This window comes from Patescibacteria group bacterium, from assembly GCA_018900835.1.
Classification (GTDB): domain Bacteria; phylum Patescibacteriota; class Minisyncoccia; order Minisyncoccales; family PEYH01; genus PEYH01.
On sequence record JAHIFQ010000007.1, the window covers coordinates 1 to 40,890 of the forward strand.

Genomic DNA, 40,890 nt, shown 5'->3' on the forward strand with positions numbered 1-40,890 from the left:
AACTTTTGCGACTTCAAGCGATACGAATATAGGAATAACCATTACTTCATCGGGCAATGTCCATACTTTTACCTCTAACTGGATAGGAACTCTTGCCGATGGCAGGATTGCTTCGGCAGCAACTTGGAATGCCAAACAAGACGCTTTGTCTTTTCCTCTTGCTTATGCATCAACCACACACACAACAGCCACAACACCACTCTCTATTTCCAGTGGAGTTCTTTCTATGCCAACTTCTACGACTGCGGTTAGTGGTTATCTTTCGGCAACAGACTGGACTACTTTTAATAATAAAGTCAGTATGGTTTATCCTGGGGCAGGAATTGCTTTAAGCACTGGTTCTGCTTGGGATACTTCTATTACTAATAATTCAGCTAATTGGAATACCGCTTACACTGACCGACTTAAATGGGATGGCGGTTCTGCGGGATTGGTAGCGGCAACAGGCAGGACTTCTTTGGAACTTGGTTCTATGTCTTTATTGGCTAATACTGGCTCAACGACAATTACTACTCTTGGAACCATAGGAACTGGTATTTGGAATGGCACACCTGTTGGCACTCAATGGGGAGGGACTGGACAAAATTGGTTAGCAGTGGCAACGGGTTCAATCGCTTACTTTTCTGATACGGGTGTGATGAATACTTTAGCAAAAGGAAGCGATACTCAAGTTCTTACTTTGGCAAGCGGGATTCCTTCTTGGGCAGCGGCCGCAGGAGGAGGCGAGTGGACTGATTCTGGAACCGTTCTTTATCCAAATGAGATAGGATTAGATAATGTTAGTATAGGAACAACTACAGAACACGCAAAACTTACGGTTCAATCAACATCAACTACCGACATCCTGAACCTCTTTGAAACAGGGGGGACGGAAGTGTTTACTGTTTTGGAGAGTGGCAACGTCGGCATCGGGACGACGAGTCCAGAAGGATTACTACAAGTTGTTCGCCCAGAAGCTGGAGTTGGAACTATTACTGTAACAGCGTCAGGTACTTCCACAATAGGCACAGGAACTCAATTTACTACTGATTTTAATTTGGGTGATAATATCAATGCCAATGCTGAATCACATGTAATTACTGCTATAGCATCTGATACGGCAATGACAACCACTGCGTGGACTGGTGCTGCTACTGATGTTGCATATACAGTAAACAAATTCAAAAGATTAACAATTGATTCGTTTGGTAACGTTGGTTTGGGCAAACTTCCCCATAGTCAAGCAAAATTACAAGTAGATGGAAATATCGTAATGGGACATGCTGATGAAGGTGTTGGAATAAGTGGTTATTTAGGATCAAGCAATGATTGGTATGCTCTAAACCCAAATACTTATGTTATCCCAAATGTAGGGTGGAGGTATCTTGACGATGGATATGGAGGAATATTCGGTTTTATAGACGGCGGTTGGCACTTTTTTACCTTGCCATTAAACGCTTCTGGGACTGATGCCGTTGCTTCTGGAATTAGCGAAAAGTTCACAATACTAAATGGCGGCAACGTCGGCATCGGGGTAACAGACCCAGACGAGAAATTAGAAGTCAATGGACGAATAAAAATGACTACTTGGACAGCAGACGGAGACACAGCGGCATACAGAGATACTGCCACCAACGCTATTGCCCTTGTGACATCGGATATAAGGTTGAAAAAAGACATAGAGCCGTTGGCTGGAGCGCTGGATATCATATCTCAATTGAACGCATACAAATATCACGACCTTGATGACGCCAATGAGGACAAAAAACGCTTGGGCATAATGGCGCAGGAAGTTCTGCCGGTTATACCGGAATTAACATTTGCCTTTACAAGAGAGGGAACGGAAGAAAAGTATTACGGCGTTCATTACGATAAGCTCGGCGCGCTTTTGCTTGGGGGCATCAAAGAACAACAATTACAAATAGAGGAATTAAAAATATTATTAAATGCGACTAGTACAGATTTGACTGTTGAGGAAAATCAAATGACAGGGCAGATTGTTCAACTGGATGTCAATGAATTGAAAACAGGACTTGCGTCACTCGGCTTGGTCATAGATGAAAATGGAGCTTTGGTGATAGACAGTTTGAAAGCCGGAAAATTGGAAGTCGGCACTCAAGCCAAGCCAACCGGCATTACCTTATATGATGAAGCAACTGGTCAGCCCTATTGTTTGAAGATAAAGAACGGGCAGACCATAACAGAGGCAGGAGAGTGCGTTGTAGGGGCAGATAGCGTTGTTTCGACAACTCCGGCAAGCAACACAGGCAGTGCGACTACTATTATTTACTATTACGACAATGATGGAGACGGATATGGGGTATCAAATAATTTTCATGAGGGAAGCCAGATAGAAGGGTATGTGCCGAATAGTGATGACTGTGATGATTGGAGTTCCGCAATCAATCCAAGCGCAGAAGAGGTTTGCGATGACGGGATAGATAATAATTGTGACGGTCAGATTGATGAAAATTGTGAACAGCCAGAGCCAGTTTGTGAGCCATTAGAAGAGATTTGTGATGGATTAGACAACAACTGCGATGGTCAGATTGATGAAAATTGTGATTGCGGGATAACCTCTTGCGACAGCTCCCTAAACTTGGCCGGAGAATGTCAGAATTCCTGTTTAGGAACAGAAGGGTGCGGAACTTGTGTTGCTTCCTGCGTCTGCGCAGAAGGATTTAACAACTGCGACAACGATTTAACTAATGGTTGTGAAACCCAAGGGGAGTGTGTGGTAGAGGAATCGGAGCCAGAGCCAGCTCCCGAACCCGAGATAATTGATTAGCGTCAATTATTATTGATTATTAATAACTGATCATTAAGAAAAAAAGAAAAAAAAGAAAAAGAAAGATAAAGAGAGCGTATTGAAGTCTGATTCCGACCGACAGAATAAAGAACAAAAAAGAAAAAATAATTGATAATTCAGGAAAAAAATGGCTGAAATTGAGATAAAAATAAATAAATTATTAGAAAACCTTAAAAATAAGAAAGTTGGGGTGTTTTGTGATGATTCTAATCTTTATCACTCCTATATTAAATATCGCTGGAGAATTGATATTAAAAGATTTAGAGAATTTTTAGAAGCTCACTGCGATTTACAATTTATCAATTATTATATCGCGGTGCCTGACAAAAGCGATGCTGTTTATTTTGGAACACAAAAATTTTTGAAGAATATAAAACCCTATGTAACAGTTAAAGAAAAGAGATTAAAATATACTCCTATGGCTGGTAAGTTTATGAAAAAAGGAGATGTTGATGTAGAAATTGTTTTAGGTGTTGTAAGGGAGATTGACGATTTGGACATAGTTATAATAGTTAGCGGTGATAGTGATTTTTATGAGTTGAAGAATTATATAGTAAAAGACAAAGGGAAGAATATTATTTTTTGGGCTTTTGAGAAAAATATGGCATGGGAGTTAAAATATTGCTGGCATTTATATTTAGATGATTATAAGAAGGAAATAGAGCTGAATTTAGAAAGAAAACCCCCGGGTTTTACCCCAGGGTAGCGTTGCTATCTTGAGTATAGCAAATCCAAAAAGCTTGTCAAGTGGATAGCGGTTAAAGCTGTGTAGATGTCAAACATCTATGCCAAGAGAGCAACAAACCCCACGAGGCCCGGCCTCGTTGATGAGGCCGGGCCTCAAAGACAAAAAAGAAAAAACAAAAAATTAAAACCAATGATCACTGATTATTTATCAATAATCAATAAGAAGTGGAAAAAACTCCCAAAGAAGAAAAAAATCCAATATATCACTGGAGCGGTTTTGGTTTTGGCAGTGGTTTTAGGGCTTTCTTTTTATTTTTTTCAAGGCAGATCAGCAGAAGCTGATTGGTTTGACGATGGATGGCACTACAGACGAAAGCTTACTTTTAATAACGCCAGCTCCACAGAAAATCTGGCGAATTTTCCGGTTTTGGTGAGTTTAAACTCGTCACGGATTGATTACGCAAACACACAGAACAGCGGACAAGATATCCGTTTCACCGACCCAAATGGAGTGATTTTAAAATATGAAATAGAAAAGTGGGACGAAGCAGCTACCTCTACTGTCTGGGTAAAAATTCCCCAAATAGATGCTCAGTCCACAATTGACTACATATATATGTATTATGGAAACCCTGATGCTTCTGATGCGCAGGATGCGGAAAATGTCTGGGATTCAAATTTCAAAATAGTCCAGCATTTACAAGAATCATCAACATCATCCAGCGCTTACATAGATTCTACTTCCAATAATTATGACGGAACCGCCACTTCCAGTTTTGCTTCAGAAAATTTAGATGCTGTTGGAAAAATTGACGGCGCAAATGATTTTGACGGCACAGATGATTGGATAGATATCGGCGCCTCATACAATGGCGTAAAAACAGTAGAGCTTTGGATAAAGGCGGATAACACAACTAAGGATATTATTGACTTAAACGGCAGCGCTTATGTTAGTGTCAGTAGCGGTAATGCCACTACTACTGGTTTTACCAGTCCCACAATCTATGTAAACGGAATAGCCACCACTACAATAGACACGAATTGGCGATATGTGGTTGTGACTACTGATACCGGCTTAAACGCTAGTGATTTGGATATCGGGAGAAGAGAGGGAGCCACTTATTTTGACGGCATTATGGACGAAGTCCGCATTTCAAGCTCTGCCCGCTCTGCGGAATGGATTGAGGCGCAGTATTTGAGTATGACAGATACATATATTACTTATGGCGCAGAAGAAAATCAGGAGGGCGCGATAGTTGTTTGGCATTTTAACGAGGGCTCGGGCTCTACTGCTTATGATGGCTCAAATTATGACAATGACCTTACAATCTCCGGCGCCAGCTGGATTACTGGAAAATTCGGCAACGGCTTGAGTTTTGACGGCACAGATGATGTTGCCACTACTTCCGACTCTTCCACATTAAGCCCGACCAGTTCATTTTCCATCACTGCCTGGATTAAAAGGGACGCTTCTTCAAATATAGATATTATTGCCAACAAATGGAATAATTCTTCAGCCAGTTATAGATTTTTGATTGACTCTTCCGACCAATTGGCTTTGGCCTTGGAAAACTCCGCTGCTGGCTCTACTTCCACCAGCGCCACTACAATCACTGACACTGATTGGCACCATGTGGTGGCTGTTTATAATTCTGTAACTCCTTCAGTTTCCTTTTATATTGACGGGCAGGCGGAATCCTCTGTAACAACCACTGGCTGGGAAGTAGGGAATACGGCTAATCTACTAGTGCAACTTCGAGGAGCAAGCGCAGTTTTTAAAGATGCTGATGAAGCGTATATTTTTGGTGGTTATAATAATAGCGATTCCCAATTCAATACTAATATCTATAAATTTGACCCATCTTCGCCTACAACTAATTCCACTGACACGGGCCATGATTTGCCTCAAGGATTGGAATATGCCCCTGCTGTTTATTATTCCTCAACCAACAAGGCATATATTTTTGGCGGTTATTGGTTATCAGGGACTGATGCGACATATACTGATGAAATTGTTGAATATAGTATAGCTAGTGGAGTTGCCACATCCACTTCCATTGGCGATTTGCCGGTTCAGTTAGCCGGGGCTAGCGCAGCCCTGAATACCACCAACAATCTTATATACATTTTTGGCGGTTGGGATAATACTAATTCCCAATTTAATACTAATATTTATACTTTTGACCCTGCTTCGCCTTCAAGCAATGCTGTTGACACTACGCACGACTTGCCTTCCGGGAGAGAAGACGCGCCGGCTGTTTATGATTCTGCTGGAGCAAAGTTTTATATCTTTGGCGGTTATCAAGGAACAACAACGCCCACTTATTTAACAGAGGTTGTCCAGTATAATTATTCCAGTGGGGTAGCCACCACTACAAGTATAGGCGCGCTTCCAAAACAATTAAGAGGAACATCAGCAACTTATAAAGATTCCAACGAGATATACATATTTGGAGGGTGGAATAATACCGACGAAATATACAATACCAATATTTATAAATTTGACCCTTCTTCTCCGTCCACGGCTGTTTCTGACACTGGTTATGATTTGCCGACCGGGCTTAAAGACGCGCCAGCAATTCATGACACGAGCGGAGGGAAGAATTTTATCTTCGGCGGATTTTACGGCACCACCACGCCTGTTTATTTAACCAATATCGCCAAATTTAATCCCAGTTTATCAACGCCTGTTTCTTCAATAACTGACGGGTCGCAAAGTTTTGTTGTGGGCGCTGGCGAAGCAGCAGCTGATTCTTATAATAATTTTTTTGGAGGCGACATTGATGAACTTTATTTCTATAATTTCACCCTAACATCAGCGCAGGTTTTAAGGAATTATAACGCCGAATTAGCCGCCGCCCTGCCCATTCAATTCGGTTCAGGCACTGTAGGGACAACTACTGCGCCAATTGCTTATTTTAGGTTTGATACCGGCGCCGGGACAACCGGTTATGACGACACCACGAATAATAATGATTTGGCGATTTCGGGGGCGACATGGACAAGTTCCGGGAAATTCGGAAATGCTTTGTCTTTTGACGGCACGAATGATGTGGCAACCAGTTCTAATTCAGCGAGTACAAACATACAAGGAAACTTATCAATTTCTGCTTGGGTGAAGGCGACCAATTTTGCCACAACCACGCAACAATGGCTCGTCCACAAGGATTCGGGCACTGCGGGATACGCTTTTGGATTCGGCACAAGCGCTAATACGATGGTCCTTAAAATTGACGGAACCAATTATGAGTCAGACGCAACATTTTCGCTGACTAACAGCACTTGGCATCATTTTGGAGCAACGCTTTCCGGCACTTCAACTACTTTTTATCTTGACGGCAAGGCATTGGGGGGAGTGGTTAACGGCGCTAACGCGCCTCCGGCAGATGCGTCAAGCACAATGGTAAGAATCGGTTCTGACGGGACAAATTATTTCTCCGGTATTTTGGACGAAGTCCGGATTTACAACTACGCCCGCACTGCTCTTGAAATGAGAGTGGATTATAATCAAGGAATGGCAGTTGTTTTGGGAGGAGGGACAACAGCTGGGACAAGCAGTGTGGCTTATTGGAGATTTGACGAAAATCAAGGAGGAACTGTTTATGATGATTCAGCGAATAACAATAACGGAACAGTGTCCGCAAGTAGTACTATGGGGAATTGGACAACTGGCAAATACGGCAATGCGATTGATTTTGACGGCACGAATGATTATATTCAGGTCTCGGATTCAACTTCAACCAGCATTACAGGCGATTTAACAATTTCTGCATGGATTAGGCCGGATGTAGTTTCAAAAGAACAGACGATTTTGGGAAAATGGGATGAAACAACAGCAAATAATGATAGGAGTTATCGGTTGTGGCTTGATTCGTCAAACAAATTGAACTTGTCAGTTTCTACTGACGGGTCTGCTGTGGTTACCCATACAGGAGATACAGCATTATCAGCCAGCACTTGGTATCATGTTGAAGCAACTTATGATACTAGCACGAGTATGGATGTGTATCTTAATGGTAAATTAGATGCTGCACAGAAAACAGCAAGCGTGCCGGCTTCAATAGATGATAATGTTTCAAATCTATATATGGGAGCTAAAGAAAACACTTCAGGCAATATTGATACAAAGTTTGATGGAGCCATAGATGATGTCCGGCTGTATAACTATGCAAGGTCGGCAAGCCAAGTTTTAATTGACTATAATGGTGGGTTTGCGGTGCGATTGGGACAGTGATTATGAATGGGATAGAAAGCAAAAGAAGCCACCTTGTAAGGCGACTTCCTCTGTGACACACAGGGTAGAACCCATAGTGTGGATCCTCCTGTCTTCTAATAGTAGTATAGCAAATCAAAAGGGGTTGTCAATAGGGAGGAATAATAAATTTTTAATTTCTAATTTTGAATTTTGAATCAATTTTGAATGAATCAATTTTGAAAGGAAAAAAGGAGAGAGAATTTTGAAACAATGAATATGATTTCCAAATATCTTAAAGGAGGAGTTTTAGTGATAATTGACGCTGCCAATCTCGAAAGTTCAGTTAAAGATTTAGGTTGGTGGATTGACTATATCAAATTGCGCGATTTATTTGATGAAGGCAATTTGGTTGAAATTAGAAATTACTGTGTTCATCACGGTACTGATAATCAAAACAAGTTTTTTACTTTTTTAAAAAATAATGGGTTTTCCCTGATAACTAAACCCTTGAAAGTTATCCGACAGACAGATATTGAAAAAGGAGATTTGAGAAAAGCCAATTTTGATGTTGAGATCGCCATTGACGCCATAGAAATGGCAGATAGATACGATACTATAGTTTTATTTTCGGGTGATAGTGATTTCAATTATTTGCTTAGGATTTTGCAGAGAAAAAACAAAAGAACGATTGTTATCTCCACAAAATATCATATAGCAAAAGAATTGATAGCCAGCAGCGATAAATATATAGAACTTGAGAAATTAAAGCCATTTATTGCTCGTGAAAAATAACGAAAGCCCGTCTTTTGCAACGGGCAGTTGATGACGGATGGTGTTCCCACCCGCATCATCAGTATAGCAAATCAAAAGGGGTTGTCAAGAGGGAGGAATAATAAATTTCTAATTTTGAATTTTGAATCAATTTTGAATGAATCAATTTTGAAAGGAAAAAAGGAGAGAGAATTTTGAAACTTGAATTAATTTAATTTTGAAGCTAACATGGAAAACAATAATTACAATTTAGAAGAGAGAACCGCTAAGTTTGGAGAACATATTATTGCATTTTGTAGAAGTATAAGAGAAGATACTATTACAAGACCAATCATTAACCAACTGGTTCGTTCGGGGACAAGTATTGGAGCCAATTACATGGAGGCAAATGCTGCGAGTTCTAAGAAGGATTTCAAAAACAAAATTTATATTTCCAAAAAAGAAGTTCAGGAAACTAAACACTGGTTAAGGATGATTGCTGTTGCTGTTCCTATCGCTAAAGAAAGGTCGAGGGAGTTATGGAAAGAAGCGCAGGAATTGACTCTGATATTCGGCAAAATTATTTCTTCTTTGAAAAAGTAATTATTTAAAAATTCAAAATTAAAATTTCAATCAAAATTCAAAATTAAAAATTAATAATTAAAAGTCAATAATTAATCAGTAAATAAAAAAATGTTAAATAAGATTCTAAAAGTTCTAATATATCTCACAGTGTTCTTGATGCCAGTGTTCTTTTTGCCTTTCTCGTTTGAGGTTTTGGAGTTTAATAAACTCTATATGTTTTTCTTTCTGGCGTGGCTCTCTGTACTTCTATGGTTTTTAAAGATGATAATTCAAGACAAGGAAATAAGGATAAGGTTTTGCTTGGTTGATTATATTGTTTTAGCTTTTGTAGGAGTAGGAATCATTTCTTCCATATTCTCGGTTGATAAGCTATCAAGCATTTTTGGTTATTACGGCAGATTTAGCACAGGGCTTGTAAGTATGCTTTCTTTTGCTGTGTTCTATTTTTTGGTAGCGAACAACATAGGAAAGGAAAAATTAAAAACGAAAAATGAAAAATCACAAATAAAAATTAAAAAAGAAGAGACAGGAGACGGAATAATAACAATAAGCGGGGTTATTAAAACATTGATTTATTCAGCAACAGTCGTTATTGTCTTTGCTTATTTTAGTTTACTTGGAATCTGGGCGAAGATAGCGCAAATAAGTAGCGGAACAGCTTCTATTGTAAGTAGAATAGCTTTGCGAGTGAGCCCTGCAGGACTAACAGCTCAATCAATGGCAATGTTTTTAGCAATTATACTTATATTGGCAGTATTCGTTATTCTCGGCGGACAAAAATGGTCAGGATTTTCTTCAAACCTATTGATTGGAGACAAAAAGAAAGATAGACGAAGCAGGACATTTAAGATTTTCTGCGGAGTTGTGGTCTTTTTAGGATTTATCCTCCTCATTATAACCGACTTTACTCCTGCTTGGATTATCCTTGCCATTGGTTTGATTGTCTTGACAGCAATTATACTTAAAAGAAGAATTTTTAAGAATGAAGTCCATAGATTGATTTTGCCTATAGCTATAATAATCGTATCTGCCCTGTTTGTGATTTTGAATTTCAGGGCTCTGGCGGGCGGACTTGTAACGAATAATGAGAATATTTATTACAACTTTATGCCCGAGAGAAATCTCACGCAGGGGGAGTCGTGGCAGACAGCGCTAAATACCACAATCGGGGGCTTCAAAAACGCATTAATCGGAAGTGGTCCAGGAACCTTTTATTATGATTTTTCAAAATACAGACCAGTGAGCATGAATGAAGGAAATCTCTGGGCAATAAGATTTGACCGTTCTGGAAATGTATTTTCAGAGATTTTAGCAACAATGGGTATTTTAGGGTTTTTGAGTTTTATTGCATTGGCAATTGCTATATTCTTAGTGCCTGTTGGTGTCTTGGCTAGAAAGTTCACAAAAACAGGGATAAAGCCGGGCAGAATTAAGTTAGACCACGGGACCGCATTTTTGATGGTTATTTTTGCAGCCATTATTCTGGTTCAATTCAGTTATTATCAGACCCTGACTCTCGGATTCCTATTTTGGCTCTTTGCCGGTTTAGTGGTTGGATGGAGAGCAGAACAGTTAGTAAGCGAAGAAAGGACTTTTGTCAAAGAAATCAGATTTCGGCTAAAGGACTTTATGGAGATGGCTCTTGTGGTAGAGACATTTCTAATAGTATTTGCCATTGCTTTTATCGTAGTTGGCTTTTTCGGAATGAAATTCTATTTAGCAGACACCCAATATGTCAAAGCATTGAATGCTCCGGAGCTTGATAGCAAAGTAAGCGCGTTGCAAAAAGCAATCAGATTGAATCCTGGGCAGGCAAGATATCAGATAGTATTATCAAAGGTATTTTTGGCGAAAGTACAGGAAGGATTGGCAGTGGGCAATCCGAATGAGCAGCAGCAGGAAATAATTGATAACATTAGATTGGCTCAAGCATTTGCCATGAATGCTACGCAGGTTACTCCGCAACAAATGTCTGCATGGCAGAGCTTGGCTGATTTATACCGAAGAACTATGGAGATAGCGCAAGATAGCAAGCAGTTTGCCAATTTAACTATTGACACTCTGAAAAAAGCATCAGAATTAGACCCGAGAAATCCTGATATTTACACTCAAATAGGCAATATGTATTTGCTTTTGGAGCAGAGAGAGGAAGCGATGGAAGCGTTTAAGCAAGCGATTCAACAGAAGGTTGATTATATTCCAGCGAATATCAGCATTGCCCTTCTTTTAGAAGGAGATAAGAAAATAGATGAGGCAGTAGCCAAGCTTGAATGGTTGGCCTTACGGTATCCTTCCAACGCAGATGTTCTCTTTCAGTTAGGCAGGATGTATTATAATCAGAATGAAACAGAAAAAGCGGTTAATCAGTTCTTGTTTGCGCTCACAGCGAATCCGAATCATTCCAATTCTTTATATTCTTTAGGAGTCGCATACGAGAAGCAGGGGAGAATCAAAGATGCTATATCAGCGTTTGAGGCGGTGTTGGTTCTTAATCCGGATGTTCAAGAGATAAAAGATAGGATTGCCAAGTTAAAGCAGCCAAGCGTAGTAGTAGAAGAAGAAGAGTAATTTTCAATTTTCAATTCCCAATTTGAAAATTTTTAAAAAGCTTGACTTTTTTGAGGGAGCATGTACAATAGAATTCACACTTATTTTGTGACTTTGGATATTTATTTTTTATGAAGAACAAACCGATAAGTTCTCCCTTTTTAGTTATAGGGAGAGGGTTTTTGTCGTTAGGCGTTGAATATTTTAATCCAATATTTTAATCCAATATTTTTATGCAGATTAAAGATTTTTCAAAATCAAAAATTCGACTGCCTCTACCTTATCTATTAGAAGTTGAAAAAGCGAGTTGGGAAGAATTCTGGCAAAGGGACTTGAAAGAGCTTTTTGAAGAGGTCTCTCCGATGAGGGATTATACTGGAAAATGGTTAGAGCTTTGGCTTGAGGGTTATAACTTGGGGGAACCCCACTATGCCAATGAATTTGAAGCAAAAAAGCAAGAGGATTCTTATTCTGCCCCGTTTAAAATTTTAGTAAAATTAGTTGACCTCAAGACCAAACAAGAGACAACTCAAGAGGTCTTTTTTGGCGATTTCCCTTTAATGACAGATAGAGGGACTTTTGTTATAAATGGAGTTGAAAGAGTTGTCATTTCTCAACTGCTGCGTTCACCCGGAGCATTTTTCACATTAAGGCGACTCAAGGGCGTAAAATATTTTGGAGCAAGAATTATTCCGAACAGAGGAAGTTGGTTGGAATTTGAAACAGACCCATCTGGGTTTATTGGCGTTAAAATTGATAGAAAAAGAAGGGTGCCGGCAACCACTTTATTAAGGGCGTTCGGCATAGACAGCGATGATAAGATTAAGAGTCAATTTTCGGATATTGATAAAGGAGAAATCAGTTATATTTCTGAAACTTTAAAAAGAGATATCGCTGATAATCAAGCAGACGCATTGGTTGAAATATATAAACGATTAAGGCCAGGGGATTTAGCTTCTCCAGACACCGCCAAAGAGTTGATTGAAAATATGTTTTTTAATTTTGAAAGATATGACCTTTCAAAAGTTGGCAGATGGAAGACAATGGAACGACTTCCAGAGTTAAAAGCCAAAAGCCAAAAGCCAAAAGCCAAAACTCAAAACCAAAAAATAGGGACAGGTCAAGAGATTACAGTAGAGGATAGAGTTTTGAGAGTGGAGGATATTGTCGCAGTAATGAGAGAAATAATTCGGCTTAACAATACTCCTGGGAGCGAAGCGGATGAAATAGACCATTTAGGCAACAGGAGAGTTAGGACGATTTCCGAACTCCTGAAAGACCGATTGAGAGTCGGGTTTGCAAGAGTAGAACGGATTAGCAAAGACAGAATGACTACTTTAGATGTGAGCGACCTTGCCCCAAATAAAGTTATCAATCCAAGGCCTTTTATGGCAGTGCTTAAACAATTTTTTTCATCAAGCCAATTATCTCAATTTATGGATAATGAAAACATTTTAGCAGAGCTTGAACACAAAAGAAGGTTGACTGCAGGGGGACCTGGTGGCTTAACCCGCAAAAGAGCTGGACTTCAAGTGAGAGATGTTCAACCATCTCACTATGGCAGGATTTGTCCTATCCAGACACCAGAAGGACCTAATGTCGGGCTGGTTGGACATTTATCAATTTATAGCAGGATTAATCCATATGGATTCATAGAGACCCCCTATTTTAAGGTTGAAAAAGGCATAGTAACTAACAAGGTTCATTATATGAATGCTTTTCAAGAGGAGAAATATATAATCGGTGATGCTGGTATTAATATTGATAACAAAGGAAATATTCTTTCTGTAAAAATAGATGCGAGAGATAAAGGCAAACCAAGAATAGTTGATAAAAGTAAATTGGATTTTGTTGATGTTGCTCCAGAGCAATTTATTTCCACTGCAACTGCTCTTATTCCATTTTTGCAAAATGATGATGCTAATCGCGCTTTGATGGGGTCAAATATGCAAAGGCAATCAGTCCCTTTGATTAGGGCTACCAAACCATTGGTTGGTACTGGTATTGAGGAGAGGGTTGTTAGGGACTCGGGCAAGGCAGTCGTGGCGACAGAAGATGGCATAGTTGAAGAAGTTGATGCACAGCATGTTATTATAAAAAGCCAAAATCCAAAAGCCAAAATCCAAAACTATCAATTAAGGAATTTTGACCCTACTAATCAATTCACTTATTTCCACCATAAGCCAATAGTTAGAAAAGGGCAAAAAGTTAAGGCAGGCGATGTTTTGGCTGACCCGACTGGCTCTGATGGCGGTTGTCTCGGTTTAGGACAAAACCTTTTGGTGGCGTTCTTATCATGGAGAGGGCACAATTACGAAGATGCTATTATTCTTTCAAGCCGGGTCTTGGAAGAAGAATTACTTTCCAGTATTCATATTGAGATACTTGCTTGTGATGTGCGCGAAACAAAATTGGGTCCAGAAATGACTACTTCAGATATACCGAATGTTTCAGAGGATAAATTAAAGGATTTAGACGCAGAGGGGGTTATAAGAGTGGGAGCGGAAATCGGGCCAAATGATATTTTAGTTGGAAAAATTTCTCCTAAAGGAGAAACAGACCTTACTGCAGAAGAAAGATTATTATGGGCTATTTTTGGAGAAAAGGCGAAAAATGTCAAAGACACCTCGCTTCTAATGGACCATGGGAAAAGGGGCAGAGTGGTAAGGGTTAAGGAGTTTTCAAGGGATTTAGGCCATAAACTTAGACCAGGAGTTATTAAAAGAATTCAAGTTGAGATTGCCCAATTGAGAAAGATTACTGTAGGCGATAAATTGGCTGGAAGGCATGGCAACAAGGGCATCGTTGCAAAGGTTTTGCCAAAAGAGGAAATGCCATTTATGGAAGATGGGACACCGGTAGATATTGTTTTAAACCCATTGGGCGTTGTTTCAAGAATGAATATAGGACAGATATTAGAGACCCATCTTGGTTGGGCTGCTCATGAATTAGGATACAGGGCTATATCTCCGTCATTATCCGGGGCTAATGAAAAAGATATTAAAGAAGAGTTGAAAAAAGCAGGATTACCAGAAGATGGCAAGGTGATTCTTTATGACGGAAGGACGGGCCTGCCGTTTGAACAGAGCATAACAGTGGGATACATATATATGATGAGATTGATTCATATGGTTGAAGACAAGATTCATATGCGCTCCATTGGTCCATATTCCTTAATAACACAGCAACCGCTTGGAGGCAGGGCGCAATTTGGAGGACAAAGATTCGGCGAAATGGAGGTTTGGGCATTACAAGGATATGGCGCAGCATATGCGCTGCAGGAGATGCTCACCATAAAATCAGATGATATGACTGGCAGGGCAGCTGCTTATCAAGCGATATTAAAAGGCAGGAAAATTGAGAGTCCGCATATACCAGCTTCATTTTCTTTATTGGTCAATGAGCTGAAAGCGTTAGGCTTGAATGTGGAACTTAAGGAGAAATAGTTTTGAATTCTGAATTTAAAATCTTAACATAACATTATGAAGGTAGAAGATATTAAGTCAATAAGAATTAAGTTGGCTTCTCCGGAGGAGATTTTAGGATGGAGCAAGGGAGAGGTTACGAAACCCGAGACAATCAATTATCGCACTCAACGGCCGGAAAAAGATGGTTTGTTTTGCGAAAAGATTTTTGGACCAGAAAAGGACTACCAGTGTTATTGTGGAAAATACAGAGGAATTCGCTATAAAGGAATGACTTGTGATAGGTGCGGAGTGGAGATTACAAAAGCATCTGTAAGAAGAGAGAGAATGGGGCATATACAGTTGGCTTGTCCGGTTTCTCATATTTGGTTTTTAAGGGGCGTGCCATCAGTAATGGGAACGATTTTAGATTTATCCTCGCAGCAATTAGAAAAAATTGCCTACTTTGCCTCATATATTGTTGTGAGGGTTGATGAAAAAGCAAAAGAAATGGTTCTGGCAGAGATTGAGAGAGAATACAAAGAGAAATGTAAACCGCACCTGCCCGTATCGCTACGCGAGCAAGCTCGCTTGCGAAGCGTTGCAGGCGGGAATCCAAAAGTCAAAATCAAAAGCACAAAGAAAGAAGAGAAAGAGCAAGAGTTGATGCTGAAGAGATTAAAAGAAGCAAGAGAAGAGGCAAAAAAAGAGTTGAGCGCTATAAAACCATTAGCTGTTCTTTCTGAAATTGAATTTTTGGAGTTATCTTCAAGATATGGCGAGATATTTGAAGCAGGAACAGGAGCAGAGGCGCTCAAAGAGATTTTTTCCAATATAGATTCAAAAAAGCTCATAAATGAGTTAGAAAATAAGAAAAAAAGCGCTATTGGAACAGAGAGAAAAAAGCTTTTAAGAAGGACAACCCTGCTTAAAGATATGCTTGAAAATATTATTGAACCAGAATGGATGTTTTTGACAGTTTTGCCTGTTTTGCCTCCAGCCCTGCGTCCGATGGTTCAATTAGATGGAGGTAGATATGCGTCTTCAGATTTAAATGACCTTTACAGAAGAGTTATTAACCGCAATAACCGTCTCAAGTATTTGTTGGAAATTAATGCTCCAGAAGTGATATTACGAAATGAAAAAAGGATGCTGCAAGAAGCTGTTGATGCGTTGATTGATAATGGTATGAGAAGCGGACACACAACGATTGCTTCTACTGGTCAAGCCCGTTTACTGAAATCATTGGCAGATATGTTGAAAGGAAAACAAGGAAGATTCCGTCAGAATCTTTTGGGAAAAAGAGTTGATTATTCAGGTAGGTCTGTAATTGTCGGAGACCCAGAGTTGGCGTTTAGTGAATGCGGGTTGCCCAAGAAAATGGCCCTTGAACTATTCAAGCCGTTCGTGAGCGCAAAACTTCTGGAAAAAGAAGTTGCTTATAATGTTCGTCAAGCATCTGTTTTAATAGAAAGAGGGACAGAAGAAGTGTGGGAAGCATTGGAAACAGTTATTGAGAATAGATTAGTTTTGCTCAACAGAGCTCCGACACTACACCGTCTTGGGGTTCAAGCATTTAGGCCAAAATTAGTTGAGGGAGAAGCAATCAGAATTCATCCATTGGTTTGCGAGGCGTTTAATGCGGATTTTGACGGCGACCAAATGGCTGTCTATTTACCTTTGTCAGAAGAAGCGCAAACAGAAGCGAAAGAAAGAATGCTTTCTGGGTCTAATCTTTTAAAGCCAGCAACAGGGCTTCCTGTTGTGAGCCCAAGGCAAGATATGATTTTAGGATGCTATTGGTTGACCAAGATAAAAGAAGGAGCAAAGGGAGCTGGAAAATACTTTTCTTCTGCAGACGAGACCATGTTGGCTTATGAGGCAGGGGTAATTGATTTAAGAGCTCAAATAAAGGCATTAATTGATAATCAATTAATAGAAACCAGCTTGGGCAGGATAATTTTTAATAAGGCATTGCCAGAAGGATTTCCTTTTCAAAATGATTTGATGAATTCAAAGAAAATAAAGGAGTTTGCGCGGCAGATAATAGAAAAATATGATAACGCAATAGCCACTCGGACGCTGGATGCCATTAAGAAGATAGGATTTGAATACGCCACTATCTCTGGATTGAGTTGGGGTATGGATGATTTGGTAGTTCCGCCGGAAAAACCAAAATTATTAGAGAAAGCAGAGGGGGAAGTCAGAAAAATAGAGTCATATTTTAAGAAAGGGCTTTTGACTGAAGAAGAGAGAAAGAGCCAAGTGATAGAAATTTGGCAGAAAACAAAAGCAGAAATTCAATATTTGATACCCAATACTCTTCCTCCAGACGGCATTGTTTTTACAGCTATAGACGCAGGCGCAAGAGGCAGTTGGTCGCAGCCAGTTCAAATGGCGGGAATGAAGGGCCTGGTCATTAATCCCTCTGGTCAGATTATGGAATTCCCTGCAAAAAGTTCCTTTAAAGAAGGATTTGGAATTTTGGAATATTTTATTTCCACCCATGGCGCCAGGAAAGGCACGGCAGATACTGCTTTAAGAACCTCTACCGCAGGATATTTAACAAGACGATTGATTGATGTTGCTCACGATGTTTTTATAAATGAAAACGATTGCAAGGACGAAGAAGGAGTCGTGGCATCAAGAGCTGACAGTGATGAAGTGGGGCAGGATTTCATTTTTAAGATTGTCGGCAGAGCCCCGATTGAGGACATAAAAATAAATGGCAAAATAATAATAAAGAAAGGAGAATTCATTAATTGGGAAGAGGCAAGAGAAATAGTTAATAGTGATATTAGCGCCTTGCAAGTAAGGTCTCCATTAACCTGTAAATCCGCTAAAGGAGTCTGCCAGAAATGTTATGGTTGGGATTTGGGACACAATAAGCCAGTTAAATTAGGCGAGGCAGTCGGCATTGTCGCTGCGCAAGCTATTGGCGAGCCAGGAACACAGCTTACTCTAAGAACCTTCCACACGGGCGGGGTTGCGTCTGGCGGAGACATCACTCACGGATTGCCGAGAGTAGAAGAGGTTTTTGAAAGAAGGCTTCCTAAGGGTGAGGCGATTATTGCTCTTTACGACGGAAAGATAATAAAAATCGATAAGGACACGATAAAAATTAAAAGCGTAAAACAAAAAACAAAAAACAAAAAAGAAAAGGAGGCAAAAATTAAAGAAAGCGATACAGAGAAGAATAAAAAAATGGAGGTGGTGGAGTATAAGATTCCAGTAGGGAGGACGATATTGGTTAAAGAAGGAGATGATGTTGAGGTGGGGCATCAGTTATGCGAAGGAAGCATTGATTTAAAGAAATTATTTAAATTTGGCGGAAAATCAAAAACAGCCATATATATTGTAAAGGAGATTCAGAGGATATATGCTTCTCAAGGCGTTGCGATTCACGACAAACATATTGAGACCATTGTGAGGCAAATGTTCTCAAGGGTAAGAATAAAGAAACAAGGAGATAGCCATTGTTCAGAGGGAGAGATGTTTGAGTTGAGAGTTGTTATGGAGCAGAATGAAAAACTCAAACAAGCAGGTAAGGAATTAGCAACCTTTCAAAATATGATTCTCGGCATTTCTAAAGTTGCGCTTACTACTGAAAGCTTCTTATCATCTGCTTCTTTTGAAGAGACATCTCGTATTTTAATAAAGGCAGCGATTTCTGGACAAGAGGATAAGCTCCGTGGGTTGAAGGAAAATGTAATTATTGGAAAAATTATTCCTGTCGGTAGTGGGTACAAGGAAGCGCAAAGCGAAAAGCGAAAAGCGTAAAACAAGGAAGCGCAAAGCGAAAAGCGAAAAGCGTAAAACAAGGAAGCGAGATAGGGAGAAAAATCGAGGAAAGACTGACGCCATGTAGAGACAGAATAAGTGTGATATAATAGAGAGCGTAAAGAGTAAAATATAAAGAGCAAAGCAGGAAAGGAAAATGCAGAATTTGGGGATTTGTTATTTTTAGTTTTTCGTTTTGAATTTTACACTTTTAAGATGGCTAAAAAAAGGAAAAAAAGAAAAATAGCCAAAAGAGCGCCTCAAAAATCTTCTTTTTTCTCAATGTTATCCAGACGAAAAAGAGAGAAGAAGGCAATCTTGCCTGACGAGATAAGGCCATGGGTTTTCGGCATTTTTTTGATTGTGACAGCTGTTTTTACTATTCTTTCATTTTTTGATTTAACAGCTCTCGCTGGTAAATGGTTTTTAAAAATTTTTGGCTTCTTTATGGGAGAAGCAATATTTATAGTACCACTTGTATTAGCGTTAGGAGGTCTTTCTTGTTTTTTCTCAAAAGACAGGCGAAAATGGTCTATATTTATAGCAGTGATGCTTCTAACTATTGGGACAGCAGGGGTTTTGGGGTTGTTTGATTTATCTCATAATCAAGATATAGGATTTGATTTTCTTTATTCGGGCCGAGGTGGTTGGTTGGGAAACATTTCTGCTTGGCCATTGATGAAGGTTTTCGGTTTTTTGCTCACATTGATAATATTATTGTCGCTGGTGATAATCGCTGGATTGATATTCTGGTTTTTTATTTATTCTTCGCATAAAAAAGAGAAACCATTAGCAGATGAAGAAGAGGAAGAATTTATACCCAGAGAAATTAAAGAACTGCGCAAGCCATTTATCCGCAAAGTTTTTGCTCCCAAATTTCAAGTGAGCAAAGTTGAAGACGAAAAAGAAGCTAAAAAGAACATAGAGAAAGAAGCAGAAGAAGAATCAAAAGAACCGGGATTGATGCCTGTCATTGACTCGACAATTCATCCAGCAATGAGCGAAGGGAATTTGATAACAGATTGGAAGCTTCCTTCTTTTGACTTGCTCGCTCAAGACAAGGGCACGCCTCAAGCAGGAGACATTAAGACGAATTCAGAAGTTATAGAAAAGACATTTGAACACTTTGGCATTTCTGTGAAAATGTCTGATATCAATATTGGCCCAACAGTGACTCAATATACATTAAAGCCAGCCGAAGGCGTTAAGCTTTCAAAAATAACCACTTTGAATAATAATTTGGCATTAGCATTAGCAGCTCATCCTTTGAGAATGGAGGCGCCGATTCCAGGGAAATCCCTTGTTGGCATAGAAGTGCCAAATAAAAGCAGAACGCTTGTTCGCTTGAGGAATCTCATTGATAATCCCGTTTTTCAGAGCGACCCCTCAACTTTGCTATTCGCGATAGGTAGGGATGTTGTTGGAGAATCATTTTATGCTAATTTAAGCAAGATGCCTCATCTTTTAGTTGCTGGCTCCACAGGTAGCGGAAAAACAATTTGTTTGAGCAGTATAATTCTAAGTTTGCTCTACAAGAATTCGCCAGACCAATTGCGTTTTATCCTGATTGACCCGAAAAGGGTAGAGTTTTCAAATTACAACGGGATTCCTCATCTATTGGGCCCTGTTATATATGATGTCCAAAAAACTTTGAGTATTTTGAAATGGTTGATTGACGAGATGGAGAGAAGATTTGAAATTTTGTCTAATTCTGGAAGCAGGAATATTGATGAATATAATAGAAAAATAAAAGGCAATGGCAAGAAACAGGAAGAAAAGAAAATAATGCCATACATAATCCTCGTTATTGATGAATTAGCAGACCTTATGGCAGCAAAAGGACGGGAAATTGAAGCGGGAATAGTGAGGTTGGCTCAAAAATCAAGAGCTGTCGGAATTCATTTGATTTTAGCTACCCAAAGGCCATCAGTAGAGGTTATCACAGGACTAATTAAGGCGAATATCATTGCCAGAATTGCTTTTCAGGTTGCTTCGCAAATTGATTCAAGGACAATATTGGATACATCTGGTGCTGAAAAATTGCTCGGATTGGGTGATTTATTATTTATTTCAGCCGAGCTTTCTAAACCAAAAAGAATACAGGGCGCTTATGTTTCCAGTAAAGAGGTGGAACAGGTGGTTGATTTTATCACGAAACAGAATCATAAAGAAAATAGAGAGGATGAATTAGCAGACAGCATAAACAGCGAGTTGAAGAGGTTGGAGAATTTTGGAACTATTGGAAGCAGAGGAGGAGATGCGGAATTTGACCCTGTTTATTTAGAAGCAAAGCAATTGGTTCTTGAAACCAAAAAGGCGTCAGCGTCATTTTTGCAGAGGAAATTGAGAATTGGTTATGCCCGCGCTGCCCGGCTCTTGGATATGCTTGAAGAAAGTGGAGTTGTGGGACCAGCTGATGGAGCAAAGCCAAGAGAAGTATTTATTGATGAAGAGGCGATTCTTAAGCAACACCAAAGTCAGGTGCTTGAAGGAATAAGCGAGGACGATGCTGTGGGTAAAGAAGATGAATATTCGCCAAGCGAAGAATACGAAGATTTTAATGCTTCAGAAGGAGAAGAAGAGACAGAATAATCATTAATTAATAATCAATAATCAGTAATCAATAATCAATTATTAATCCAAAATTATGGTGAAAGAAACAAAAAAGCCAGTTGAAAGCAAGTTTGAGCATGCTGATTTGAAAGAGACAATTGAAGAAATAAAAAAGGAGTTCGGCGAGGGCGCGATTATGCGTCTACAGGAAATTCAGGCAGTTGATGTTGATTCAATTTCAACCGGTTCAATATTTTTAGATTCTGCTTTGGGAACCGGGGGCCTGCCAAGAGGAAGAGTAATTGAAATTTACGGGCCTGAAAGTTCGGGCAAGAGCACATTGGCCCTGCATTGCGCCGCAGAAGCCCAGAAAAAAGGAGGGGTGGCTGCTTTTATTGATGCTGAACATGCATTAGACCCGGAATATGGCAAAAAGATTGGAGTTAAGGTGGAAGAATTATTAATTTCTCAACCAGATTCCGGAGAGCAAGGCCTGCAAATCGTTGAGAGTTTAGTGAGGTCAAACCAAGTAGATATGATAATCATTGATTCAGTGGCAGCCCTTACTCCGAGGAGAGAAATTGCTGGAGATATAGGAGACCAACATATCGGGCTTCAGGCGCGGTTGATGAGTCAAGGTTTAAGAAAGCTATCCAGTATTGCTTCAAAATCAAAAACCATTATTATCTTTTTGAATCAAACAAGAATGAAAATCGGAATTCCGTTCGGCAATCCTGAAACTACTCCGGGCGGATTGGCTTTAAAATTTTATGCGTCAATAAGAATTCGTTTGCAAAGATGCGCGCAAATAAAGCAGGGAGAAGATATAGTCGGCTCTCGCATCAAAGCAAAAATCGTTAAAAATAAAGTGGCTGCTCCGTTTAAAATAGCAGAATTTGATATATATTATAATGAAGGGATTTCCAATACAGCTGATATTATTAATGCAGGGCTAAAATACGAAGTGATTAAAAAGAGCGGGAGTTGGTTTACTTATGGTGAGGAGAAATTGGGGCAGGGCATGCCAGGGGCGAAACAAGCGATAAAGGATAATAAAGAGCTTATGAAAAAGCTTAAAAAAGATGTTATGGATAAAATGAAGGAGGAGAAATTATAATTTTCAATTTACAAAATCCAATTTTCAATTAAATTCCAATTTACAATTCAGAGAAATAAAACAAAAAACTGCCCTGAGTTTATCGAAGGGCAGTTTTTTGTTTTGAGTTGTGTTGGGGGCGGCCCCCAACTTCGTTGTCATAACGCCATTGTTAGGGCCGCCCCCAACAAATGCGAGTTTATTTCTTTGTGGCGGACAAAAGCCCCAAATGTCTGGACTGCTTCACTGCTTTAGCCATCTTTCTTTGATGATAACTGCAAAGACCAGTCCTTTCCTTAGACCTTATTTTTCCCAATCCAGTAAGAAATTTCTTTAGCTGGTCGGTCTTCTTGATATCAATTTCCTTGATGTTTTGTTTACAGAAAAAACAATTCATGCCAATTTTGCCCAACAGGGCGAATTACTTATCTTTAAAACGGAATTTCTTCTATATTAATGTCATCTCCTTCTTCTATAGTTGGTATGTCTTCTGAAGGGGACTCATCTTTTAGATTATTCTCTCTTGCATCATTATTCCTTGGCGTTGCACCTGCTGACCTTGGACCAAATTGGATATTGTCAGCCACGACTTCGGTTCTGTATTTTTTAACGCCAGAAGGGTCGTCCCAGCTTCTTGTATTTATTTTTCCTTCTATAAAAACCAATCCTCCTTTCCTAAGATATTGCGATGCTATTGTTGCTAAATTTCTCCAAGCAACAACATTGTGGTATTCTGCTTTTTGCTGTTTTTGTCCTGTTTCCTTATTCGTCCAAATCTGGTTGGTTGCCATACGAAAACTGCACACAGCTTGTCCTGATGGGAGGTTTCGTAGCTCCGGGTCGTTTGTTAGGTTGCCCAATAAAAAAACCTTATTTAAATTCATTTTCTTTTGTATTGAAAATTTCTTCTATCTTTTTATCAATATCTTTGAGCTCGACCTTTTGCTCTTTTTTGGACATATTTTCAGTTATATTATCTTCTAATATTTTTTCGTCTTCATTGTTTGTTGGAATCAATGTTGAGGGCTTGCGTTTTGAGCGAATATTTGGATTATATTCAGGTATTTGCTTTAAGAAAGAGCGGAGAATCAATCCCTCTGTTGATATGTTCTTTTGCAATTCCTGGATTTTTTCCTTTTCGCAGGAGAAGTCAATGGCCAGTAGTGCGGCGTTATTCTCTTTTTTGATAGGATAACCCAAAATCCGCTCATCAGTAGGATAATTCATCAGGATTTTCCCCTCGCCATCCTGGATAAGTCGGCTTATTTTTTCTATTATTTGGTCTCTTTCCGCAGTTTTTGTTAAAGCGGATACAAGACATATTAATTGGTAATTCTTAGTCATAGCACTACTTTAACAAGAAATGTCTTATAGGTCAAGATTTTTTATAAATAGTATCGCATTTTTCATTATTTTGAGTTAGAATAAAAATATATGAATACATCTATCTTTAAGGCATACGATATTCGCGGATTATGGCCTGACCAAATAAATAAGTCGGATGTTCTTAAAATTAGTAAAGCATTTGCTATTTTTGTTAAGGACTTTTACTCTATTGAGTCCCCAAGCATTATAGTTGGTTATGATATTAGAAAATCATCAGAAGAAATTTTTGATGCTGTGGTTAACGGATTAAATAGCGAAAATTGCAAAGTGATTAGTATTGGTTGTTGCTCCACGCCATTAAATTATTTTGCTAATTGGAAAAGAGAGGCAGACGGTTCAGTAATGATTACTGCCTCTCATAATCCGAAAGAATATAATGGGCTTAAATTTTCTTTAAGACAAGTTGTGGCTTTGGCTGAAGAAAATGGGGTGGAAAAAATTAAAAAAATAGCATTAGGAATGCCTGAAAATGATTATGTTTTTGAGGGCAAGGTCAAGAAACAAGAAGAGGAGACAATGATAGATGAATATTTGGATTTTTTGGTCAAAGAAGCGGAAGGAATAGATATACAGCAGTTCAAAATCGCTGTGGATTGTTCAAATGGCATGGTTGGTCCTGAATTTAAGAGATTGGCAGGAAAATTAGGCATAAGATATCAGGGCATATTTATGGAGCCAGACGGCGATTTTCCTAACCATGAGCCGAATCCATTAAATGAAAAGGCGATTGCATCGCTTCAGGAATTGATGCTCGGAGATAGGTTTGATTTTGGGATAATTTTTGATGGAGATGGAGACAGGTTTATGGTTCTCACAGAAAAAGGAGAGATGATAAGGAGCGATTTTTTGGCTGGTGTTTTAGCCAAATTTTTTATTTCTAAAATAAATAATAAAAAAATTGTTTGCGACGCCAGATTCGGTCGGGGGATGAGGGAATATTTAGAACATTCTGGGATAGATATTATAAAATCAAAAGTAGGATATTCTAATATTAAAAAGAATATGAGAGAAGCAAGCGCATTTTTCGGCGCAGAGCTATCTGCTCATTTTTTCTGGAAGGATTTTTGTTATGCAGAGAGTCCTCTCTTAACGCTGATTCGGTTAATGAAGATTTTGTCTGTTGAAAATAAAAAAATCAATGACATGATTAAGCCGATGCAAAATTATTTTAGTTCTGGGGAATTAAATTTTGAAGTTCTTGATAAAGAGGGAAAACTAAAAAAGATTAAACAGGTGTATATTGGAGAGAATCAATCCCATTTAGATGGGCTTACTGTGGAGTGCGCGGATTGGTGGTTTAACGCCCGTTTGTCCAATACAGAATCATTGCTCCGGCTTATTGTGGAGGCAAAATCGCAAAAGCTATTGGACGAGAAAGTAAGCGAATTAGAAAAAATAATTAAAGAGAAATAATTTTTGAGATAAAGAGACCCGTCCTCATTACGAGGACGGGTCTCTTTTACGTTTTTCGCTTTGCGCTTTACGCTTTTTAGACCTCTATAACCACGGGCAAAATCATTGGCCGTTTTTTTGTTTTTTGATACAGAAAGTCGCCGATTTTTTCCCGTAGATTATTCTTAGCGAAAGACCAGTTGACTGATTGTCCTAAACCAGTGCTTGCCTCGATAATAGTGACTGCTTTTTTACGGCTTTGGTAGAGTAGGTTTTTAGAGGTATCAAGATGGACAAAGCCCCTTGAAATAATATCGGGAGAACCAACTACTTTGCCGGTCTGGCTATCAACAACAGCAATAATCACAAAGATTCCATCATTTGAAAGAGCTCGGCGGTCACGAAGAACCACGGCCTCAAGGTCATTAGACCCAAGCCCGTCTATAAACACATAGCCAGTGTCTGCTTTTTTCTTTTCAATAACCGGAGTTTTTTGTTTATTAAACTTTATAATATGCCCATTATCTAATATAAGGATATTTTTTTCCGGGAAATTAGTTTCTTTTATAACCTTTTCCGCTTCTTTTAGGAGATAGTGATTTGCGTAAACAGGCAGGACAAAAGTGGGCCTTATCTGTTTCACGACCTCTTGTATCGCCTCAACATTATTATGCCCGCTCACATGGATATTCATTATCTCGTTATGGATTACATTGTCGCACTGGCGGTACATATTGTCTTTGAGTCGTTGGATGGTCCTTTCGTTGCCAGGGATAATAGAGGACGAGAATATTACAGTATCGTTCTTGTGCAGTTTTACATATTTGTGATTCCCAGTCACAATTCTTGAAAGCACTGCCCTGGCTTCTCCTTGGGCGCCTGTCCCGAGAATAATGACTTTATTATCTGGATATTCGTCTATTTTTTTAATATCTATTAATGCATTGTTCGCGTCCTTGATGTATCCCAATTGCTGGGCTACTTTTATATTCGTTTTCATGCTGTATCCGTCAATTGCCACTTTTTTGCCAAGTTTTTGAGCAAAGGAAATAATATCTCTTGCTCTTTTGACTTGGGTTGCAAAGGTAGCAACAATGATTCTTCCCGGCGCTTGAGTGATAATTTTTCTCAAGTTTTCCCACATATCTTCTTCAGTAGAGAGCGCGCCTCTGTTTGTCGCGCCCAAGCTTTCAATCATTAAAATCGTTGGCTTGGCAATTTGGGAGAGATTATTGTAAGAGATTGTTTTTTTGCTTGACAACTCTGTTCCAAGCGTCCAGTCACCCATATGGATAACGGTTGCGACAGGAGTGGAAAGTACTATTCCCATAGAATCCATAATAGAGTGTTCAACCTCAAAGAATCCCAATTTAAAATTATTAAGATTTATTTTCTCGTTAACATTTTTGATTTGAATAGTTTTTAATTTCTTAGAAGAACCTTTTATATGGTCTTCCATTCTGTGTTTAATAAGGGCAATTGTGAGCGGTAGCCCAATGACCAAAGGAAATCCGAGCTTCTCTAATAACAGGGGAGCAGCGCCGATGTGGTCCAAGTGGCCATGAGTAAAAACAACAGCTCTGATATCTTTTTCTTTTCCCTTGAGATAGCTAATGTTCGGGATAATATAATCAATTCCAGGCATATCTTCTTCTGGGAACTGGATTCCCATATCAACGATGACGATATCTCTATCATATTCAAAAACAGCCATATTTCTGCCAACTTCCTCCTGCCCGCCAAGAGGAATGATGCGCAGGTCAATGTCTTTTTTATATTCTTTATGTGGTTGTGTTTTTTGTGTTTGCATAAATTTTTGTGTTTGTGTTTAGGTCGCGATGCGACCGCTTGTGCCGAGGGAGGGAGTTGCCCGCCCTAGGCGGGTCCGCCTTGGGCGGAAACCCTCGAATAAATTATATTTTTATTTACAAATTCTCTCCCCTTACCACTTTTTAGAAATTTTTCCCTGGCCCGGGCATCTTTATCTGATTTATATCCTTCATAATAAATAAGCGCTAAGGGTCTTCTATTTTTTGTCGTTTTAACATCTCCTTTCCTGTGTTCCAAAATTCTATTTTTTAGATTAGCCGAATAGCCAATATATAATTTATAATCTTTCAAACTTTGTAGAATGTAAATGTAAAACATATTTTTGTGCCGAGGGAGGGAGTTGCCCGCCCAAGGCGGGTCCGCCTTGGGCGGAAACCCTTGTGCCGAGGAAGGGAGTTGAACCCTTAAGCCCTTGCGAGCACTGACTCCTGAAGCCAGCGTGTTTGCCAATTTCACCACCTCGGCAGGTTGACAATTTTTCAAAAAAAGGTAATGTCGGAGATATCGGGCGATTGATTGAGAAAAAGGGAGAAGGAGGTTGTTATGAAGTTAATTGGGTATTTGCTGTTTGTTGTAGGTATCCTTGGTGCAATAATTGTTCCCGCTCTGATAGACCAGGTGGAAATGGGGTTGTTGGATATCACTGGCGCTTTTCGTTTGTCCGCGTTATTTTTCTTTATACTATTGGTGTCCATCGGGTGGTATATCTTGTTCACACGGAAATTGCGAACCAGCGATTTAACCGAAGGCAAGACATATCTTGTTGTTCAATCAGGCCCAACAGGTGGCGATACTCGTTTTCTTTATCTTGCTCCTGTGGATATTGGGGCAGGGAAAGCAGTTCGTCAAACATTCAAAACTGAGAACATTTCTGCTGGGATTGAATATAACAACATAGTGCGAGCGAAAGGTCGCGGATTGGTCTTAGTTGCTAAGGTGAGCTTTATCCCTGAACTTGACAAGGTCAAATGACCCCAAAAGTCCGTGACATCTGCTCATTCACAATAAGCTATGCGCCATCAGGCGCGCCGCCTGCCCAGGAGCTTTAATCCTGCGGCAGGTTTTTTCTTTTATAAACAGGAAAGTTCTTCTGGAAGAGATGCTTGGGCATTCTCAAACCTCAAAGCAGGAACATTTTTATAATCTTCATTTTTAATCCAACCTTGAGTAGTGTAGAAATAGCAAGCGCCATTTCTTTGCTGGATTTCTTCATAACTGTTTTCCATCTCTTTGTCAACCCAATTTGCCATTTTTAAGGTTTTATCTGTTGGATTAATTGTGATGTGGCTATATAGGAGAGGAACAATACAAACCTCTCCTTTTTTCGCCTTAACAGCATAAACATCCTCTATTGTGTCGTTATTTTCTTTTTGCAATAAAAATATTGCCTCTCCTTCTAAAATAATATATGTTTCCCCGCACTCGTTAGTATGAGTATGCCCCTTAGTTTTATTAAATTCATTTCCAAGCATTATAGGCAATATCACTGTGATGTCATATCTTAAATTGTTTTTTTCTTTCAGTCCTCTATACATATAATACAATTCCGTATCTATATCGGCTGTTTTTTGCCATTCTTTGTCATATAAAACAGAACCCATATCTTTTATGGTACGAATATCCGGCTTCAAATTTTCAAGATTAAAATCCTCCATAATATCTAAGATTAAAAATTAAAAAATAGGGACTTATCGTTGCACTCGTTTTGTTTTAATATACCAATCGGCAATTCCTGCGAATCTTTGAGAAGGGTCAGAAATTGTATGGGCATTAATTCCTTTAATCCCGCTTGAAGCAAGATATATAAGGTCAGGATTAAACAGGAAAATGGCTGGCGCATCTGCTTTCAAAAGATTTTCCGCTTCCTCCATTTTTTCAATAAGAATATTTTTATCAGAGCTTGTCCTAATTTGTTCCAGTAATTTATCAACTTTCGTATTTTTATAATCCGCAAGATTCAGGCCTGGATAAATCCTTTGACCAGAATGCCAGAATGGGTAAGGGTCAGGGATAATGCCGAGCACTTGTCCGAATAACAGGGCATCATATTCCCGTTCTTTTATCACGGTTTGTTTAATTTCAGTGATTGGGAGAGCGTTTATTTCTGTTTCTATTCCAATTTTTGCCCATTGTTCCTTTAAAAGCTCGGCTGTTTCTTGGAGCATTGGGTCAATTGGCGTGGTAATTGTTATTTTAAATTGAATATTTTCAGCTTGATTAATAACACATATCTGGTTCAGTTTTTTTCTAGTGCTTGGACCCACAACTCCGTTGCCAGAAGAAAGTCCAGATGGTTTCAGTATTTCATCAGCGTATTTTTCTTGTAATTTTATTACTGCTTCTTTGGTCTTATCGCCGAAAAAACCAGAGATTTCTCCGTCAGGATAAATGTCGCTGAACATAGCAAGGCATTGCTGGAGATATTCCACTGTCTTGCCTTTTGAGCCAGATGATAATGTGCTCACAAAATTCATTGTTTCCGCGCTTTTGATTTTCACCAACCTTCCATCTTGCTCAACAAACCCGGCCTTAGTTAACAACTCCCTTGCTTCATCAAGGTTGAATCCATTCGGAGAAGAAGTGCTTTCAGGGTTGTATATATTTAATAGAAAAGGGGATTCTGCGACAGCGCCTTTATTAGATAATATTTTTTCTTTAATTTCCTGCTTATTCGTGGCGAGATTGAGCGCGCGCCTAATTGTGTCTTGCGCCAAAAATTCGCTTTTAGTTGGATTAAAGAAAAGGGCAAAATATCGAGGCATAACAAAAGAGTATTCGTTGAGATTGTAAACTGATTCATAGTCGCCTGAAGGCAGAGAAAAAGCATCAATAATGTTGTTTTCCGCTGCCCGCAGAAGTTCTTTTTTGTCTTCAAAAAATAGGAAATTAATTTGGTTAATATATGGCGATTGTCCGTAATAATCAGAAAAATCAGTTAAGTTGATTGAAGTAATCCTTCCTGTCTTATTCTGGGTTATATTTTCTAACTGGAACGGGCCTGAACCGATTGGTTTGAAGTTATACGAAGAAAGAGGAAAATTTTCCGCTGAAATTTCTGACCAAATATGATTGGGCATTATTTTTAGGCAGAGTGTTTCCAAAAACGCAGGATAAGCGTTTTTAAGAGTGATGGCTATTTGGTATTGAGAGACCTTTTCCGCTTTTACATCAAGCCATTTCGCTTGGATTGGACTCTTAAAATCAGGGCTTTGGATTGTTTTTATAGTAAAAATTACATCATCAGCAGTTAATGGTTTTCCATCATGGAACACAGCGTTTTCTTTCAGAGTAAGATTATAAAGCTTGCCGTCATTTTCAATAGAGTATTCTGCTACAAGGTCTGGGATGATTTCTCCCGAATTATCATATCTAAAAAGTCCAGAATAAATTAAATTTACAAGGTCCCTGTCAACATCGTTTGAGGCAGCGTAAATCGGATTTATAAATCTTGGTTGACCCAAAATTCCTTCCCGAAAAATACCTCCGTTGGCAGGCGCGAGAATCGTGCTACCCAAATAAGAAGAGATAATAAGATAAATGCCAGAGACGAGGAAGGCGACAAAAAATACAAGCAAAGATATTTTTTCTTTTTTATTAAGTACTCTTGGTAGAACTCTAATAATATTAAAAACCCGAGAGAAACCTGGTTTCAATTTATCTTTGATTGGCTGGATATTCAGCTTAGGTTTGATAGCAATCAATCCCTTTTTAATTTTAGGGCTTATATGAATTGTTTTAAAACTAAAAAATTAGATTTAGAATAGCCAAGATTATAAATAGTGCGCCCAACGAGACTGTTGCCCAAAATATTTTTTTCTCCATTCCTCTTCTGGAGCCATAGAATGCGCCACCTTCTTGTCCAAAAGCAGACCCGATTGCCGAGCCCCTTTGCTGGAGCAGGATTCCAGCTACCAAGAGGACTGAAACAACAATTTGAAGAATAGCGAGTATATTAATCGTCATATCTTTGTTTTTTCCAGCTGCGCTTTGCAAGCAGATAAAAGAAAAAGCTTGAAGCCCAGATGATTAATGTGGTTATTGCTAACGGGACTGTACCTGATATTTGGAAATTGTTCGGAAATAAAACATACGAAACAAACCAGACAATTGCAATATTTATTACTAACCCAATCAGGCCAAAAGTCAATAGCCGGACAGGGAAGAGCAGGAAATTCAGAATCGGTTTGATAAAATAGTTGATTATGCCGAATATTAGACCGATTAAAAGAAAAATCTTGCGGGTACCGACAAATTGGACTCCTGCAATAAATTCGGATGTCAGATAAACGCCGAGCATTCCGGCTATGGCTTGGAACAAAAAACCATTCATTGATACATTATATCATTTTTAAATTGTAAAACAATAAAAATCTTGACAAAATTGCGGGTTTAGTTTAAGGTATAAACTATAAAAAGCCAAAAGCCAAAATCCAAAGTAAAGAATGGGAAATGGAAAACACATAAAAAGGTCGCTTTATGCTAATCAAGCAAAAAAAGAAAAATGAATATCAAACCATTATCTGACTATATTTTAATTGAACCAGTTACTGCTGAAGAAAAAACAAAAAGCGGTATATTTTTGCCAGAAACAGCGGAGAAAGAGAGGCCAGAACAAGGGACTGTTGTGGCAGTTGGCGCAGGGAAGAAAACATCTTCTGGAAAAATTCTTTCTATGGATGTAAAAATCGGAGATAGGGTCTTGTTTACTAAATATGGCCCAAATGAGATTGAAATAGACGGAAAAGAATATTTAATCGCTAGAGAAGATGATATACTCGCAATTTTAGAATAATTCCAAAATCATTAGATAAATAATCATTAATCAATAGTAATAGAAAAATGGCAAAGAATATTTTATACTCCGAGGTTGCTCGGAAAAAATTGAAAGCTGGCGTTGATAAATTGGCAAACGCTGTAAAAGTAACTCTTGGTCCGAGAGGCAGGAATGTTATTCTGGATAAGGGTTTCGGCTCTCCAACCATCACCAACGATGGAGTCACTATTGCCAAGGAGATTGAATTGGAAGACAGGGTTGAAAATCTTGGCGCAGAGATTGTGAAAGAAGTTGCTTCCAAAGTAAATGATATGGCAGGGGACGGCACCACCACAGCCACTGTTTTGGCTCAAGCCATTATTGGCGAAGGAATTAAAAATGTGGCTGCTGGAGCCAATCCATTAGCTCTTAAAAAGGGGATTGAAATGGCATCTAAAAGAGTTGTTGAATTTTTAAAGGAAATTTCAAAGCCAATGGCAGGCAAGGAAGACATTGCCAAGGTTGCCACTATTGCGGCAGAGGACTCTGAACTCGGCAATATGATTGCGGATGTAATAGACGGGGCAGGCAAAGACGGAGTGGTGACCATAGAAGAGTCAAAAACATTTGGTTTGCAAAAAGAAATTGTTAAAGGTCTTCAGATTGACAGGGGATATATTTCTCCATATATGATAACCGATGCCGAGCATATGAGAGCAGAGCTAGATGAGCCATACATATTAATAACTGATAAGAAAATTTCATCCATAAAAGAGATTATTCCAATCTTGGAGAAAATCGCCCAGACAGGCAAAAAAGATATTGTGATTATTGCCGAAGACCTTGATGGAGAAGCGTTAGCAACATTGCTTGTTAATAAAATTAGGGGAGTATTCAATGCTTTAGCAGTAAAAGCCCCCGGGTTTGGCGATAGAAAGAAAGAAATACTTGAAGATATTGCCTGTTTAGTCGGGGCTAAGGTGATTTCAGAAGACATTGGGTTGAAAATTGAAAATGCGGAAATTGAAATGCTCGGGCAGGCGAGAAAAGTTGTTGCTACTAAAGACGACACAACAATTGTGGAAGGAAAGGGTAGTAAGGAGGAAACAGAATCTCGAATTGCCCAAATTAAAAAGCAATTAGAAGTCGCTGACTCGGAATTTGAAAAAGATAAACTGCAGGAACGGTTGGCAAAATTAGCCGGTGGCGTGGCTGTGATTAAAGTTGGTGCTCCGACTGAAGTGGAGCAGAAATTAAAACAACACAAAGCAGAAGATGCTTTGTCAGCAGCTCGCTCTGCGCTTGAAGAGGGAATCGTTCCAGGCGGAGGTGTTGCTCTAATAGAAGCAACCAAGGTCTTGGCTAATCTTGAAATTGCTGAAAAAGGAGAATTAGCTAAAGATATCCAGACAGGAATTGATATTCTTAAAAAAGCGATTGAGGCGCCAGCAAGACAGATTGCCCATAATGCCGGGGTGGATGCAGGGGTTGTTATTGCCAGAATCAAAGGAAGTCAGGAGCTGGATTTTGGATTCAATGCCCAGACATTAAGATTTGAAAATCTTGTCCAATCAGGAATCATTGACCCAACCAAGGTCGTGAGGTCTGCTTTGGAAAATGCAGTGTCTGCTGCTGCCACATTTTTAACAACAGAGGTGGCTATTACAGATAAGCCAGAGAATAAGGATAATAATCCTATGTCCCAAGGCAATCCTTACGAAGATTTTTAAAATAAAGAAATAAAGACAAAGATAAATCCAAAACCCTGCCTTAGTGGCAGGGTTTTGGATTTAATGTGTTGGGGCCAGACCCCAACATTATGTGGGCTTGTTTTTTGCGTAGAATCGGGTTATGATATCATTGAATCATTAAAATTAACCAATAATATGAGTACATTGCTAATCGTTATTATAGCGGTTTTGGCTCTGTCATTTTTAGGCATAGCAGGGTTGTTCAATCGTTTTGTTGTGCTTCGCAACAGAACAAAAGAGGCATGGGCAGATATTGATGTCCAATTGAAAAGGAGATACAACCTGATTCCCAATTTAGTCAATACTGTAAAAGGATATGCCCAGCATGAGAGAGAGCTTTTTGAAAAAGTAACGCAGGCAAGAGCGCAGGCAATGGGCGCGCAAGGAGCAGGAGACAAAGCGAAAGCGGAAAATATGTTGTCAAGCACATTAAAGTCCCTTTTTGCTGTTGTAGAGAATTATCCTGACTTGAAAGCGTCAGACAATTTTAAGCATCTTCAAGAGGAATTAACTGACACCGAAGACAAGGTTCAGGCAGCCAGAAGATTCTATAATGGAAATGTCAAAGAGCTTAATATCAAAGTTGAAAGTTTTCCTTCAAATATAATCGCGAGAATGTTCAACTTCAACAAAATGGACCTTTTTGAACTTACAGTTCCAGAAGAGAGAGAAGCACCGAAAGTAGCGTTCTAAAAATATTTATTTCCTACTGGGATACAATTCATAGGACACTGCTCGCTATAAATTATATCCCAGTATTTGTTAAAGAAAATGACTTCCTACAATGTCGCTGAATCCAATGTCCGCAAGACATGGCTTTTACTAACCGTGTTTTTAATTTTGGTCATAGGAGTGGGATGGATTTTTAGTTATGTTATGGAAAGTCCGGGAATCTTGTATTTTGCTGTTGGCTTTAGTATTTTTATGAGCTTCAGCAGTTATTGGTATTCTGATAAAATTGTGTTATCGTTGGCAGGGGCAAAATTGATTGAGAAATCAGATAATCCTACCTTATATAGAATAGTTGAAAATCTCTGCATCACTGCCGGCCTTCCTTTTCCGAAAGTTTATATTATAAACGAAAGCCAGCCAAATGCTTTTGCCACAGGCAGAAACAAGAAACACGCAGTAGTGGCAGTGACGCAAGGGCTTTTGGAGAAATTGGAAAAATCAGAACTTGAGGGAGTGATTGCTCATGAGCTTTCTCACATAAAGAATAAGGATATGCTTTTACAGACAATGGTGGTGGTGCTTGTTGGTATCATTGCCTTGGTTTCAAATATGTTTTTAAGAATGGGATTTTTAGGTAGGGGGCGAAGGGATTCGCGTGGAGGGGTTGGCGCGATTTTAGCAATTTTGGGAATTGTTTCAGCGATTTTAGCGCCCATAGCAGCCAACTTAATAAAACTTGCGATTTCAAGAAAGCGGGAATTTTTAGCAGACGCAAACGGAGCTTTAATAACTCGCTATCCTGAGGGCTTGGCAAAAGCGCTTGAAAAGATTGCCCAAGACCCGAGTCCATTGAGAAAAGCCAATAGCGCCACAGCGCATTTATATATTTCCAATCCTTTCCGCGGGGAGAAATCGCAGGGCTGGTTTACAAGATTATTTATGACCCACCCGCCAACAGAGGAACGCATCAAAGCATTAATGGGTCTAAAGATTTAATTGTTTTTGATTTTGAGGTGGGGTTCGAGAGTGGCTTAATCGAGCAGCTTGGAAAGCTGTGACCCTAACGGGTCCCGTGGGTTCGAATCCCACCCCCACCGCTCTTATCCTTAACTACAAATTACTCACACAAAATACAAAAGATTTGTTTTTGCTCCAGCAAAAATTTATAGATGATGTCAGGAAAAGAAATTATGATGTTCATACCAAGCCAGTCAAGATAATGAAATTATCAATAGATGTTTCTAGTATACCGATAAATTCACCGGCATTACTCGAGAACTTCATAAGAAAACCATTATTGAAAGAATTTAATCTTGAGACAATAGAAATATTGAATAAAAAATTGAAAGAGTTAAACAATGGGGGTATTAGATTTATCCAGGACAAGAAATGCAATTTTGATGTTGAGATAGGCAGAGATATGTTGATTGATTATGACAAAAACGGTATAGAAAATTTCATCTTATGGAGCGGAGATAGTGATTTTTCTGACCCGATTGATCAATTATTAAAAGATGGGAAGAAGGTTGTGGTTTTTTCGACGGCCAGAAGGGTTTCAATAGAAATATCTGATACCGGAGTAAGGATATTTGAAATTAAAAAAATTAGAGATTTTATTTGTTGGCCAAAGGAAAGCCAAAAGGACCCCTTTCAGGGCCCTTAAGCTTTAAATTTTTGATTAATTTTCATTAATCAATTATAGTGTAGCAAATACAAATTGGATGTCAATAGTCAAGGGCGAAAATTAAAAATTTATAGATAAAATTCATATTTTATGAAAACTGCAGCGATTATACCGGCATATAATGAAGAAATGGGATTAGGAGATGTTTTAGATGTGGTTGTCAATCACCCCTTAATAGGCGAGGTTATTGTGGTGGATGATGGCTCTACTGATTCCACGCCAATAATAGCCAAAGAGCATAATGCTTCGCGGATTATTATCCTTAATGAGAATATCGGAAAAGGCAAGGCGTTGGATATTGGAGTCAAGAACACAGAGGCAGAAGTTATTCTTTTCCTTGATGCTGATTTAATAGGATTTAAGCAGATACATATAACCAATCTAATTAAGCCGGTTATTGACGGAGAGTGTGAAATGACTGTTGGAGCGATTGACAGGTCAAAATTGAGTCCTGCTCTTAATAGGAAATTAAGCAGGATAGAATCGCCGTTCTCTGGGATGAGAGCCATCAAGAGAAGCGTCTGGGATATAGTGCCTGATGAGTATAAAAATAAATTCTATATTGAAACTGCGATTACTTATCTTGCTAAGAAAAAAAGGATTAAAGTAAAGCCATTAGTTTTAGCTGGCGTGACACATATTACAAAAGAAAAGAAAATGGGTTTTTGGAAAGGGCATTTAGCAAGATGGAAAATGCATTGGAATATTGTTCAGGCAAGCGTATTATTAAGGATAAAAAGGGCAAAGAAATATGGATTCAGTAATCAATGAAATCAAAGAAAAGCTTGATATTGTTGATGTAATTTCAAGTTATATAAAACTTGAAAAAACAGGGGCTAATCATAGAGCCCTTTGTCCTTTTCATTCAGAAAAAAAGCCGTCTTTTTTTGTAAGCCCTACTCGCCAAATATGGTCCTGCTTTGGATGTGGAGCCAAAGGTGACGTCTTTGCTTTTGTAAAAGAAATTGAGGGCGTTGAGTTCGGGGATGCCTTGCGTATCCTTGCTAAAAGAGCGGGAGTGGAATTAAAAAGGCAGGACCCTCAAATTCAGACAGCGAGAAAAAGGATTTACGATATTTGCGAAATAGCAACTAAATTTTTTGAGAAACAACTCCATTCAAGTTCAACAGGGAAGGAAGCAAAAGAGTATCTTTTAAAGAGAGGGTTGAACGAGGAGTCAATAACAAAATGGCGGGTTGGGTTTGCCCCTGATTCTTGGGATAGCTTAATGAAATTTTTACAACAAAATGGCTATTCAGTAGGAGAGATAAAAAGAGCGGGATTAATTTTGGAAAGCGAAAAGGGAAAGGTTTATGACCGATTCCGTTCACGGATAATTTTTCCGATTTTTGATTTGAATTCCCAGACAGTGGGTTTTGGGGGTAGGGCTTTCGGCAAAGACGATGCGCAAGAAACAGCCAAGTATCTGAATATTCCCAATACTGTTCTTTACAACAAAAGTCAGGTACTCTATGGTCTGAATCAGGCAAAAATTCCAATCAGAAAAAATGAAGGATGTATTTTAGTTGAGGGCTATACTGATGTGATAATGTCTCATCAAGCAGGGGTTCAAAATGTAGTAGCCACTTCCGGCACAGCATTAACGCCTTTCCAGCTTGCGATTTTGAAAAGATATTCCAACAACTTGATTACTGCTTTTGATATGGATATTGCCGGAGATTCAGCTACAAAAAGAGGAATTGATTTGGCGCAGGCGCAGGGATTTAATATAAAGGTGGCTGTCTTGCCGGATACGAAAGACCCTGCAGATATGGCGACAGAAGACCCAGAGGCGTGGAAAAAGTTTATCAATGAAGCTCGCTCAATAGTTGAATTCTATTTTGACAGCGCGTTTTCTAGATTTGATGTTAAAAATCATGATGAGAAAAGGAAAATTTCTGAAATACTTATTCCTATATTAAAAAAGATTCAGAATAAAATTGAACAATCGTCTTGGGTTAAGGAATTGGCTAATCGCTTGATGGTAAGCGAAGCAAGCGTTGAAGAAGAGCTGAATAAATATGTTCCAGGTCAAGTGATTGCGGAAACCACGCAAAAAACTTGCAATAGAGAGAGCAAGAAATCAAGGAGAGATATTATTCAAGAAAGAGCCCTGTCGTTATTATTGAATTATCCTGCGGGATTTGCGTTGATACAAGACCAGCTTCTTGATTGCTTGTCTCCCGAAATCAAAGAAATTATTATTAAAATTAAGGAAACTAAATCAAAAGATTTTAAACAAGCCGATTTTTCAGAACAAGATAAAGATTTTTTGGATTTTCTATCACTCAAAGGGGAGGTGGCAGTAGAGGCAGAAGACAAGGAAGTGGATGTGGCAGACGAAATAATGGTTTGCCTAAAAGAGATAGAATGTCTTACAATTAAAGAGCGACTTGAAGAATTGTCCAATAAAATTAGGATTGCGGAACAAGAGAATAAGAAAGACGAAGCAGAGGAGTTATGTAAAAAATTCCATCAACTTACCGAGAGTTTATCTAAAAATCATAGCGAAAAATATAATCCAATACAAGAAATTGATGATTAGTAATTAACCCGCCCGAGGCGGGCAAGTAATTAATAATTAAACCTATGCCCAAAAAGAAAAAATTGATTAAGAAAAAGAAAGTTGCGAAAAAGAAGGTTGTGAAAAAAAAGAAAATTTCCCGCAAGAAAGAACTTGCGAAAAAGATTGTTAAGAAAAAAAGCGTAAAAGACAAAAATAAAGACAAGAAAGCCAAGAAAATTGTTAAAAAGAAGGTCATTAAGAAGAAGTCCCCTAAACCAAGCGTAAAAAAGAAAAAAACGCTTAAAAATGCAATTGGCAAAACAGCCAATAGGACATTTAGAAATAAGCCGGTTGAGGGGGTAAAGACCAGTAAACTTAGAGAAGAGATTTTTCCTCTTGCCAAAATAGAGGAATTGATTAGACGGGGGAGAACGCGTGGTTTTGTGACCCACAGCGAGGTTATTTATTTTTTCCCTTATCCGGAGAAGGATTTAGATGGGTTGGAAGCGCTTCTTTATCGCTTAGAAGAAGAGGGGATTGAGTTGAAAAGAAGCCAGGGATTTTTGCGTGTTGAGGGAGATGAGCATAGTCAGATTAAATCCAAGTCCAAAAACAAACCCATTGTGAGCCGACGCCCTGATTCTATACAAATGTATCTAAAAGAGATAAGCAAGGTCGCATTTTTAACCGCCAAGGAAGAGAAGGATTTGGCAAAAAGAATAGAAAGGGGCGATATTGCGTCAAAGCAAAAACTTATTAGAGCCAATTTACGGTTGGTGGTTTCAATTGCTAAAAAGTATGTAGGCAGAACCCCAAACCTCACGATGCTTGATTTAATTCAGGAAGGAAATTTAGGACTTTTTAGGGCAGCTGAAAAATTTGATTGGAGAAGGGGATATAAGTTTTCAACTTATGCTACTTGGTGGATAAGACAGGCAATCACTCGTGCATTAGCTGACCAGGCAAGAACTATTAGGATTCCTGTGCATATGATAGAAACTATTTCAAAATATACAAAAGTTAGAAGGGAGTTATTAAGAGAGCTGGGCAGGGAGCCATCAGTGGAAGAAATTAGTAGAGAGATGGGGGTGAGCGGAGACAAGGTGAGGCATATTAAAAAAATTGCCCAAAAGACAATTTCTTTGGAAACGCCGATAGGCGATAAAGACGACGAAGACAGCGTTTTAGCCGAGTTTATAAAAGACGAAGAAATGCCCTCTCCTTCAAAGCGGGCAGCCCGGGCATTGCTTAAAGAGCGGCTGGATGAGATTTTGGCTGATTTGACTGATAGAGAGCAGAAAATTTTGGCAATGAGATTTGGTTTGACCGACGGAGTGACTCATACATTGCAGGAAGTAGGGGAAGTGTTTGCCGTCACCAGAGAGAGAATCCGTCAGATAGAAGCAAAGGCACTGGAGAAGATACGCAAACACGACAACCTCAAAAAACTGGAAGGATACTAATTCCTTGAAAAAAAAGATAAAATGACATAAGCTTTAGATAGTAAAATTTAATATTCCGCGGTAGCCCCGACGCAGGGTCGGGGCCCCGACTATAAAATACGTCGGGGCTCAAAAACAGAATATAGTTATGGCTTATGTATATATATTAAAAAGTACAAGAGACGGACGATATTATATTGGGAGCACCATAGATGTAAATCGAAGATTAAGACATCATCAAGGGGGTTATACTTATTCAACCAGGCGTTTTGGTAAATTAGAATTAGTATTTAAGCAAGAATATAAATCGTTAAAAGATGCGCGCTATATAGAAAGAAAATTGAAAAAACTTAAAAGGAAAGATTATATTGACAAAATAATCAAAGACGAATATATAAAAGTTAATATTCCGCGGTAGCTCAATGGTAGAGCCATCGGCTGTTAACCGAGAGGTTGTAGGTTCGAGTCCTACCCGCGGAGCCGTATTTGACAGAAAATATTGTTGATATATAATGGAAATATGAATAAAGATTATAGCGAATTGATTCAACATTTAGATAGAAAATTCTCGAATATTGACGGAGAGTTTTCAATAGTTAAAGAATCTTTAATGAATCTGAGAGAGAGATTAGTCAATTTGGAAGAAAATAAAGCAGATAAGTCTGATATTAATGATTTAATGACAGCGATAGATTCCTATGCGAAAAGGGCAGATACTTATTTTCAAGAAATGGTTATGTTGAGTCATAAGGTTGACAGACACGAGAAATGGTTTCAGTTAATTGCTAAAAAATTAGATTTGAAATTAGAATATTGAGGATATCAAATTAATTAGTTATAAATAGCATTATGTTTAATGCTTTTTATTTTAATAAATGTGTAAAATAAGTCTGAAAATCGTCCCATCTGCGGAGATATATAGTGAGTGGCGGGGTGGGGTAGATTAGCGAGTCGTTCCAAAAACCCTCTATTTGTGAGGGTTTTTGAATCATTTGGCGTAGGATGTTAGAACTTTTTTATGTTGCAAAGCTATTGAATTATTACGGGCGTTGACGCCCCGGCTTATTTAAGGGTAAAATGTAGTACTGG

The 40,890-nt window shown here is 38.8% G+C and carries 31 protein-coding genes and 3 tRNA genes; 24 read left to right on the forward strand and 10 right to left on the reverse strand.

The genetic code is table 11. From position 1 onward, the window contains the following. The 10 genes from KJ562_01145 to recA all read left to right on the forward strand — a co-directional run. A partial coding sequence (locus KJ562_01145; protein ID MBU3964323.1) for a tail fiber domain-containing protein occupies window positions 1–2,767 on the forward strand: 2,767 nt, incomplete at its 5' end. A gap of 148 nt (window positions 2,768–2,915) precedes the next feature. Next, window positions 2,916–3,494: an NYN domain-containing protein gene (locus tag KJ562_01150; protein MBU3964324.1), complete on the forward strand. Its 579-nt coding sequence runs from the start codon at window positions 2,916–2,918 to the stop codon at window positions 3,492–3,494. Window positions 3,495–3,560: 66 nt separating this feature from the next. Further along, window positions 3,561–7,709, forward strand: coding sequence for a DUF2341 domain-containing protein (locus tag KJ562_01155; GenBank protein MBU3964325.1), 4,149 nt, complete (start codon window positions 3,561–3,563; stop codon window positions 7,707–7,709). Between the two features lie 237 nt (window positions 7,710–7,946). Next, window positions 7,947–8,462: an NYN domain-containing protein gene (locus KJ562_01160; protein MBU3964326.1), complete on the forward strand. Its 516-nt coding sequence runs from the start codon at window positions 7,947–7,949 to the stop codon at window positions 8,460–8,462. A gap of 207 nt (window positions 8,463–8,669) precedes the next feature. Further along, entirely contained in the window at window positions 8,670–9,023 is a 354-nt protein-coding gene (locus tag KJ562_01165; GenBank protein ID MBU3964327.1) for a four helix bundle protein, read from the forward strand. A gap of 90 nt (window positions 9,024–9,113) precedes the next feature. Then, window positions 9,114–11,573 carry a tetratricopeptide repeat protein gene (locus tag KJ562_01170; GenBank protein ID MBU3964328.1) on the forward strand — a complete coding sequence of 820 codons (2,460 nt, stop codon included), beginning with the start codon at window positions 9,114–9,116 and terminating at the stop codon, window positions 11,571–11,573. Between the two features lie 212 nt (window positions 11,574–11,785). Then, entirely contained in the window at window positions 11,786–14,998 is a 3,213-nt protein-coding gene (locus tag KJ562_01175; protein MBU3964329.1) for a DNA-directed RNA polymerase subunit beta, read from the forward strand. A 36-nt stretch (window positions 14,999–15,034) separates the two neighbouring features. Next, window positions 15,035–18,736, forward strand: a complete 3,702-nt coding sequence (gene rpoC / locus KJ562_01180; GenBank protein ID MBU3964330.1) for a DNA-directed RNA polymerase subunit beta' — start codon at window positions 15,035–15,037, stop codon at window positions 18,734–18,736. A gap of 216 nt (window positions 18,737–18,952) precedes the next feature. Then, window positions 18,953–21,328, forward strand: a complete 2,376-nt coding sequence (locus tag KJ562_01185) for a DNA translocase FtsK (GenBank protein ID MBU3964331.1) — start codon at window positions 18,953–18,955, stop codon at window positions 21,326–21,328. A gap of 55 nt (window positions 21,329–21,383) precedes the next feature. Continuing rightward, window positions 21,384–22,406, forward strand: coding sequence for a recombinase RecA (recA, locus tag KJ562_01190; protein ID MBU3964332.1), 1,023 nt, complete (start codon window positions 21,384–21,386; stop codon window positions 22,404–22,406). Window positions 22,407–22,584: 178 nt separating this feature from the next. Here recA and rpsR read toward each other — a convergent pair whose 3' ends face one another. From rpsR to KJ562_01205, 3 genes are read right to left on the reverse strand one after another with little or no spacing between them, the layout of a single operon-like run. After that, window positions 22,585–22,782, reverse strand: a complete 198-nt coding sequence (gene rpsR / locus KJ562_01195) for a 30S ribosomal protein S18 (protein ID MBU3964333.1) — start codon at window positions 22,780–22,782, stop codon at window positions 22,585–22,587. A 34-nt stretch (window positions 22,783–22,816) separates the two neighbouring features. After that, window positions 22,817–23,269: a single-stranded DNA-binding protein gene (gene ssb / locus KJ562_01200; GenBank protein ID MBU3964334.1), complete on the reverse strand. Its 453-nt coding sequence runs from the start codon at window positions 23,267–23,269 to the stop codon at window positions 22,817–22,819. After that, on the reverse strand, window positions 23,256–23,729 hold the full coding sequence (locus KJ562_01205; protein MBU3964335.1) for a 30S ribosomal protein S6: 474 nt from the start codon (window positions 23,727–23,729) through the stop codon (window positions 23,256–23,258). Before KJ562_01205 ends, ssb begins: the two co-directional genes overlap by 14 nt. Before the next feature lie 90 nt (window positions 23,730–23,819). Between KJ562_01205 and KJ562_01210 the strand changes: the two genes are divergently transcribed. Next, complete coding sequence (locus KJ562_01210) at window positions 23,820–25,184, forward strand: phosphomannomutase/phosphoglucomutase (protein ID MBU3964336.1); 1,365 nt, start codon at window positions 23,820–23,822, stop codon at window positions 25,182–25,184. A gap of 76 nt (window positions 25,185–25,260) precedes the next feature. Here the strand turns inward: KJ562_01210 and KJ562_01215 are convergent, their stop codons facing one another. The 3 genes from KJ562_01215 to KJ562_01225 all read right to left on the reverse strand — a co-directional run bounded on the left by KJ562_01215 (window position 25,261) and on the right by KJ562_01225 (window position 27,458). After that, a complete protein-coding gene (locus tag KJ562_01215; GenBank protein ID MBU3964337.1) occupies window positions 25,261–26,973 on the reverse strand; it encodes a ribonuclease J in 1,713 nt (570 codons plus the stop codon). A gap of 65 nt (window positions 26,974–27,038) precedes the next feature. Beyond that, the gene (locus KJ562_01220) at window positions 27,039–27,311 is read right to left on the reverse strand and encodes a GIY-YIG nuclease family protein (GenBank protein MBU3964338.1); all 273 of its coding nucleotides are present in this window, start codon (window positions 27,309–27,311) and stop codon (window positions 27,039–27,041) included. A 63-nt stretch (window positions 27,312–27,374) separates the two neighbouring features. Next, window positions 27,375–27,458: transfer RNA gene (locus tag KJ562_01225), tRNA-Leu, on the reverse strand. A gap of 78 nt (window positions 27,459–27,536) precedes the next feature. Between KJ562_01225 and KJ562_01230 the strand changes: the two genes are divergently transcribed. Continuing rightward, window positions 27,537–27,965 carry a hypothetical protein gene (locus KJ562_01230; protein MBU3964339.1) on the forward strand — a complete coding sequence of 143 codons (429 nt, stop codon included), beginning with the start codon at window positions 27,537–27,539 and terminating at the stop codon, window positions 27,963–27,965. Window positions 27,966–28,063: 98 nt separating this feature from the next. On the opposite strand, the gene KJ562_01235 is transcribed toward KJ562_01230, so the two are convergent. From KJ562_01235 to KJ562_01250, 4 genes are read right to left on the reverse strand one after another with little or no spacing between them, the layout of a single operon-like run. Further along, entirely contained in the window at window positions 28,064–28,648 is a 585-nt protein-coding gene (locus KJ562_01235; GenBank protein ID MBU3964340.1) for a glucose-6-phosphate isomerase, read from the reverse strand. Between the two features lie 33 nt (window positions 28,649–28,681). Further along, complete coding sequence (locus tag KJ562_01240) at window positions 28,682–30,694, reverse strand: hypothetical protein (protein MBU3964341.1); 2,013 nt, start codon at window positions 30,692–30,694, stop codon at window positions 28,682–28,684. 40 nt (window positions 30,695–30,734) lie between these two features. Further along, the gene (gene secG / locus KJ562_01245; protein ID MBU3964342.1) at window positions 30,735–30,956 is read right to left on the reverse strand and encodes a preprotein translocase subunit SecG; all 222 of its coding nucleotides are present in this window, start codon (window positions 30,954–30,956) and stop codon (window positions 30,735–30,737) included. Next, window positions 30,946–31,323: a phage holin family protein gene (locus KJ562_01250; protein MBU3964343.1), complete on the reverse strand. Its 378-nt coding sequence runs from the start codon at window positions 31,321–31,323 to the stop codon at window positions 30,946–30,948. The genes secG and KJ562_01250 overlap by 11 nt, the downstream gene beginning before the upstream one ends. Window positions 31,324–31,494: 171 nt before the next feature. On the opposite strand from KJ562_01250, the gene KJ562_01255 reads away from it, so the two are divergent. From KJ562_01255 to KJ562_01310, 12 genes are all read left to right on the forward strand, one after another. After that, window positions 31,495–31,785: a co-chaperone GroES gene (locus KJ562_01255; protein ID MBU3964344.1), complete on the forward strand. Its 291-nt coding sequence runs from the start codon at window positions 31,495–31,497 to the stop codon at window positions 31,783–31,785. Window positions 31,786–31,832: 47 nt separating this feature from the next. Then, window positions 31,833–33,476, forward strand: coding sequence for a chaperonin GroEL (groL, locus tag KJ562_01260; protein MBU3964345.1), 1,644 nt, complete (start codon window positions 31,833–31,835; stop codon window positions 33,474–33,476). Window positions 33,477–33,632: 156 nt separating this feature from the next. After that, on the forward strand, window positions 33,633–34,190 hold the full coding sequence (locus KJ562_01265; GenBank protein MBU3964346.1) for a LemA family protein: 558 nt from the start codon (window positions 33,633–33,635) through the stop codon (window positions 34,188–34,190). 78 nt (window positions 34,191–34,268) lie between these two features. Further along, entirely contained in the window at window positions 34,269–35,165 is an 897-nt protein-coding gene (locus KJ562_01270) for a M48 family metallopeptidase (GenBank protein MBU3964347.1), read from the forward strand. A gap of 16 nt (window positions 35,166–35,181) precedes the next feature. Continuing rightward, window positions 35,182–35,266: transfer RNA gene (locus tag KJ562_01275), tRNA-Ser, on the forward strand. 44 nt (window positions 35,267–35,310) lie between these two features. After that, window positions 35,311–35,832 carry an NYN domain-containing protein gene (locus KJ562_01280; GenBank protein MBU3964348.1) on the forward strand — a complete coding sequence of 174 codons (522 nt, stop codon included), beginning with the start codon at window positions 35,311–35,313 and terminating at the stop codon, window positions 35,830–35,832. Between the two features lie 111 nt (window positions 35,833–35,943). Further along, on the forward strand, window positions 35,944–36,624 hold the full coding sequence (locus tag KJ562_01285) for a glycosyltransferase family 2 protein (protein MBU3964349.1): 681 nt from the start codon (window positions 35,944–35,946) through the stop codon (window positions 36,622–36,624). Beyond that, window positions 36,605–38,398 carry a DNA primase gene (gene dnaG / locus KJ562_01290; GenBank protein MBU3964350.1) on the forward strand — a complete coding sequence of 598 codons (1,794 nt, stop codon included), beginning with the start codon at window positions 36,605–36,607 and terminating at the stop codon, window positions 38,396–38,398. The genes KJ562_01285 and dnaG overlap by 20 nt, the downstream gene beginning before the upstream one ends. A 44-nt stretch (window positions 38,399–38,442) precedes the next feature. Beyond that, window positions 38,443–39,822 (forward strand): sigma-70 family RNA polymerase sigma factor, encoded by a 1,380-nt coding sequence (locus tag KJ562_01295; protein MBU3964351.1) that lies wholly within the window; start codon window positions 38,443–38,445, stop codon window positions 39,820–39,822. Between the two features lie 127 nt (window positions 39,823–39,949). Continuing rightward, on the forward strand, window positions 39,950–40,219 hold the full coding sequence (locus KJ562_01300) for a GIY-YIG nuclease family protein (protein ID MBU3964352.1): 270 nt from the start codon (window positions 39,950–39,952) through the stop codon (window positions 40,217–40,219). Further along, a tRNA-Asn gene (locus tag KJ562_01305) sits at window positions 40,210–40,281 on the forward strand. Before KJ562_01300 ends, KJ562_01305 begins: the two co-directional genes overlap by 10 nt. Before the next feature lie 40 nt (window positions 40,282–40,321). Next, window positions 40,322–40,618 (forward strand): hypothetical protein, encoded by a 297-nt coding sequence (locus KJ562_01310; GenBank protein MBU3964353.1) that lies wholly within the window; start codon window positions 40,322–40,324, stop codon window positions 40,616–40,618. Window positions 40,619–40,890 lie beyond the last annotated feature (272 nt).

Excerpts from the sequence above, each read along its gene's own strand:
- KJ562_01265 (MBU3964346.1), top strand. The coding sequence starts at position 33,633 with ATGAGTACATTGCTAATCGTTATTATAGCGGTTTTGGCTCTGTCATTT.
- KJ562_01230 (MBU3964339.1), top strand. The coding sequence starts at position 27,537 with ATGAAGTTAATTGGGTATTTGCTGTTTGTTGTAGGTATCCTTGGTGCA.
- rpoC (MBU3964330.1), top strand. The coding sequence starts at position 15,035 with ATGAAGGTAGAAGATATTAAGTCAATAAGAATTAAGTTGGCTTCTCCG.
- KJ562_01295 (MBU3964351.1), top strand. The coding sequence starts at position 38,443 with ATGCCCAAAAAGAAAAAATTGATTAAGAAAAAGAAAGTTGCGAAAAAG.
- KJ562_01185 (MBU3964331.1), top strand. The coding sequence starts at position 18,953 with ATGGCTAAAAAAAGGAAAAAAAGAAAAATAGCCAAAAGAGCGCCTCAA.
- KJ562_01205 (MBU3964335.1), bottom strand. The coding sequence starts at position 23,729 with ATGACTAAGAATTACCAATTAATATGTCTTGTATCCGCTTTAACAAAA.
- KJ562_01170 (MBU3964328.1), top strand. The coding sequence starts at position 9,114 with ATGTTAAATAAGATTCTAAAAGTTCTAATATATCTCACAGTGTTCTTG.
- KJ562_01285 (MBU3964349.1), top strand. The coding sequence starts at position 35,944 with ATGAAAACTGCAGCGATTATACCGGCATATAATGAAGAAATGGGATTA.
- KJ562_01235 (MBU3964340.1), bottom strand. The coding sequence starts at position 28,648 with ATGGAGGATTTTAATCTTGAAAATTTGAAGCCGGATATTCGTACCATA.
- KJ562_01150 (MBU3964324.1), top strand. The coding sequence starts at position 2,916 with ATGGCTGAAATTGAGATAAAAATAAATAAATTATTAGAAAACCTTAAA.
- KJ562_01155 (MBU3964325.1), top strand. The coding sequence starts at position 3,561 with ATGTCAAACATCTATGCCAAGAGAGCAACAAACCCCACGAGGCCCGGC.
- KJ562_01215 (MBU3964337.1), bottom strand. The coding sequence starts at position 26,973 with ATGCAAACACAAAAAACACAACCACATAAAGAATATAAAAAAGACATT.
- rpsR (MBU3964333.1), bottom strand. The coding sequence starts at position 22,782 with ATGAATTGTTTTTTCTGTAAACAAAACATCAAGGAAATTGATATCAAG.
- KJ562_01310 (MBU3964353.1), top strand. The coding sequence starts at position 40,322 with ATGAATAAAGATTATAGCGAATTGATTCAACATTTAGATAGAAAATTC.
- KJ562_01165 (MBU3964327.1), top strand. The coding sequence starts at position 8,670 with ATGGAAAACAATAATTACAATTTAGAAGAGAGAACCGCTAAGTTTGGA.
- KJ562_01220 (MBU3964338.1), bottom strand. The coding sequence starts at position 27,311 with ATGTTTTACATTTACATTCTACAAAGTTTGAAAGATTATAAATTATAT.
- KJ562_01210 (MBU3964336.1), top strand. The coding sequence starts at position 23,820 with ATGAATACATCTATCTTTAAGGCATACGATATTCGCGGATTATGGCCT.
- KJ562_01175 (MBU3964329.1), top strand. The coding sequence starts at position 11,786 with ATGCAGATTAAAGATTTTTCAAAATCAAAAATTCGACTGCCTCTACCT.
- ssb (MBU3964334.1), bottom strand. The coding sequence starts at position 23,269 with ATGAATTTAAATAAGGTTTTTTTATTGGGCAACCTAACAAACGACCCG.
- KJ562_01255 (MBU3964344.1), top strand. The coding sequence starts at position 31,495 with ATGAATATCAAACCATTATCTGACTATATTTTAATTGAACCAGTTACT.
- KJ562_01270 (MBU3964347.1), top strand. The coding sequence starts at position 34,269 with ATGACTTCCTACAATGTCGCTGAATCCAATGTCCGCAAGACATGGCTT.
- groL (MBU3964345.1), top strand. The coding sequence starts at position 31,833 with ATGGCAAAGAATATTTTATACTCCGAGGTTGCTCGGAAAAAATTGAAA.
- recA (MBU3964332.1), top strand. The coding sequence starts at position 21,384 with ATGGTGAAAGAAACAAAAAAGCCAGTTGAAAGCAAGTTTGAGCATGCT.
- KJ562_01160 (MBU3964326.1), top strand. The coding sequence starts at position 7,947 with ATGATTTCCAAATATCTTAAAGGAGGAGTTTTAGTGATAATTGACGCT.
- dnaG (MBU3964350.1), top strand. The coding sequence starts at position 36,605 with ATGGATTCAGTAATCAATGAAATCAAAGAAAAGCTTGATATTGTTGAT.
- KJ562_01300 (MBU3964352.1), top strand. The coding sequence starts at position 39,950 with ATGGCTTATGTATATATATTAAAAAGTACAAGAGACGGACGATATTAT.
- KJ562_01250 (MBU3964343.1), bottom strand. The coding sequence starts at position 31,323 with ATGAATGGTTTTTTGTTCCAAGCCATAGCCGGAATGCTCGGCGTTTAT.
- secG (MBU3964342.1), bottom strand. The coding sequence starts at position 30,956 with ATGACGATTAATATACTCGCTATTCTTCAAATTGTTGTTTCAGTCCTC.